Genomic DNA, 57,671 nt, shown 5'->3' with positions numbered 1-57,671 from the left:
TGAAGAACCATGGCAGAAATCTCCTGTGGAGTGTACTTACGACCATCGATGTCAACACGTGGGTAGCCACCCTCGTTAACTACGTTATATGGTACGCGAGAAATCTCCTTCTCAGTCTGCTGCCAGTTCTCACCCATGAAACGCTTGATAGAGTAAACGGTGTTCTTTGGGTTAGTGATAGCCTGACGCTTGGCAGGATCACCAATCTTGCGCTCACCATTCTCAACAAAACCAACTACTGAAGGAGTTGTACGCTTACCCTCGCTGTTGGCAATTACTACTGGCTCGTTACCTTCGAATACGGCAACACAGCTGTTTGTAGTTCCTAAATCGATTCCAATAATCTTTCCCATAATTCTATATTTTTTTTAATTTATACTCAATTTGTCACAAATCGGATTGCAAAGCATGTGCCAAAATGACGATTTAGGTAAAAATTGTATTTTATTACGTCATTTTGGCATAAAATATTTGGATTTTCATTTTAAAAAGTCTATCTTTGCACACAGAATATTAGAATAAAACTATAGGTAGTCATGAAAAGAATGATTTTTACGGCCTGTATGGCGATTGCCTTTTTGACAGCATCGGCTCAGAGTAACCCTTATATCGTGAAGACTAAGGGCGTCAAGAAGAGTGCTCAAACTCATATGCAAGAGGAACTGGCCGAAGCACAACAAGAAGAAGAGGAGGCATCGCAGGATTTTATTAGCCAGAACTTTAAGTTCCATAGTCTTTGCGACTGGGAGAAAGGCATGAAGTTTATGGTGATGCCTGAAAAATACGACCTGGTGGTTAAGACCTTTACTGATGCTAGCACAGAAAAAGAGGTTAGCAGCATGACGCTGAAGTACAAGATAATGGTATATCAAGGCCACGACGAGAGTAAAGATGGTCATGCACGTATAAACTTTATCTGTCAGGATAATGGTAAACCCTATTATTATGAGATAGGTTATGGCACATTTGATGACTACTGTTTCCAAAAGACAGGTGTGCCCACTTTGGCATATCTTGGCGATGTTGACATAGCCAAGGAGAAACTGATGGACAAGACGCTTTACACCAAAACTAAATATTATCGCATAGACACGGAGTTTGATGGCGAAGGCTATCAGGATGTTGAGGTTGATAAGGATATGGAGGTCAAGGTGGTAGCCGTTGGCGTAGGTTCGCGCAAGTATCCTGTCAAGATTATCGTTGAGGATAAGAATGGCAACCAGTTCTTCCAGAATGTTACGATGTCGAAGACCAACTGTGGTATGCGCGACGATGAGTTTGTGGCTGATGAGGCTCGTTATCTGTTCTACAACTCATTTGAGCTTCAGGATGATATCATGTCTATTAGCAGCAAAAATTACAAGCAGTTTATTGGCAAGGTTGTACATACCAAGTTCCCCACCAAGATGCTGAACGAGGTTACAAGCAAACAGCAGGCAATACCACGCTTAGCTGAGTATAGTATTGAGTCAATCACTCCACATAAGAACGACGATATGGCTACTGTTAAGCTTAAGAATACCACATTGGGTAACTACTTCTATGCAGAGTGCTATCTGGATCAGTATAAGTGTGTGAATGAACCAGAGCAGTTCTTTGGTGCCATCTTTGCACCTGGACCTGGTAAGAAGGTTGTTACCAGTGAGGCTTCGCGTGCGATGATTCGTGCTGGACACGTTGGTATTGGCATGTCGGAAGGTGAGGTTGAGATGGCTGCTGGCGAGGCCGATAAGGTGGAACCAGGTCAGGGAGGTCATTACTTCTGGATTTTCAAACGCTCGAACGATAAGCTGCTGTATGTAGAGTTCGACGGCTCTGGAGTGGTAAAGAAAACCAGCGTGAAGGATGCTAACGGGGGTGCTGCAAAGAAAAGTAATGGTAAGGCTAAGGCCAAGAAAGTTACCAAACCCGAGAAGCCATCAAAAGAAAGAGAAGGATGGTTGAATGGAGAAGCAACTCCCATAGATATGTAAAAATAAGAATCCCAGCCAAGTGGCTGGGATTTGTTTTGCTATTTTATTTACCCTTAGCAATTGCTTCCATGATTTTTGCTTCGAGCTCATCGCAGAGTTCAGGATTGTCCTTGAGCAGCTCTTTAACTGCATCGCGACCCTGACCAAGTTTAGAGTCGCCATAGCTGAACCATGAGCCACTCTTCTTGATGATGCCATACTCAACACCAAGGTCTGCAATTTCGCCAATCTTTGATATTCCCTCGCCAAAGGTAATCTCGAATTCTGCCTTGCGGAATGGGGGAGCCACTTTGTTCTTCACAATCTTTACGCGAACCTGGTTGCCAATAGGCTGATCGCCATCCTTCAGGGTGGTTACCTTGCGGATGTCGAGACGTACTGAAGCATAGAACTTCAAGGCGTTACCACCTGTGGTTGTCTCTGGGTTGCCAAACATCACGCCAATCTTCTCGCGAAGCTGGTTGATGAAGATACAGGTGGTGTTGGTCTTCGAGATGGTTGATGTGAGCTTGCGCAGAGCCTGGCTCATCAGTCGAGCCTGGAGTCCTACTGCTGAGTCGCCCATATCGCCCTCGATTTCCTTCTTTGGGGTGAGTGCTGCTACAGAGTCGATAACGATGATGTCGATAGCGCTAGAGCGAATCAACTGATCAGCAATCTCGAGTGCCTGCTCACCATTATCTGGCTGAGAGATATAGAGGTTATCAACGTCGACACCCAGATGGGCTGCATAGAAACGGTCGAATGCATGCTCTGCATCGATGAATGCTGCGATACCGCCAGCTTTCTGTGCCTCAGCAATGGCGTGGATAGCCAATGTGGTCTTACCTGATGACTCAGGACCATAGATTTCGATGATACGTCCCTTGGGGTAACCGCCTACGCCCAGAGCTGCATTCAGGCCTATCGAGCCAGTAGGAATCACTTCTACATTCTCTATGTGTTCGTCGCCCATGCGCATAATCGAGCCCTTGCCATAGTCCTTCTCAATCTTCGACATAGCGGCCATCAGGGCTTTCATCTTCTCCTGCTGAGGCGTCAATACCTCTTCTTCTTTTTCTTTCTTTGCCATTTTCTAGTTTATTTATAAATTGTTATTTTTAAAGTTCCAAGTCACCATCGTGAATCTCATGCCAAGGCAGGCCCTGCTTGTTGAGCTGCTCCATGAATGGATCTGGATCAAACTCCTCTACGTTGTGTACACCAGGCTTCTTCCAGAGTCCCTTGCAGAACATCATGGCGCCAATCATGGCAGGTACACCTGTGGTGTAGCTTACGCCCTGCATGCCAGTCTCCTCGTAGGCAGCACGGTGTGAGCAGTTGTTGTAAACATAGTAGGTATGCTCCTTGCCATCGTTGCCAATACCACGAATACGGCATCCGATAGAGGTCTCGCCCTCGTAGTTCTCACCCAGATCCTGTGGGTTAGGCAATACAGCCTTCAGGAACTGCAGAGGTACAATCTTTACTTTTGCTGTACCTGATCCATCTGCCAAAGGTGCTTCGTACTCCACCTCGTCGATGCGACTCATACCGATGTTCTGAATCACCTCGAGGTGCTTCAGGTACTGCTGACCAAAGGTCATCCAGAAACGTGCACGCTTGATGGTAGGGTAGTTGATGACCAAACTCTCGATTTCCTCGTGGTGCAACAGATAGCTGTCGCGAGGGCCGATGTTTGGGTAGTTCAGATCCTTATGAATCTCAAGTGGCTCTGTCTCAACCCACTTGCCATCTTCCCAATAGAGTCCCTTCTGGGTAATCTCGCGGATGTTAATCTCTGGGTTGAAGTTGGTGGCGAATGCCTTGTGGTGATCACCTGCATTACAGTCAACGATATCCAGATACTGAATCTCCTTGAAGTGGTGCTTGGCAGCATAAGCTGTATAGATGCTGGTTACGCCTGGGTCGAAACCACAACCAAGGATAGCTGTGAGACCAGCCTTCTCGAAGCGGTCGCGATAAGCCCACTGCCAAGAGTACTCAAAGTGAGCCTCATCCTTTGGCTCGTAGTTGGCTGTATCCAGATAGTTGCATCCGCAAGCCAAGCAGGCATCCATAATAGTCAGATCCTGATAGGGCAGAGCCAGATTGATGACCAACTCGGGCTTGAAGTCGTTGAATAAAACCTTAAGCTGCTCCACATCGTCAGCATCAACCTGAGCGGTCTTGATGTCCATATTATATCCAGCCTTGTGGATATCCTCCACAATCTTATCGCATTTTGCCTTACGGCGACTAGCAATCATAAACTCTGTAAACACGTCAGCATTCTGAGCAATCTTAAATGCTGCAACGGTAGCTACGCCACCTGCTCCAATCATTAATACTTTTGCCATATCTTTTAATGTTTAATTTTAATCCTTAATCTCATCTGCCTTGATGCCAAGGGCTGCCATTAGCGAATAGCCCAGTATTTCCTGGCGATAGTTGCCTCCTGCAGTTGGCTGCATGGTGAATACTGTGATACGTTTTTCGTCATCATCAGCACGACGCAAAGCCTCGCGTACCTTATTATATATAGAAGCATCTTCAGCATTAGGTATCACCATCAGTCGCTTGATGTTCTTCTGTGTCAATACCAGTTCGAGTACCTCGTTGAAGAAATCGCCAACCTTGGCAAAGTCTTCTGCCTGATAGGCATTAATGGTAAACTCGCCCAGATGGTCTTTGAATGCCTTCTCGCTCAGGTCGCTGGCATAGTTGCCTGGCACAAAGTTATCCATCTGCTGCTTGTTCTTCTGGTGAATCAGTATCACCTGTATCTCGTTCTCGCCATCTCTGATACCTCCATCAAGGGCGATGCAATCCAGCCATTTGGCAATGTCGGCCTGGGGTATGCGACGTCCTATCATCCTCTCGAAGTTTACGATCAGATTAAACGCCACAGAGTCAACGTAGTCTGCATCTACCAGCACCACGTTTTCACTCCACTTTACTTCTCTATTTAAGTCGTTGTTCATACGGAGTGCAAATATACGAACTTTTTCGCTAAGCAGCAAACTTTTCGACTTTTATTTAGTATAATTATTTGGTTTTCTACTTACTTATTCGTACCTTTGCACCCAAATTTAAAACGTAATATTAAAAAAGTATTCAAAACAAATGTCAACATTAACAATTCTTATTGTCACAGTGTTCTGCATAGGCTATATGTGCATAGCTCTTGAGAGCCTGACAAAAGTTAATAAAGCGGCCATTGCGCTGCTGATGTGTGTGCTGTGTTGGACACTGCTCATGCTCGATCCTGCATCGTATTATTCATCGATTCTTGGTGGTGATGTCATCCACCATATCTCGGAGGTTATCGAACACCATCTGGGCGATGCTGCTGGCACACTTTTCTTCCTGATGGGAGCCATGACCATTGTAGAGATTGTGGACTCGAATGGTGGATTTAACTTTGTTCGTGACACGCTGAAGACGCGTTCTAAGCGTAAGCTGATGTGGCGAATGGCCTTTATGACCTTCTTCCTTTCAGCTATTCTCGACAACCTCACCACCTCTATCGTCATGATTATGGTGCTCCGTAAGTTGGTTCAGAATCGTAACGATCGCCTGATTTATGCAGCACTTGTGGTTATCTCAGCCAACTCTGGAGGTGCATTCTCGCCTATTGGCGACGTTACCACCATTATGCTCTGGATCAAGGGTGTTATCACCACTCAGGGGGTGCTCACAGAAATCTTTGTTCCTTCGCTTGTTTCAATGCTTGTGCCTGCATTTATTCTGCAGTATCAGCTTCAGGGCAAGTTCGACAAGGAGCAGAATCTGCCAAAGGCTGATGTAAGCCAGTTCACCAAGTCGCAGCGCGACATCATCTTCTGGCTTGGTGTAGGTGGTCTCTGCTTTGTGCCCATCTTCAAGACCATTACCCATCTGCCCCCATTCATGGGCATCCTGCTGGTTCTGGGATTGCTGTGGACAGTTACTGAGATTTTCCACTACAACACCTCTGACGATGACACGATGGCCAAGCGTGTAAGCGATTTGTTGTCGAAGATCGACCTCTCTACCATCATGTTCTTCCTAGGCATCCTGATGGCTGTGGCTGTACTTCAGGAGGTTGGTGTACTCACCATGCTTGGTGGCGTGCTCGACAAGACCTTCGAGGGTAATCACTTCCTCGTAACTGGTATTATTGGTGTGCTGTCATCTATCGTAGATAATGTGCCTCTGGTAGCTGGTTGTATGGGTATGTATCCTGTAGCTGCTGCTGGCGATATGGCTATCGATGGTATCTTCTGGCAGTTGCTGGCTTACTGTGCTGGTGTGGGCGGTTCTATGCTTATCATTGGTTCTGCTGCTGGTGTAGTGGTTATGGGCCTTGAGAAGATTACCTTTGGCTGGTACATGAAGAAGATTACCTGGATAGCATTTGCAGGCTACATCGCAGGTATTCTGGTTTACTGGATTGAGCGTGCACTATTCTTCTAATTAATAAGAACTAAATACAAAAAATATTCCCAGCCTGGGAACATGATGTTCCCACGTTGGGAATAATTTGTTCCCAGGCTGGGAACATTTTTTATTCTTGCGCCTTACGATTTCTCGCTAATGTTTCTTGGTGTCCACATCCAGAAGGTTGAACCGTGTCCTTCGCCTTCTGACGTTACGCCTATCTTACCATTACAGCGCTCAGCTATGGCCTTACAGATGCTAAGACCAAGACCTGTGCCTTGTACAAAGTCGTTAAGTTTTACGAATCGCTCGAATACAGCATTCTGCTTGTCCTTAGGGATACCTGCACCTGTGTCTTCGCAATAGAAGTAGATGCCACCATCCTGTTCGCGATAGCCCACCTTGATGTGGCCCTCGTGGGTGTACTTGATGGCGTTGGTGGTGAAGTTGGTCAATACCTGCTGTATGCGTCCCTTGTCGAGTGTAGCAACAAACGAGTCGTATGGATTGTCTTTGATAAACTGTACTCCAGCCTCGTCTACACGCTGGGCCAGCGTCTGACAGATATCATCGAATACCTTGGCAAAGTCTACCTCTTCAGGCTGAATAGCCAGCGCCTGCCCCACATTCGATGCTTCGAGGATATCGTTGATGAGTCGCATCAGCATATCGCAGTTGTTGCGGATAATGCGGATGAACTCCATACGGTCGTCATGGCCCTCTACAACTGGCAGAAGGTCGCTAAAGCCTACGATAGCATTCAGTGGCGTGCGTATCTCGTGAGTCATGTTGGCAAGGAAGGCTGCCTTCATCTTTCCTGACTCTTCAGCACGTTTGGTTTCGTCTTTCAGCTTCTGCTGAGCCTCCATCAGCTTGTCGATGTTACGCGCCACACCAAAGTACTTGGTAAGATTACCCTCTTCATCAAACTTAGGTATACCGCTGATGGCGTACCATACAGGATTTGGCTCAATCATGGTGTACTTGAAGTGGATGGTCTTGTTGTAGGGCTTAGCCTGAGAGATAGCTTCTCTGGCCTCTCTGAAAGCATCTTCGCGATACTCATCTGTGGCACCACCAAAGAACACATCTAGCGTCTTGGTATAGTCGGACTTATGTCCACTATAACTGAAGTGGATGAGGCCTTCTTTCAGGTCGTATGTCCATAGGAACATTTTACAGTTCTCAAGCAGATAGCCAAGTTGCTTTTCGTAGAACTGGATGTCTGCAGTTGCTTTTTGTATCTCCTTGTCGTGTTTTGACTGCTCCAGATACATGTGGCGTTCGGCTGTCATGTCACGAGCTGTAACAATGTAGAACTGCAATTCGTCTTCATCGTCGAATGTGGGATGAACCTTTATCTCAATATACTTATAGATGCCGATTTCAGGATAGAACATACGCTGGCATACATGGAAACTCTCCTTGTCGCCCTTTTGATACTGTCCTTTTACCAAAGGTACTTCAAACAGATTCATCTTGCGGAAGAACTCTTCACCTTCTTTGTCGAATTCGCATAGTTCGCTCATGCGTTTGTTAACATCAATCAGCGTTCCGTCTTTTGCGTAGAACGACATGGCGATAAGTCCGTTGCTGAACATGTTCTGGTACTTACTGGCTATCTCTTCATTGATACGCTCTTCCAGAATCTCATGTGTAAAGTCTCTGAAAGATGTGATGACGTAGCGTGGCTTGCCATCTACGTGCTCCACTACAGCATGACCTTCAATCCAGCGCCAATCAGGGTTCTGTTCTGTTCCCTTATTATATCTGCGTTTCAGGTAGCCCAGGTCTTTCTGGCCCTGACTCATCAGTCGCATGGCTTCGCTAAACTTGCCTTTCTCGTTATCAGGCAGACGCTTCATAAACTCCTCGCGGCTCAGACCCTCCTTGGGTAGCATATCGCCATAATCATTTCTCATGCGCTGCGTTTGTATGTCGTATTCTATCACGTAGTAGTTGCCAGATCTAAGTGCCTCAGTCATCAGCTGGTTCATGTCTAACGATTTCTCAACAGCCTTCTTCACTCTGATACGCATCATGCGGCTAAAAAGCAGGACAACAATAGCTGTAATGATAATGGCTACCAGCAGGAAAAGTGCCATAGGCGAGGCGTCGTTATGAACGTGCTCTGGATGGAACCACTTTTCGTGTATCTTCTGAATGTCGCCTGATTGCTCCAAACGTGCAAAAAGATCGTCGATGGCGTGTATCAGTTCCTTGTCGTAGCCTATAATACGCAACTCACCTGAAGGAATATCTGTCTCATCGAATTCTATGCCTTCAAGACTTAGCTCTTTAACCTTCATCTTTAGTGGCTGTTCGCCCCACATGTAGTACTTGTACTTTCCGTTTCTGATTCCCATCAATGCTTCGCGTGGTGCATGATATTCAACTGTGAAATCCTTTTGGGCGAGTGCATTTACCTTCAGGTCTACATAGTCGTTCCTCTTAAGTGTAAGAGTGTCGTTGTTGGTGAGCTGACTCATTCGTCTAAGCGGACGTGTTGACCTAAGTCTGATGGCTCTTACATTATAATAGGTAATCATGTTGTGGGTGTACTCAAATTCTGGTCCTTCGTATTTGAACTTGAGGGCATGTATCAGGTCGGCCTCATGATTGTCGAAAGCCTCAGTACATTTATACCACTCTAGCATGACGAACTTGTGGGGAATACCAAGCTTGTCTAGAATCAGGTTCAGTACCTCTACATTATATCCATCGGGGGCGCCATGGTCGTTTCTGAACTCATAAGGCGGAAACTCCCAGTCGCTAACGATTACAAGTGGCTTTTCATTAGTATATTCGCGTATGTAGCCAGCCTCAGCACGCTGTGTGGGGCACAAGGCAAGCAAACTGGTAATGGCTAATATTATTATCTTCTTTGTCATCATATCTCTATGTTACGTTTTTAGTTTCTTTCCATTTCTAACATCTTGCATGGCAATGAGAACCAAACTGTGGTACCCTTGCCCTCAGTAGATGTCAGTTCTATCTTACCACCCATGTACTGTATCAGTTCATGACAGATGCTAAGGCCAAGGCCAGCACCATTATTGGCGCCAGTTACGAATCGTCCGAAGATGTTCTCCAGATTTTCCTTCTTGATACCGCTTCCTGTATCTTCTACAGATACCAGCAGTCTGTCAGCAATATACTCATATCGTGCCAATACGCAACCTGATTTGGTGTGTTGTATGGCATTGGTAATAATCTTATTGATGATTAATGATACGTTGGGTTCATCAATCTCGATGACAAGTCGTTTGTATGGACTCTGGATTTTGTATTCCACGCCAGGTAGTTTGTGGTTATCCCATATCGATGTGCAGCGACCTGCAAAGATGCTTGCAAAGTCGACAGGTTGTGGAGATACTGTAATCATGCCCGCATCGAGTCGCGATAGGAACAGAATGTCGTTAATCAGCTTTAGCAGCGATGCAGAGTTGTTCTTGATTTCGCTGATGAACACAGCCTCGTCTTCAGCAGAATGCTCTATTTCAAAGAGCTCTGAGAATCCTACTACAGTATTCAATGGCGTACGGATTTCGTGGCTCATGTTGTGCAGGAATGCGTTTTTAACAGTCTCAACCTCCTGAGCTCGTATTGACTCCATGGCCAGTTTCTCTTCTACTGCCTTTATATCGCTAATATCACGTATCAGTCCGAAGTACTCCTGTATAGCACCGTCTTTATAAGTGGGCACAAAGTTAAGCTGCAGGTAAAGTGGTATGCGGTCTTTGCGTCGTCGGATGTTTGTTTTTACCTCAACACTTAGATTGCCTACCTGATGATTGTCCATCTTGTTGAGTATGCGCAGAGCCTGTTTCTCAGATGAGCTGTCAACAAATGCCAGAGCTCTGGTTTGTGTCAATGAATATTTCTCGTGGCCAATTTCGCTGTAAATGGTAAGTGTATGTGTATCGAGGTGATATTTTACCAGGCTGATACCACCTACAGACAGCACATAGTCGATGTTGTGAACATAGGTGGTTACCTCGTCCTTGATGGCCTGTAACTCGCTGGAATTTTCTTTCAGCTTTCTGTATGAATTAGCCGATTCTGTGACATTACGTCCTGTTCCAAAGAATCCTATGCGATTGCCATACTTATCGCGTATAGGTAGTACTTGCAACTCGTAATAGAGTGTATCTCTGCCCAAAATCTTGTTCAAAACTCTGTTATCGCTAGGCGAATTGAATAACTGTGTGGCATAGAAGTATTCAAACTTGTCGATATCGAGATTGTCAATGCCAATGACATCACGAAGCGAGATTCTACGTCTCTTGATTTCGTCAATATCACAACCAATTACTGATATCGACTTGAGGTTCATGTCGACAATATATCCATCAGCATCATAGTATACCATGTCGACCATAGCTGAGTTGAATATCGACTGATAACGCAGCATCGACTCCTTAATCAGGGCTTGACGCATTCTGTCTTGGCTGGTGTCGGTCTTTGAGATAATGATGATTGATGGCCTTTTACGTTTGTCTCTTCTGAGTACTGATAGCGTAGCCGTATAGTTATTGCTGTTAATCAAGTCGTTGTCGTACTCTTTTAGCTGCAAAGTGATAGTCGATTTTTTTTCATCGATAATGCTACGTAGTCCGTCAGTAAGTACTGTAAAGTCGTTAGGATCGAATCTGTGTGAGTACTCCAGTAGCGAATACGTGCGTTCTGCATGACCAGATGAGTCCATCACCGTGAAATACTGTGAGGTGACATTGTAGGTACTGAACATAACGTTACTGGTCTTCATGAGTAGCAGCAGACGCTCGTTCTCCTTATTAATCTTTTTGGTCATCTTGCGTTCGCGTACCTTGAAGAAGGTGTAGTAAACCAATATGCCCACAGCAAGTATGGCAACAAAATTGATCAAATCCCATATCCACGATGGAATACCTGTTTCGTGGCGTTCAGGATAGAACCACTTGTTTTGTATGGCTGTAAGGCGTTCGTTGGCACGCAGATTTGAATATACGCTGTCTAGTTTTTCCAGCAGACGATGGTCGTTGGCAAAGAACTTATACTCGCCATAGGGAAAATCGATAGGAATTATCTCGAGGTTCTCTGTTTGGTATTTTGTCATCAACCATTTCAGCGACATCGAATTCCACAAAATGATACCTTTGTTTTCAGTACTTACGTTCTGAATAGCCTCTTTCATGTCATCGTAAGGAATGATTTCCTTTGCCCAATCGTTATCTACCAACTTATGATGACTAAAGCTTCCTTCGTGAACTATGATTGGATACTGGGCCAGATCTTTTACGTTGTTTACGTTTAGCGTTTGTCCCTTAGGTTTAACCAGACTATGGGTGAATAACTGTACAATGGTTCTTCCATACGAAGAGTTGTGGCGGGCAAAGTCGGCATCCATTCTCAACATCAGGTCCGACTTGTGTTCCTTCAGGTCTTTCTGGGCCTCAAGTGTAGGCCTTAGGCGTATTTCGTAAGGAATATTCAGTTCCTTGAATATCAATTTCAGCAGGTCTATGTTGTAACCATCTGGCTCTCCGTTCTCATTTAGGAATACGTATGGCCATAGGTCCCACGCGTCTTCATAAATAAGTGGACGCTTATCGTTGTATACGATGACGCTGTCTTCGTTTTGTTGAGCGTAAGTCATGCCTACAGATAAATGGCATGCCACTAGAAATGCTATTATTCTATATCTATTCATAATCATATGGTTGTTTCTTCTTTACATGGAATCCAGAGCCAGAATGTTGAACCACAATCCCTGCCCTCGGATGTTACGCCAATCTCGCCACCACAATTATCTGCGATAGCTTTACAGATGCTTAACCCAAGACCTGTGCCTTGTACGAAATCATTCAGTTTAACGAAACGGTCGAACACTTTCTTCTGATGTTCCTTTGGTATGCCTGCACCAGTATCTTCGCAATATATGTACAGTCCTTCTAAGTCGTGGCGAACCTGTTTCTTGTAACCTATCTTGATGTGTCCTGTTTTGGTGTATTTAACAGCATTGGTAACAAAGTTGGTTATTACCTGCTGTATGCGTCCGCCATCTATCGTGGTGATAAATGTGGGATAGGGACTCTCTGTTTTGAATTCTACATTTGGATTCTGTACTCTCTTGGCCAACGATATCGACAAGTTGTTAAAGCATTGTGCGAAATCAGTCTTGGTAGGTTCAATCTTGATGTCTCCGCTTTCAAACGATGATAGTGCCAGAATATCGTTAACCAGACGTAGCAACATGTCGCAGTTGTTGTTGATTACCTTGATAATCTGTGCTCGTTCAGCATCTGTGGTCAGCATTGGCAGTACCTCTGAGAATCCTACGATGGCATTCAATGGGGTGCGTATCTCATGACTCATATTGGCCAGGAAGGCACTCTTGCGCAATCCTGACTGGTTGGCACGTTCAGTCTCCTCCTTCAGTAGCTCTTGTTTGTTTATCAGATTGGTTACGTTTCTGAATACACCATAGGTACCAGTTAGCTTACCTTCTTCGTCGTGGAATGGTACAAAGTCGATGAAGTGCCATTCCAACTTGTCGTTATTTTGGAAGAATGAACGAGAGTGTGATAGTAATCTCTTTGGCTCTTTGAAAAAGTCGTATGGATTCTTTTTCATTTCCTCTATAAACGGTGTGCCGTTGAAGTATGACAATAGCTTATCGAAATCCATCGTTATTTCAGGTGCACTCATATCTTTGTAGAATGATATCTCGCGCTTGATGAACGATGCACGGAAGAATCGCATTTCGATATTATCCATCAGGTATTTCAGTTCGTTCTCATACTCAGCAATTTTCTTGTTGGTACGCTGTATCTGAGCTTCGTTCTTCTTTTGCTGATGGTATAGCTCTCGCTCCTGACTGATATCTCTGATGTATAGGGTGAACATCTCCAACTCCTTGTCGTTATTGAAGATGGGGTGAATACGTATCTCTACATAGCAGTCAACCTCTCGCTCTGTGATGATGGTTCTGGTGCAGAAGTACAGATCTTCCTTTTCTTTCTTATAAATAATAAAGCGGAAGTTAGGAATTTCGAACAATGGGAAACGGTAGTAGAAGGGATCATTGTCGCCTTTGAATTTCAGGATCTCGCGCAATTTCTTGTTGGCAGTTAGCAGATGGCCGTCTTTGTCATAAAAGGCCTGACCTACGATGCTCTGTTCAAACAATTTGCGATAGCGATCAGTCAACTCTATATCTTCCTTCTCCAGCAACATCTGTTCTGTCTGGTCATAAAGTGTGCAGTAGAAGTTCACTGGTTTCTTCTTGTCTTGCTCGTCATACTCTACTATTCCCACATCACGCAGGTATCGCCAGTCGTGCTTGTGCTCCTTGGTACTTCTGTCCCATCTGAACATACACTCTGATGATTTGGCACCCTTAACCAATCTGTTCATAAATGCCATGTAGATGTGCTTATCGTCAGGATGTATATAGTTCAGACTCTCCTCGTAGCTCATACCCTCGTGAGGCAGGAAGTTACCATACAGGTTATCAGCCAGACGGTTCTGTAGGTTCAGTCGTATCACGTAGTTGTTTTCGTCAAGTGTGTGTTGCATAATGGTAGCCATATCCTTAGCTCTCTCAGTATTCCTTCGTATACTGTAGAGGGTTATGCGGTTCAGTATCACTCCTATGATAATGACCATCAGGGTTAATATAACTATCAATATCTGCATGCTACATCATTTCTTTTCAAAACTATTCATCTCGCATGGGATGCTCATAAAGAATGTGTTCCCCTTGCCTGGTGCTGAGAGTACATCGATGGTTCCTCCCATCTGTTCAACCAGTTCTTTTACTATTGGCAGGTCTAGGCCTGTGCCTATGCGCTTGTTCTTGGCATCGCCCATAAAGCGGTTGAAAGCCTTTGGCACTTCATCAAACTCCATGCCCTGGCCAGTATCTTCTACTATGATAATCAACTCGTCGTGCAGGTATTCGTATCTCGACTTCAGCGATCCTGCTTTAGTGGTGAGGGCAGAATATCCGCATAGTTTCTGGATGGCTGTGCCCAGATTCTGTGGGTCAATCTTAATCAGTAGCGAGTTGTATGAGTTTTCTATGACTTGCTTTACATTCTTGCTTGCATCAGCCCAACCCTTCTGGCACCATTTCTCAAATTGTGCAGCAAAGTCGCACACCTCATAATGATACTCTATCATGTGGGCATCAAGACGTGAAATAAACAAGATGTCATTGATCAACCCCAACAGAACATCAGTATTTTTTTTGATCTCGTTAGCAAATACAGGCTCATCTTCTCGATTATGTTCAGATTTGAACAACTCTGCAAATCCTATTACGGCATGCAGGGGAACGCGTAGCTCGTAGCTCATGTTCAGCAGGAAGGCGTTCTTCAGCTGTTCCTCCTCTTGCGCCTTGGCCGTCTCTTCTTGCAGGTGCTTCTCAATGTGAGCCATCTCTGTCTCATTTCTGCACATACCAAAGTAGTGGGTCACCTTTCCCTCCTTGTCTGTTATGGGCATCATACTGAAGTTCAGATAGATGTCGCGCCCCTTGTGATCTCTAAGTTTGGTGCGTACAGTTTCTGATATGGTGCTCTTGTACAGCCTGTCCATTCTGGTTATCAGTCGCTTGGCGCGCTTCCTGTCGTCAGAATGCACCATAGCTATGGCTTTTAGCTGACTGAGACGTGTGCCTGCTCCGCTCAAGTCGCTCAGTATCTCAAGCGTGTGGCTTTCTGGGTAGTAGCTCGTCAGTCGTGCATCGCTTATCTTCAGTGTGTAGTTCAGGTCGTCAATATATTGTTTCAGTGCCTTGGTTCGCTCCTCCATCAGCCTGGCTGACTCTTGCTGTCTGTGGTGCGACTCTACCATCTCTGTAATGTCGCGCCCTGCAGCTATCACACCTTGCGACTGGTTGTCAATGTCGTGAATAGGCTCTAGCATTACCTCGTAGTATATCTTCCCTGTTCGAGTTACCTCTGGCACACGCTCGTCAGTGGCTTTTACCTGAGTGATGTCTGTGATGGATGATAGTTGGGTATGCTCTAAGGTCTTGATGTCGATATCCCTGTACGATGGAATGTCTGTCATCTTCATTCCTCGTCTCAGAAGTTCCTGCGGATTCTTAACTCCAAATGTTTCGCAAGCCTTTTCGTTGAGTTCTGCCAGATAGCCATCAGCATCGTAGTATATCATGTCTACTAGCGACGAGTTGAACACTGTGTGGTATTTCAGCATCAGGTTCTTGGCCGCTTCGGCCTGATTCTTTTCCTGGGTCACGTCTCTTTGTGTGCCTAGGATTTCTATAGGTAGATCCTGCTTGTTCCTGCGTAATACCGAAAGGCTCATCTCGTATGTCTTTACGTCGCCATCCTGCGATGGAGAACCTTTTACTGTCAGCGTGTCAGTAATCTGTTCTCTGTTCTGTATGCTTTCTATCGCTTTTACTATCTGCTTGAAGTCTTCTCTGTCGTACAGCTGCGAGAACTCGAATGGGGTGTAGAATGTTTTCGTAAGATCCTTTTTTGATATAACTTTGAATACGTTCTTCTTGGTATTATAAGTCCAGGCATCAGTTTTGTTGGCATCCATAATGAGGGTTAGCTGTGCATTCAGTCTTTGTACCTCACGCGTCACTCGTTTTTCTTTGTAGTAAGTCAATCGGTTGTATACTACCATTGCGATAGCGGAAATAATAAATGCCGCTATCAAATAGATGTAGGTGTGGCTAATATCTATAAGCATTAATTGTTGTATTGTCTATAAGTATGGTAGTAAACACCCGCAAAGATAGCTTATTTTGCGCAAATAACAAAATTTTTGAATGAAAAAAACACAATTATTTGGAAGTTTCGCAGAAAAACCTTACTTTTGTCATCAGAAAATGATTAAAAGTATACAAAAATGGTTGACGTAAAAGAAATTTTAAAGAAAAGCGAAGAGCGCATGGAGATGGCAGCTATGTACCTTGAGGACGAGCTGAATCGCATTCGTGCAGGTCGTGCCAATGTGGCCATTCTCGATGGTGTTCGTGTAGAAGTGTATGGTAGCAAGGTGCCTCTGAATCAGGTTGCTAACGTGAGCGTTCCTGATCCTCGTACCATCGCCATCAAGCCTTGGGACCGCAAGGAGATCCGTAACATCGAAAAGGCTATCATGGATAGCGATGTAGGTATCACTCCTGAGAACAATGGCGAGATTATCCGCCTGAATATCCCTGTTCCTACTGAGGAGCGTCGTCGTGACCTTACCAAGCAGTGTAACAAGATTGCTGAGAAGGCAAAGGTTGAGGTTCGTAACGTTCGTGGCGATGTAAAGGATAAGCTGAAGAAGGCAATCAAGGATGGTCTTTCTGAGGACTTGGAGAAGGATGCTGAGGCTGAGCTCCAGAAGTTGCATGATAAGTACATCAAGAAGATCGACGAACTGATTACAGCCAAGAACAAAGAGATCATGACCGTATAATGCGCGGACTCGTTATTAAGAATACAGGCAGCTGGTACACCGTCTTAACAGACGATGGCCAGCTGATTGATTGTAAGATAAAGGGTAACTTCAGGTTGAAGGGCATCCGTAGTACCAATCCTGTGGCTGTGGGCGACAGAGTGCAGATAGTACCCAACAATGAGGGTACGGCTTTTATCACTGAGATTGAGGATCGTCGTAACTACATCATCCGCAAGAGTATCAACCTCTCTAAGCAGAGTCATATCATTGCGGCTAATGTAGACCAGGCTATCTTGGTGGTAACAGTGGTTAATCCTCAGACATCCACCACCTTCATCGATCGTTTCCTGGCATCAGCCGAGGCTTATCGAGTGCCAGTCATTCTGGTGTTCAATAAGACTGATCTGCTCGATGAGGATATGCGTCGCTATCAGGAGGCAATGGTTAATCTGTATCAGACCATTGGCTATGAGTGCCATCAGATTTCGGCCAATACGGGCGATGGGGTAGAGGCGCTGCATCCGTTGTTGAAGGATAAGATTACCTTGCTGAGTGGCAATAGTGGTGTGGGCAAGTCTACACTTATCAATCGCTTGGTGCCAGGTGCCAGTCAGCGTACTGCCGAAATTAGTGATGCGCATAACACAGGTCAGCACACTACCACGTTTAGTGAGATGATACCATTAGTATTCTCCTCCTCCTCTGGAGAGGAGGGGCAAGGGGTGGAGGCGAAATCATGGCTCATCGACACTCCAGGCATCAAGGGCTTTGGTACTTTCGATATGGAGCCTGAGGAGTTGACCAGCTATTTCAAGGAGATATTCCATTTCTCGCAAGAGTGTCGATTCTCTAATTGTACCCATACCCACGAACCTGGTTGTGCAGTACTTAAAGCACTCGAAGACCATTACATAGCCGAAAGCCGCTATCAGTCCTATCTGTCTATGCTCGAAGATAAGGATGAAGGCAAATACAGAGCAGCTTATTAAACTAACATAATGAAGAAACTTATTTCTATTCAATGCTTGTTGGCTGTCAGCATGATGGCCACAGCACAGGTTAAGACTCCAGTCAAGGAGTTTAATCTCTCCGGCCCTTATGCCGTTTCAGCTCCATTTGCTATCGATACCGTCGATGTGAATGGTAAGAAGTTCGATCCTACCTCAATGATGGGATCTATCGCCTTGACCTCTAAGTCTGATGGCAAGTTTGATGGTTGCGTACTTCCTTCTTTGAAGGATAGCAAGAGCGTGGGCCTGCTTACGTTCTATGTGAACAATGCCGATTACATAAAGGGAAAGGTTGAAGTGAAAGGTCCCAAGCATTCAAAGCTGTTTATTGATGGTGTTGAGGCTGGTGGCGACATCAAACTGGCTCCAGAGCATCATACCTTTACTGTCCAGTATCTGGCTGAGCCTAATGATACTGATTCTATCAAGGTTTGCTTCGATGCTCCTAAGGCTATTCCTTATACCCTCGACACACGTCACCCCTATATGGTACACGATCTGACTGATGGAAAGCGTGTACGTGGCATCAGTCTTTCAGCCGATGGCCAGTTGGTGGCTCTGTCTTATCAGACTACTGCCCGTGGTGGTAATAGCACTTGGAGCTATGAGCTGCGTGATGCTAAGACCCAGCGACTGATAACTACTCTGGCCAGCAATCCCCGTTGGATGCCTAAGTCAATCGCTTGCTTGGTTGATGAGAAAGAGGGCGATAAGCGCTCACTCTATAAAGTAGATCCTAAGACGGGTGTCCGCACCTTGTTTGCTTATGATATTCCTGAGGGTTCTTACGTTCTGGCGCCTAATGAGGATTATCTGATTTTTTATATGGAAGAAGAGGGCCCCAAGGAGGATAAGGAGGTGTTCGAAGTTCTCGAGATGGACGATCGTCAGCCTGGTTGGCGCAAGCGTAACTACCTGGCCAAGTACGATATCAAGACAGGTATCACCCAGCGCATCACCTTTGGCACCAAGGGCGAATATCTTGGCGACATCTCGCAGGATGGTAATAAACTGCTTGTTGTAAGCAATCGATCTCGTCTGGTAAAGCGTCCCACAACGGTGAGCGATATCTTTACTATCGATGCTAAGACATTGAAGGTCGACACTTTGCTTTGTGGTGCAGAGTTCCTGGGCAATTGTTGCTTCTCGCCCGATGGTTCGCAGGTTCTGTTCACTGGCAATCCTGAGGCCTTCAATCGCATTGGTTGTCAGTTGCCTGCCAGCGTAACACCAAGTATGACTGAGAACGAGTTGTTCCTCTTCGATATCGCTACCAAGAAGGTTACACCACTCACCAAGGATTTCGATCCTAGCATCGAGAGTGTTGATTGGAATTGGGCCGATGGCCAGATTTATTTCTCTGCTGAGGATCGCGATTATGTAAATATGTTTGTGCTAAATCCAAAGAACGGGAAAATAAGTAAACTTCCTGTCTCTGGCGATTATGCATATCGCTATAACATGGCTGCCCATGCGCCTGTGATTGGTTATCTCTCGTATAAGACGATGGAGCCAGCATCTGCCTATGTCTACGATCTGAAGTCTAAGAAGAACCATACTCTCTTTGATGGTGTTAAGGCTCTGGGCGATGCTGAGATTGGTACTTGTCAGGATTGGAACTTTACCAATTCTAAGGGCGATACCGTTTATGGTCGCCTCTACTTGCCAAAGGATTTCGATGCTACCAAGAAGTATCCTATGATTGTTTACTACTATGGTGGCTGTTCTCCTGTGTCACGATATTTCGAGTCGCCTTATGCTCCTCAGTATTGGAACTCTCTTGGTTATGTGGCTTATATCCTTCAGCCCAGTGGTGCCACAGGTTTTGGTCAGGAATGGGCATCGCGCCATGTAAACACGGCTGGTCGTGGTCCTGCTGAGGATATCATCGAGGGAACCAAGAAGATTTGTGAGGCTCATCCGTTTATCAATGCTAATAAGATAGGTTGTATGGGTGCCAGCTATGGTGGATTCATGACCCAGTATCTGCAGACTCAGACAGACATCTTTGCTGCAGCTGTCAGCCATGCAGGTATCGCCAACCACACCAGCTATTGGGGCGAGGGCTATTGGGGCTACAACTATAGCGAGGTTTCTATGGCCAACAGCTATCCTTGGAGCCATCGCCAACTCTATGTAGATCAGAGTCCGCTTTTCAATGCTGATAAGATTCATACCCCACTGCTTCTGCTTCATGGTAATGCTGATACCAATGTGCCGCTGATTGAGAGCTTGCAGATGTTCACTGCCCTCAAGCTTCTTGGTTGCGAGGTATCGCTGGTAGAGGTTGAAGGTGAGAACCACCACATTCTCGATTACTCGAAAAAGGAGAAGTGGCTTGCCACCCAGATGGCTTGGTTCCAGAAGTGGCTCAAGGACGACCCCTCATGGTGGGACGCCCTCTATCCAAAGAAACATCTCTAAACGATTAAAAGTACACAAAAGGAACCGTCCCTTTTGTGTACTTTTTTAGATGGTGATCTCGCCTGAACCTATGCAGTGGTGATGGTTCTCGTCGTAGACCACGCAGAACTGACCTGGGGCCACACCATGTATCTTATCCTTGGAGTGGACGATGCACTCATTTGGGCTTGTCCATTCTAATGTGGCTGGATGATACTCTGGTGTGTGGCGAATCTTGAATGTGACCTCTGTGGGCTGCATCTCCTTGGTCAGGAAGTGGAAGTCCTTCACAGGGAAGTCGGCCTTATAGGCTGTTTCTGGGTCGTAGCCATGCGATACATATAATATATTATTGGCTACATCTTTCTTAACCACAAACCATGGACCACCACCAAAGCCCATACCTTTACGCTGACCTATGGTGTGGAACCACAATCCCTTGTGTTCGCCAATGCACTTGCCCGTTTCGAGTTCGATCACATCGCCTGGTTGCTCGCCCAGATAACGACGGATATAGTCATTGTAGTTGATTTTACCAAGGAAACAGATGCCCTGCGAATCCTTACGCTTGGCGTTTACCAGATGTTCGCGCTCTGCTATCACACGCACCTCATCCTTTACGTAATGTCCTATTGGGAACAACGCCTTCTTCAATTGCCAATCAGCAATCTGCGCCAAGAAATCCGTCTGATCCTTCACAGGGTCAGGGCTTGTGCACAGCCATTTGTAACCATCAGCATCAACCTCAGTCATGGCATAGTGTCCAGTAGCTATCAGGTCGTAGTCGTGGCCACGCTTCTCGTCGAAGGCGCCAAACTTAATCAGTCTGTTACACATCACATCTGGGTTGGGGGTTAATCCAGCACGAACCTTGTCCATGGTGTACTTCGTAACCTGGTCCCAATACTCCTTGTGGCAATCAATCACCTCCAGCTTGCAACCATACTTATGCGATACGGCTGTAGCCATCTCGAGGTCTTCCTCGCTCGAGCAGTCCCACTCCTCTTGCTCCTCAGGGCCAATCTTGATGTAGAAGCAATCTGGATGCAATCCCATACGAGCAAACTCGTATACGACTACGGAGCTGTCTACACCGCCTGAAAGCAGCACTGCAATGCGCTTATTCTCTATATCCTTGATATTCATGGGTGCAAAGGTACAAAAAGTTAATAGTTAATAGTGAATAGTTTATAGTTAATTATGCTTAATTATTTGTGTATTTCCATTGTCAGTTCAAAAATACTACATATCTTTGCGATATCAAAATGATATCAAATTATTAATCATATAAAACTATAAAGTTATGGAGACAAAAGAGTTTGAGTTCAAAGGATCGGTTATGAATGGATTCCTGATGCTGTTTGTAAACATTGCAGTTATCATTCTGGCAATCGTTGGTATAGTATATAGCATTATCCAGCTCGATGCTAGCAATGGCGCTATGGGTGGCTGGGAGCTTGGAGCAAGCGTACTGCTGATTGTTATTAATATAATTATGTGGTGTGGCATGATGCAGCTTGAGCCAAATGAGGCGCGAGTAACCACATGGTTTGGCAAGTATGCTGGCACATTTGCCCAGACGGGTTTCTACTGGATCAACCCTTTCTATGGCACCAAGAAGGTTTCGCTTCGCGCTCGCAACCTGGATGCTGAGCCCATCAAGGTAAATGATAAGACAGGTAACCCAGTGATGATTGGATTGGTACTGGTTTGGAAACTGAAGGATACCTATAAGGCTCTGTTCGAGGTTGATACACAGACCATGGCTGCTGCTCCCAATACTGTTGGCAGCGACACCAAGGGACTGATGAAGGCCCTGGAGAGTTTTGTTCGCGTTCAGAGCGATGCAGCCTTGCGCCAGGTGGCTGGTCAGTATGCTTATGATGATGAGGATTCTAAGACTGGTGAACCTACTTTGCGCTCAAGTGCCGATGAAATCAACGAGCAGTTGGAGCAGAAACTCGACGAGCGCCTGGCTCTGGCTGGTATCGAGGTGGTTGAGGCTCGTATCAACTATCTGGCCTATGCTCCTGAGATTGCTGCCGTGATGCTGCGTCGCCAACAGGCAAGTGCCATCATTACGGCTCGCGAGAAGATAGTAGAGGGTGCTGTATCGATGGTAAAGATGGCGCTTGATAAACTCTCGAGTGAGGAGGTTGTAGAGCTCGACGACGACAAGAAAGCTGCCATGGTCTCTAATCTGCTGGTAGTGCTCTGTGGCGACGATAATGCTCAGCCAGTAGTAAATACTGGTACTTTAAATCATTGATCATTGAACATTGACCATTGAACATTTATGGCTGAAAAGAAATCCACTAAGAGTTTCATCCTGCGTGTTGACTCTGACACGATGGACGCGATAGAAGCCTGGGCTGCGGACGAGTTCCGCAGCACCAATGGCCAGCTGCAGTGGATCATCACTGAGGCCCTTCGCAAAGCCAAGCGCCTGCCCAAGAAACGAATCCCAAAAACTGAAGAAGAATAATGAGTGATTTTGATTTAAAGTCAGTAAAAGTGCATCGCACACTCGAGGGAACTATCTTCGAGATAGCTGCTGCTGTTATCATGTTATGTGCGTGGGTGGTAGTAATAGTTACCAGACATAATTCAACCCCTGATTGGATAGGATACGGAGGTTTTACCGTAGCTGTTTTGGTAGCTCTATTATGTGCCTATTCGCCAAGTCATATTAATGTATTTAGCATACCATTACATAATATCCGACAAGTAGAACTTTCTATTCGTATGGTTCGTATCATTGCTATAGGATTAGCTTTAATGGCTCTGGTGCTTTCTATTGTCGGTCCAGATTCACCTCTTTCTAAAACGCTTACCCTTGGTATCTTTATTCTTGTCGGTCTCATTGGCTTTGTATTTATTTACCTTATTCAAAGAGCAAGATGATACTTAGAAAGTTTGTTGCATATCTGTATTACGTAGGCTGTGTAATATTAGGCATAGGCATTGTTGGCAAGATGCTAATACACTTTCCATTATATTGTGAGAGGCGTATGAAGAAGTTATTATTCACTATTGCTTTAGCCAGCATAGGTGCATCAGTCTCTGCCCAGAATATTAATGGCACTTGGAGTGGAGAACTGAATGCTGGTTTTCAGAAGATTAAGGTTGTGCTGAATTTGAGCGACGATGGCAAGTGCACGCTCGATAGTCCAGACCAAGGCGCTTATGGCATAGCAGCCACTACCAACTTTGTTTCTGCAGATTCTATCAACGTAAGCATTGCTTCGCTTAATGCATCTTACTCAGCGCGATTGCAGAATGGCGAGTTGAAGGGTACTTTTACTCAGAACGGTTTTAAGTTGCCATTGAGCCTTAAGCCAAGTGAGAAGGCAGAGTTAAGACGCCCACAGAATCCACAACCACCATATCCGTACGAGACTGAGGAGGTGACGTTCCAAAATACTAAGGCAGGAGCCACACTTGCTGGCACACTAACCATACCCGCTGGTGGTTCAAAGTATGTGCTACTGATGGTGACAGGTAGTGGTGCCCAGAATCGCGATGAAGAGGTGTTTGGACACAAGCCTTTTGCTGTAATTGCAGATAGGTTGGCTCGCGCTGGTATCGCCACTTTGCGATACGACGATAGAGCTACTGGTAAATCCGTGGGTGGCATGGATCCTAACGTAACCACACTCGATTTCGCTGCAGATGCAGAAGCTGGCATCCAGTGGCTTCGCTCGCAGAAGCAATTCAAGAAGGTTGGCCTCATTGGTCATAGCGAGGGTGGAACCATCGCCTTTATGTTAGCTGCTCAGAAGAAATTGAATTTCATCGTGTCTCTTGCAGGTACAAGTGTTAAGGGCGATAGTGTGTTGCTGGCTCAGACTAAGGCCATGGCAGGTCCACAAGTCAAAGACTTGACCATAGAGCAGTTGCGCCAGATGCCAGAGATGCAGAATCCTTGGGTTAAGTGGTTTATCGACTACGATCCACAAAACGACATCGCAAAAATCAAGTGCCCTGTAATGGCCCTTAATGGTAGCAAGGACCTTCAGGTTATCGCTAGCCAGAACTTACCTGCCTTGCGTCGCACCCTCCCCAAAAACAAACGCAACATCATCAAGGAGTACGAAGGCCTCAACCATCTATTCCAGCATTGCAAAACAGGCATGCCCACAGAATATGCCACCATCGAAGAAACCTTCTCAGAAGAAGTCATCAACGACATCATAGCTTGGATCAAGCGATTGTAAAAATCATATCCCCATTGGTCCAAAGTACACAAAAACCGTCCTTTTTGTGTGTTGTAAACATTATGTCAAAGATCTCTTGGCCTCTATAGAATAAGCGTTGGCGATGGCATTAAGGGAATTTATTGCTAGAATTAATGCGCGCAATTTCTAGATTTAAATCTCGCAATTTTTTTATTTAGTGCCGCCGCTTGCGCTCTCTCATATTGACGATGCAAAGGTACATAAATTTCAAATGCAAAACAATACTTTTCAAATTCCAATGCGCGGCAGTGCGGCAGTGCGGCAGCGCGGCATTAGGTGTTTGCATAGTATAGTAGTGAGGCATATATATCTATTTTAAATTATTATATATTATAATATATAATAATTATATATAATATAATAGAATAGGTTGCCGCGGATGATGAAAGTGCTGATGCCGCTCTGCCGCAGTGCCGCTCTGCCGCATATTTTACCTAAACGAATCGGTAAGCAGTTTGATTTCGATTTGGGGGGCGATGCGCTCGTAAAGGATGTTGTAGACGGCATCGAGGATAGGCATGTTGACGTGGCAATGACGGTTGATCTCCTTCATGCACTTGGTGCCAAAATAGCCCTCGGCTATCATCTCCATCTCGATCTGGGCGCTCTTAACGCTGTAGCCCTTGCCAATCATGGTGCCAAAGGTGCGGTTGCGTGAGAAGTTGCTATAACCAGTAACTAGCAAGTCGCCCAGGTAAACGCTGTCGTAGGCATTGCGCTCAAGGGGATAGACGGCTGTAAGGAAGCGGTTCATCTCCTGAACGGCATTGGCCATAAGTACGGACTGGAAGTTGTCGCCATACTTCAATCCGCTACAGATACCAGCTGCGATGGCATAGACATTCTTCAAAACGGAAGAATACTCGATGCCCACCACATCGGTAGAAGTCTTGGTCTTGATGTATTCGCTGCTGAGAACATCGCAGAAGGCCTGGGCCTTTTCGCGATCAGCACACCCCACGGTGAGGTAGCTGAGGCGCTCTAGGGCAACCTCCTCGGCATGAGAGGGGCCTCCAATGCAAGCCAGGTTCTCGTAAGGCACATCGTACACCTGATGAAAATACTCGCTACAAACGAGATTTTCATCAGGTACGATACCCTTAATAGCAGTTAGTATAAACTTGTCGCGTATACGCGTCTTCAGTTTCTTGAGGTGACTCTTGAGGTAAGGCGATGGGGTGACAAATACCAGTGTGTCGTACTGCTGGGCAATACGGTTCAGGTCGCTATCGAAGTAAATTTCGTCGATATTGAAGTGGACACTGGTGAGGTAGGCAGGGTTGTGACCCATGCGACGGAAATCTTCGATACGGTCGTCACGACGCATGTACCAACCTATGTGGTGGGTGTGACTCACCACAATCTTGGCTATGGCTGTGGCCCAGCTACCGCCTCCAATAATTGCGATTTTTCCTACGTCAAACATCTAGAGCCTACGGATTTTACAGATTATACAGATTATTTATTGGCGGCCTCGATCCATGCAGCAACCTCATCTACTGATGGCTTCTGCATCTCGAGCTTGTACTTCTTAACGATGTCGCCAATCTTCTGCTGCAGGCCCTGAGGCTTCTCGTCCTTGATGTTTGTAATCAAGTTGAAACCAGCCTTGCGCAGAACGGGAACCCACTCCTCGCTGACGCCAATCTCGGCCCACTCTGCAGGTGTGCTCTGAGGAATCTTCTTCTCAGGCTTCATCTGTGGAAACAGCATCACCTCGCCAATAGTGAACTTACCTGTGAGCAGCATCACCAAGCGGTCGATACCGATACCGATACCAAACGTTGGAGGCATACCATACTGCAGAGCGCGCAGGAAATCCTGGTCGATGATCATAGCCTCGTCGTCGCCCTTGTCAGCAAGCTTCATCTGCTCGATGAAACGCTCTTCCTGGTCTATTGGGTCGTTAAGCTCAGAGTAGGCGTTAGCCAGCTCCTTACCATTAACCATCAGCTCGAAACGCTCAGTGAGTCCTGGCTTAGAGCGATGCATCTTGGTGAGAGGTGACATCTCTACAGGATAGTCGGTAATGAAAGTAGGCTGGATGAATGAGCCCTCGCAGAACTCACCAAACAGCTCGTCGATGAGCTTACCCTTACCCATGGTCTCGTCTACATCCATGCCCTTTGAGAGGCAGAATGCTCGAATCTCATCCTCAGTCTTGCCATCGCAGTCGAAACCTGTTTTCTCCTTGATGGCGTCGAGGATAGGCAGACGGCGGAATGGGGCCTTGAACGAGATGATGTTGCCATCGATCTCAACCTCGGGCTTGCCGTTGACAGCTGTGCAAATCTGCTCCAGCATATTCTCGGTGAAGGTCATACCCCACAGCAGGTCCTTGTAGCTCACGTAGAGCTCCATGCAGGTAAACTCTGGGTTGTGGGTCTTGTCCATGCCCTCGTTGCGGAAGTTCTTACCCATCTCGTAAACACCCTCGAAACCACCTACGATGAGGCGCTTCAGGTAGAGCTCAGTGGCGATACGCATGTACATATCCTGGTTGAGCGCATTGAAGTGGGTGATGAATGGGCGTGCTGAAGCACCACCTGCAATGTTCTGCAGGATAGGTGTGTCAACTTCAGTATATCCAGCATTATCAAGAATGCTACGAAGTGTGCGGATGATGGTGGCACGCTTCAGGAAAGTATCTTTTACACCCTCGTTAACTACCAGGTCGACATAGCGCTGGCGATAACGGAGCTCTGGATCGTCGAACTTATCGTAGGCCACACCGTCCTTATACTTCACGATAGGCAGTGGCTTAAGGCTCTTAGAGAGCAGAGTGAGCTCAGAAGCGTGAACTGAGATCTCGCCCGTCTGGGTGCGGAACACCTTACCCTTTACGCCAATAAAGTCGCCGATATCCAGCAGGCGCTTAAATACATTATTATATAAGTCCTTATTCTCGCCTGGACAAATGTCGTCGCGAGTGATATAAACCTGAATTCGACCTTTTGAGTCCTGGAGCTCAGCAAACGATGCTTTACCCATGACGCGACGACTCATCATACGTCCGGCAATCACTACCAGGCGCTCTTCATCGTCCTTGAAGTTTTCCTTAATCTCTGTGCTGAAAGCATTAGTTGGGAACTCTGCTGCAGGATAGGGGTCGATGCCCATCGAGCGCAGTTCCTGAAGGCTCTGACGCCTTCCGATTTCCTGTTCGCTTAATTCTAAAATGTTCATCTTAAATATTCGAATATTTCAATTTTATGGCTGCAAAGTTACAAAAATCTCGCGAAAAACGCAAGATTAGAGTAAATATTTGCAAAAAAAGTGCGAAAGATTTGTTTAGTACATAAAAAAAGTATATATTTGCTGCACGATAACTTAGAACAACTAATGGGACAAGAGACAATAAAGAAAAGAGTTGTAGGAATTGACATCAGTCTGGATGCCATCACTTACGCCATTGTCGACGTGAAGGGTGAGGTGATAGCGATTGATAGTTTCCCAACACTCGACTATCCGGATATTAACCAATTCATTTCGGCCTTGAGCGACCATATGATGAATATGATCGAGCAAAACGGTGGCTATGAAAGCATCAGGTCTGTGGGTATCAGTGCTCCAAGTGCTAACTTTATGAGTGGCAGCATAGTCAATTCGCCCAACTTTCCTTGGAAAGGCGTGATACCCCTGGGATTACTGCTTAGAGACCGTACTGGTTATGCTGTGGCCGTGGCTAACAATGCTGATGTAAGAGCACTTGGCGAACATGCATATGGCATGGCCAGGGGCATGCGCGACTTTGTGGTGATAACCATGGGTAGCGGAATAGGCAGCTGCCTGTTTTCTAATGGCATGATACATAAAGGTACTGATGGATTCGCAGGTGAGATAGGCCATACGTGCGTAGTGAACAACGGACGCCAATGCGGCTGTGGTAATAAGGGATGCCTTGAGGCGTATGTTGCTGCTAAAGGCATTGTAACTACAGCTAAAGAGCTGATGGAACAAACAGACAAGCCATCGCTGATGCGAGGAGTGGAAAAACTTACCCCCAAGATGATAACGGAATTCTGTGAACAGGGCGACGAGCTGTCGATCGAGGTATATCGCAAAACTGGTGAGCTGTTTGGCTTAGGACTGGCCAACTATGCATCGATGGTAGACCCTGAGGCGTTTATCTTTACAGGAGGCATATCGAGAGCTGGAAAATGGCTGTTCGACCCAGCTAAGGAGATGTTCGACAGATACGTGTTCCACAATACATGTGGTAAAACCAAGTTCCTGGTGTCGGAAGACGATCGTGCTGTAAACGATGTGCTTGGAGCAAGCGTACTGGCATGGGAGGTAAGAGAGTATTCATTATTCAAATAAGAATAGATTATGGCAACTAACGATAATTCAATAGAGAGCGTAGATAAAATTAAAACCAGAGTTATAGGTATCGACATACGTGTTGATCGCACCACTTATGCAGTGGTGGACATCAGAGGCGAAATCGTGGCTCAAGATTATTTCCTGACCACCGACTATAGCGAGGTAAACGAATATATTGGTGCTCTGAGCGAGAAGGTGATTGCTCTGGCTGAGGAAAATGGTGGATATGAGACCATTCGATCGGTGGGTGTTAGTGCCCCATCTGCCAGTTCAGTTACTGGTTGCATCGAGAATGCTGCTAACCTGCCTTGGAAGGGCGTCATCCCCTTGAGTGCCCTACTGAGAGACCGATTGGGGCTTGCTGTGGCTGTGGCCAACGATGCACATATCTCTGCCCTTAGCGAGAAATCGTATGGTAGCGCCCATGGTATGAAGGACTTTGTGGTGATATCGATAAGCCATGGCGGACTGGGTAGCTGCTTCTTCTCGAACGGCCAGCCACACTTGGGATACAATGGCTTTGCTGGCGAGGTGGGCCACACCTGTGTGGAAGTAAACGGACGTCAATGCGGATGCGGAAACATGGGATGCCTTGAGGCTTACTGCTCGGAGAAGGGATTGGTGAGAACGGCTCGTGAGCTGATAGATGCCAGCAAGGAACCCACGCTGTTGAGCGATTTGAAGGAACTGACCATCAAGTCGATTGCAGATTGCTGTTATAGAGGCGACAAGGTGGCCATTGAGGTATTCCGTTGTACGGGTGAACTGCTCGGACTTGGATTGGCCAATTATGCATCGGTGCTTAATCCTGAAGCCATCATCCTGACTGGCGATATGACTCAGGCTGGAAAATGGCTGCTAAAGCCTATGAGGGCATCGTTCGAGGAACATGTGTTCCATAACATCAAGAACAAGACCCGTATCCTGGTATCCATCCTGAAGGAAGGAGAGAGAGATGTGCTGGGAGCTGGTGCTCTGGCATGGGACGTGAAAGAATATTCGCTATTTAAATAATATAACTAGACATGGAGGAATATCAGATTAAAACAAAAGTGGTAGGCGTCGACATCAGTAATGAACGTACGACCTACGCCATTGTGGACATTCGTGGAAACATTATTGCCGAGGAGCATTTTGCAACCAGCGACTATCCCGATGTGAACAATTTTGTGAAAGAGCTGAGCGACAAGATTGTTACGTTGGTTGAGGCCAATGGTGGTTATGAAACCATACGGTCTATTGGTGTTAGTTCGCCAAGTGCAAGTTCGGTTTCTGGATGTATCGAGAATGCCGCCAACTTGCCATGGAAGGGTATTGTGCCACTGGCCGCCATGCTGAGAGATAGAATCGGATTGGCAGTAGGCCTATCGAACGATGCGCATATATCGGCATTGGGCGAGTATACCTTCGGATGTGCACATGGTATGAAGAACTTTATCATACTGAGCATGGGCGTAGGATTGGGCAGTTGCTTCTTCTCGTCTGGTGGCGACCACCAAGGTCACAATGGCTATGCAGGTGAGTTTGGACATACCTGTGTGGTGGACCATGGACGTAAGTGCGGATGTGGTCATGAGGGTTGTCTGGAGGCTTATGCTGGTGCAGCTGGTATCATACATACTGCTGAGGAGCTGATGGCTGAGAGCGACAAACCTACACTGTTGAGAGATCTCGACAAGATTACGCCACGTACCATCAAGATGTGTTGCGATAAGGGCGACGAGTTGGCCATCGAGACATTTAAGAGAACAGGAGAAATCTTAGGATTGGCCATGGCTAACTATGCATCGATTGTAGACCCTGAGGCTATCATCCTCACGGGTGGTATATCGCATGCTGGCAAGTGGCTGCTCGAGCCAACCTATGAGTCGTTCGAGAAGCATGTGTTTGGTAACTTGCGTGGCAAGGTGAAGATTCTGGTGTCGAAACTTAACGACCGCGAACGTGATGTGCTTGGTGCCAGCGCCTTGGCTTGGAGTGTGCCAGAGTACTCATTATTCAAGTAAGATGAACATAGAGAAGATTAATAAGATTATATACGAAAAACCCAATTTAAGTACAGCCCTCGGGATGGAATTTATTTCTACTCCCGAGGACGATACTTGTATGGCGAAAATGAAAGTTGACGAGCGAAATCGCCAGCCTTTCGGATTTCTGAGTGGAGGGGCATCGCTTGCTCTGGCTGAGAATCTGGCGGGTGTGGCATCGTCAGCATTATGCCCTGGATGTGCTTGTGTAGGCATTGAGGTAAGCGGAAGTCATGTAAAGGCGGTGGCTGAAGGAGATACAGTTACAGCCTACGCCCGAATGTTGCACAAAGGTTCTACCCTGCATGTGTGGAACGTAGATATCAAGGACACGGCAGATGAACTGATATCGAATGTGCGAGTTACTAACTACATTATCAAACAGAAGAAATAATGAGTGCATACGCAATATACCGACTACCCCATGAAGACCACGCCACACTGATTCGTCAGACAGAAGGTGAACCCATGGAACTCCATTCGCTTACAGAGCTGAATGGTAAGCAGGGATTTGTAGTAGCACCATTCGAACTAAAGGCTAATCAGCCCGTGCTGCTGATACAAGGAGAGGCAGAGATTGTTTTACTCGAGGAAGGAGGAATGAGGAATGAGGATCGAGATATGATTGGTGTGAACCATCAATATAAGGAGAGCCTCCAGCAGAAGTATTCTCGTTCCTCTTTTCTCGTTCCTCCTTCCTCGTATTATAAAGTTGATTTTGCCAACTATCACTCGCAATTAGAGAACGATACCTTCCGAAAAATCGTGCTAGCCCGTTGTGCTGATGAGAAACTTAATGGAGGTGTCGAACCTATGGAGTTGTTCTATCGTGCTTGCGCCATGTATCCACGACTGTTTATCGCTCTGGTTGAGACAGAAAAAAGTGGTTGCTGGCTAACAGCCACACCTGAGATCCTGCTTGATGGCAAAGGTAATGATTGGCGTACCATCGCCCTGGCAGGAACCATGAAACTGGAGGGCGACCAACTGAATGGCGAGGGTGAGACCTTGACGTGGAGCACCAAGAATATCCAGGAACAACGCATAGTGGCTACATACATCACAGAGTGCCTGGAGCAGTTTACTGGCGACTTCCGTGAGGAAGGGCCTAAGACAGTAAGAGCTGCAAATCTGGTGCACCTGAGGAGCGATTTTACATTTAAACTCAATGATAACAATCATATTGGCGACATACTGAACACCCTACACCCCACACCTGCTGTGTGCGGACTACCTAAGCGTGAGGCGTTTCAGTTTATCGTAAAGAACGAACATACCCCACGCCGTTATTATAGCGGCTTTATGGGTACTCTGAGTGCCACTGAGACTCATCTGTATGTATCGCTGCGATGCATGAACATAGATGGCGACACTTGCCATCTGTATGCAGGTGGTGGATTGCTGAAAGACAGCACAGAAGAGCAGGAGTGGCTTGAAACTGAAGCAAAAATGGAAACAATGAGGAGATTATTATATGTATAGCAGTAAAGAGAACGTAAACATACTGACAGCTTTGTTGGTAAAGCATGGTGTAAGGCACGCAGTTATTTGTCCAGGTAGCCGTAATTCACCCATATCGCACAACCTTTGCGAGTGTCCTGATATCGAGTGCTTCCCTGTTACAGATGAACGTAGTGCTGGATTCTATGCTCTTGGCATGGCATTGACACTATGTAAGCCAGTGGTTATCTGTGTTACCAGCGGAACAGCATTGCTTAACGTTGCCCCAGCCGTGGCAGAGGCTTACTATCAGCATGTGCCCCTTATCGTGGTGTCAGCAGATAGACCACAGCAATGGATTGACCAGCTTGATGGACAAACCATGCCACAACCTGATGCCTTGGGACGCTTTGTGAAGAAAGCAGTATCGCTGCCAGAACCACACGATGACGAGACAAGATGGTATTGCAATCGCTTAGTAAATGAAGCGCTTAACGAGACCAATCATCATGGTTACGGACCTGTACATATCAATGTACCCATCAGTGAGCCATTGTTCGAATTCAATGTAGCAGAGTTGCCAGATGAACGCCGTATACATCTGATAAATAGTCGTTGCGACAGATATATGCTTTCGATAGCATGCTCCGATCAGTTTGTGGCCGCCCAGAAGCCTATGCTGGTTATCGGACAGATGTCGATGGAACAGCTGTTGCCATCTGAGATCTATATGATTTCGCAGTGTGCTGTGGTGCTTAATGAGGCATTAAGTCTGGGTAAGGGTGGAAGCCACTTCAATGAGGTGCTCTATGCCGTTTCGGGCGATCCTGATTTCGAACCTGACTTCCTGCTATACGTAGGCGACACCATGGTTAGTAAACGCTTGAAGTGCTGGATGCGTACGCTGAAGAATACCAAGATATGGGCCGTTACTGAGGATGGTAGGATACAAGACACCACCATGAATCTGTATGGCGTGATAGAAGGTCGTCCAGCTGATGTGATCGAAGATCTGGTGGAGTCGATCAAGACTAAATCTATCAGCTCTACATCGCGCTATAAGGCCCGTTGGGATATGGCTCTCCGCAAGACGGCTTATATGGCTATGACCTACAAGCCAGAATATTCGCAGATGGCTGCTGTAAAGATGTTCGAAGAAAAAATAGGCACAGCTGTTAACTACTTCGTGCACTATGGCAATAGTAGTTCTATACGCTTGGCAAGCTTCTATGCCCGCCATTTTGTGTATTGCAATCGTGGTGTAAATGGTATTGAAGGTACCTTGTCTACAGCTGCTGGAGCATCGGTGGTAGCAGATCAGAAGGTGTTCTGCGCTTTGGGCGACCTTAGCTTCTTCTACGATCAGAATGCACTATGGAATCAGAATCTGAAGGGTAATCTGCGTATTTTGTTGTTGAACAATCATCGTGGCACCATCTTCAGTATGCTGAAGGGCTTGGAGCAGAGTGACTCTCGCGAAAGATTTGTATCAGGTTCGCATACTGCCTCTGCTGAGGGTATCTGCATGCAGAATAATGTTCAGTACCTGAAGGCCACAAATATGGAGGAACTGGCACAAAGTCTCGACACACTGATTAACATAGAGAGTGACCGCCCTGTATTGTTGGAGGTACTTACCGATGCTGATGAGGATGTGCGAATCATTAATGATTATTATCAGAAATTGAAAGTATGAGAAATTGGAAACAGATAAAAGAATTTAAGGAGATACTTTTTGAAGAATATAATGGTATAGCTAAGATTACTATCAATCGTCCGCAATATCGTAATGCTTTTACACCCAAGACTACTTGGGAGTTGAGTCAGGCTTTCTCCATGTGTCGTGAGATGCAGGAAATCAGTGTGGTACTGCTTACTGGTGCTATGAGTGAGGTGCCTGAGGGTAAGACGCTGGCTGATGTGAAGCATGCCTTCTGCTCAGGTGGCGATATGCATGTAAAGGGCCGTGGTGGATATGTGGATGAAGAGGGTGTACCCCGTCTGAGTGTGCTTGATGTGCAGATGCAGATTCGTCGTCTGCCCAAGCCCGTTATCGCTATGGTGAATGGTTACGCTATTGGTGGCGGTCATGTGCTCCACTTGGTATGCGACCTTACCATTGCATCAGAGAATGCCATCTTTGGTCAGACTGGTCCTAAGGTTGGAAGTTTCGATGCTGGATTTGGATCATCGTATCTGGCCAGAATCGTTGGTCAGAAAAAGGCACGTGAGATTTGGTTCCTCTGTCGTCAGTATTCTGCCAAAGAGGCCGAGGAGATGGGGATGGTAAATAAAGTTGTGCCTATCGATCGACTTGAGGACGAATGTGTGGAGTGGGCTGAGATTATGATGGAACGTTCGCCATTGGCACTCCGTATGATCAAGGCTGGATTGAATGCAGAATTGGATGGTCAGGCAGGTATCCAGGAGCTGGCTGGCGATTGCACTATGCTGTATTACTTCCTCGATGAGGCTCAAGAGGGTGGCAAGGCTTTCCTTGAGAAACGTAAACCCGATTTCAAAAAGTATCCCAAGTTGCCATGAGGTTTGAAATAGAAGAACGGCTTCTGCATTTCAAGCAACCTGCAGGTACTTCGCGTGGGGTGTATACTACCAGAAAGATCTGGTTGATAAAACTCGTTGATGGCGAACATCAGGGAGTAGGAGAGTGTGCGCCATTACCCGATTTGAGTTGCGATGCTATGGGCGATGAGGCGTATGCTTCTATATTAAATAAGGTGTGTGAGGATTATTGCAAGACGGGCGAGATAGATTACAACTTCCTTCGCGATTATCCCTCTATGCTCTTCGGTCTGGAAACAGCGGTACTTTCGCTGCATCACCCATCACCCATCACCCATCACCATCTCTTCGACACCGCCTTTAGCAGGGGCGAAGTAGGTATTCCTATCAACGGACTTGTGTGGATGGGTAATTATGAGGAGATGCTTGCGCGATTGGAGGAGAAACTTGATAAAGGTTTCCGATGTGTAAAACTCAAGATTGGCGCCATCGACTTTGATAAAGAGCTGGATTTGGTAAAGAAGATCAGAGAGCGTTTCTCATTTCATGAGGTTGAGCTGAGAGTTGATGCTAATGGTGGATTTAAGTATGATGAGGCACTCTATAAACTAGAGTTACTCTCGCAATACGCCATTCATTCTATCGAGCAACCTATCAAGCAAGGTCAGTGGGCCTATATGGCGGAACTCTGTAGAGAGTCGCCATTGCCTATTGCGCTGGATGAAGAATTGATAGGTGTTAACGATCCTGATACCAAATGCCATATGCTGAACATTATCAAACCACGATACATCATCCTCAAGCCATCGCTTCATGGTGGCATGATGGGGTGTAAAGAGTGGATCAGTATCGCTCGTGAAATGGGTATTGGCTCATGGATAACGTCTGCTCTCGAAAGTAATATTGGTTTGAATGCCATCGCTCAGTTCGCTTCGAGCGTTTATGGCGATGATATTACCATGCCTCAAGGCTTAGGTACTGGTCAGTTGTTTACTGATAATATCCCCATGCCGCTTGAAATTCGTGGCGATAAACTTTGGAGAACTGAAAAGTGAGTGTCGAGGAATTTCTTGCTGAGTGGAATAACGATAGTCCGTATGTCGAGGTAAAGACCAGTGGAAGCACTGGTGAACCTAAACGTATGATGGTTGAGAAACGCAGAATGCTGAATTCTGCGCGTATCACTTGTGATTTTCTCGATCTGAAATCTGGCGATACGGCCTTACTCTGTATGTCTACCGATTACATCGCTGGTAAGATGATGGTAGTAAGGTCTATAGAGCGTGGACTCAAGCTGTTTAGTTTTGAGCCGAGTGGTCATCCGTTGAAAAGTACACAAAATGGAGGATTCTTTGCTTTGCAAAGCGGCAGAGCCGAGCGCTTTCTGTGTACTTTTGCTGCGATGGTGCCTATGCAGGTGTATAACTCGTTGCAGGTTCCTGAAGAAAGGGAAAGACTGATGCAGATAAAGCACTTGATTATTGGTGGTGGGGCAATTGATGAGGCGATGGAACGCGAACTAAGATGTTTTCCAAATGCCGTGTGGAGCACATACGGCATGACTGAGACACTCTCGCATATAGCACTTCGTCGTATCAGTGGTCCTGATGCATCTGATTGGTACACTCCGTTTTCTTCTGTCAGTATCTCCCAAAACGATGATGGTTGCTTGGTAATCAATGCTCCTGAGGTTTGTGCCCAAACACTCGTCACCAACGATATAGTAGAGATCGCGAACAATTGCTTCCGCATACTTGGTCGCAAGGATAACGTCATCTGTTCAGGTGGCATCAAACTGCAGATTGAGGAAATAGAACGTGAATTGAAACCTTACGTGCGCGTACCTTATATAATAACTAAACGTAAGGACGAGAAGTTTGGTGAGGTGGCGGTGCTACTGACTGAAGGTTCTGCTGATGAGGCAAAAGCTATCTGCGAAAAGTATCTGCCCAAATATCATATCCCCAAAGCCTACATACATGTAGACAAAATCCCTCTGACTGAAACAGGAAAACCTGCTAGGAAGAAAGCAGAAACCATAGCTTGCTCAATAAAGTGAAATAGGACTACTCTCGCGAGCAGTCCTACCTCGATTAGTTAGTAATATGATTAGGTCTACTAAGTTGATTGGTTAATCGTATTTCGTTGGCAAACTAGCTTTCTCTGTAGAAATCCAGTGCCTCGTAAATTTCTTCTTTTGTTGCAGTCTGGTTAATCAGTATATCGCCTACACCTCCCAGAAGCGTAAAGTTAATGATGCCAGCTACATTCTTTTTGTCGTGAGTCATCAGCTCAAGTAGCGTTGGGTAATCATCACATGTGATATTCATCTTGCCATAGTGGTCGAGTATGAATCTTGCTGTCTGATGCATCTTCTCGCTTGGGAATCCTGTCTTGATGGCACTCAGATACAACTCAACTATCAGTCCCCATGCCACTGCATAGCCATGCAGCACGGGTTTGCGCTTCAGAGCCAGCGATTCGAAGGCGTGTCCTGCTGTATGTCCTAAGTTCAGTGCCTTGCGAATGCTTTTTTCAGTAGGATCTTCAGTCACAATACGCTGCTTTACAGCTACCGATTCAGCCACCATACGCTTTAACTCCTCCAGATTTGGCTTCTCTATGTCGAACGATAGCAGCTCACCAAGCATCTTCTCGTTGTTAATCAAACCATGCTTCAGCATTTCTGCATAACCTGATAGCATGTTCTCTACATCGAGAGTCTTCAGGAATTCTGTATCCAGAATTACGCTCTTGGCATTGTTAAACACGCCAATCTCGTTTTTCAATCCAAGGAAGTTGATTCCTGTTTTTCCACCTACCGATGCATCTACCATCGAAAGCAGGGTGGTGGGTATGTTGATGTAGTTGATGCCGCGTTTGAAAGTTGATGCTGCAAATCCGCCAAGGTCTGTAACCATTCCACCACCTATATTTATTAATAAGGTGTGGCGTGTGGCTCCTCCTTCGCTCAGATGCTTCCAAACAGTCATCAGCGAAGCAAAGTCCTTATGAGCATCTGTGGCCTCAATAACAATGCGCTTAGCATCCTTCAAGCAACCAAAATCCTCTACTACTGGCAGACAACAATCTGCAGTAGTTTCATCGGCCAGCACGAATATCATGTCGTGCTCGCACTCAGAGATTGCCTCTTCGAGTGTTCTATCCAGCTTGTCGGATATGATAACTTTTTGTGGGCTCATTATCTTTTGGTTGCCTAATTTGATTTTTCTTTCTGCGTGCAAAGATAATATAATTTTTTTAAAACGTAACAATTTCGACTAAAAAATAGTGTTTACATTAAACTTTTTTTTTCTGGAAGCGTCAAAAATTCAAAATATAGTAGAAAAAAGTATCAAATGAGAAGATTATTAGTTTTGATGATGACCGTATCGTTAGCGGTTCTTTCAGTGCATGCGCAACGCATGGTTTCAGGTAAAGTGATTGAGCAGGATACACAGGATGCTGTTATACAAGCTACCGCCTCAATTCTTTCTGGTGACAAGGTGGTGTCTAATGGTGTAACAAATACCGACGGTGCATTCCGTGTTAAAGCCCCAAGCGATGGCCAATACACGCTTAAGATTACTTATGTGGGCTTTAAGACCTATACCAAGAAGATAACCATCAAGGATGGTAAGGATTTTAATGCCGGTACCATATCTATGTCGCCCGATGCCATCATGCTGAAAGGTGCTACTGTTACTGCTCGTGCATCTAAGGTAACACTGAAGGCCGACACCTTTGTATATAATGCTGCAGCATTCCGTACACCTGAAGGCTCGGTAGTCGAAGAGTTGGTAAAACGCCTGCCTGGAGCTGAGGTTAGCGACGATGGTACCATCAAGATTAATGGTAAGGAGGTGAAGAAGATACTTGTAGACGGTAAGGAGTTCATGACTGGCGATACAAAGACTGCCATCAAGAACCTGCCTACTAACATCATCGACCGCATTAAGGCCTACGACAAACAGAGCGATCTGGCTCGTGTTTCTGGTATTGAAGATGGTGAGGAAGAGACAGTACTCGACTTTGGTATCAAGCAGGGTATGAATAAAGGTATTATGGCTAATGCTGATATCGCTATGGGTACTCAGGACCGTTACTCTGGTCGTATCTTTGGCGGTATTATGCAGAGCTCTACCAAGATTTTCCTGATGACCAATGCAAATAATACCAATGATATGGGATTCCCAGGTGGCGGTGGAGGAGGCCGATGGGGAGGTGGTCGCCAAGGCCTCACCGCCAACAAAATGACAGGTTTGAACCTGAACTATGAGGGTGCCAAGCTCAAACTTGATGGTAGCATCCGTTGGAATCACAGCAATGGCGATGCTTTATCTAAGGTTTCAAAGGAAACATTCTATAGTCAGAACATGTCACAGTTTGGTAATAGCATCACTCAGAACTATACTCGTTCTAATGCATGGAATTTCCAGATGCGTTTGGAGTGGACTCCCGATTCGATGACCAACATCATGTTCCGTCCCTCATTCAGACTTAATTCTAACGATGGCGATCAGGTGAGCAACGAGGCATCATTCAGCGATGATCCATATAAGTATGTCAAGTCTCCACTTGCTGAGCTTGCAAAACTTAATGAATTGGGCCTTGTTGACAATACTCGTACCCAGACAAGCGTAACTTATGGCGATAACAAGAATGTTAATGGCATGTTGCAGTTTAACCGTCGTCTTAGCAACAATGGACGTAATATCACCTTGCAGTTGAATGCAGGATGGAGCGACACCAACAATCAGTCAATATCTAACAGCCTTATTAATTATTATGAAACTGGTGTTATTAATGGTGGTGATACAATCAACCGCTATACTATCACACCTAGTAAGAACTGGAACTATAGTGCCCGCCTCACTTACAGCGAGCCAATTCTCCCACGCACCTATTTGCAGTTCAGCTACCAGTATCAGTATCGTTATCAGAAGAGTGATCGTGGTACCTACGATTTCAGCGATTTGTCTGTTATCGCACCTTGGTCTGGAGGCTTCCGTTCATGGGATAGCTACCTCAATCAGTTTGGCGTGAAGAATATTGAGCCTTATCGCGACGAAAGCCAGAGTCGATTCTCTGAGTATCAGAACTATATCCATACCGCCGAAGTTATGCTGCGCATAGTTCGTAGCGCTTATACCTTCAATGTTGGTGTACAGATGGTTCCTCAGAAGTCGCACTTCATTCAGGATTATAAGGGCGTTCATGCAGACACCGTTCGCACTGTTACCAACTTTGCTCCTACCATGGACTTCCGCTGGAAGCGTAATCAGCAGAGTCAGCTGCGATTCATGTATCGTGCTAACACCAATCAGCCCTCTATGAGCGATCTGCTTGACATCACCGACGATAGCGACCCCCTGAACATCCAAAAGGGTAACCCAGGTTTGAAACCTTCGTTCACACAGAATTTCCGTCTTAACTATAACGACTATATCCAGAAGTATCAGCGTGCTATCATGACGTTTGTAAGCTTCTCGACCACGGCCAACTCAATTGCCAACAAGACAACCTATAATCCAGAAACCAAGGGACGTATCACTCGTCCTGAGAATATCAATGGTAACTGGAATGGCAATGTTGGTTTCATGTTCAATACCGCTATCGACTCAGCTGGATTCTTCAATGTTAATACATTCACCAACCTCAGCTATACCCACAATGTAGGTTATGTTAGCCCAGACCAGGTTTCTGATGCTGTTAAGTCGGTTACCAAGACCACAGGTATCATGGAGCGTTTGGCCACCAGCTATCGTAATGACTGGTTGGAGATTGAACTTAATGGAATGGTTAACTACAACCACAGCCGTAGCGAGTTGCAGGAAAGCAACAACCTCGATACATGGATGTTTACCTATGGAGGTATGATTGGCGTCACGGCTCCTTGGGGAACTGCACTCACCACTAATATGAATATGCAGAGCCGTCGTGGATATAACGATGCCTCGATGAATACCAACGAGCTCATTTGGAATGCTCAACTCTCACAGAGTTTCCTCAAGGGTAATGCGCTTACTGTTTCGCTCCAGTTGTACGATATTCTTCATCAGCAGTCAAATCTGTCGCGTGTAATCAATGCTTCTATGCGTAGCGATACCGAGTATAACTCTATCACCAGCTATGGTATGGTTCACGTCATCTATCGTCTGAACCTCTTTGGAGGCAAGGCTGGTCGTCAGGGCTTTGGTGGTCCTGGAGGCCCTGGTGGACGTGGTGGACGTGGAGGCCGTGGCGGCTTTGGTGGCCCAATGGGCGGAGGTCCCCGTGGCGGAGGCTTCGGTGGCCCACGTAGATTCTGATTTTTCAGACCACCCCTATCCCCTCCTACTCAGGAGGGGAATTTTTTTTCTGGCATAATTTCTTTTATCTCAGAAATTTTGTGTAACTTTGCAGCCCAAATAGGTCATGTGCGCATAAATGAAGCAAGCGATGATATTTGCAGCAGGGCTTGGCACTCGTCTCAAGCCACTAACCGACACCATGCCGAAGGCTCTGGTGAGGGTAGGGGGGCAACCGCTGCTTTGGCACGTGATACAGAAACTTAAACTTGCTGGATATGAGCGCATTGTGGTTAATGTTCACCACTTTGCCGAGCAGATTGTTGACTATCTAAAAGTCAATGATAACTTCGGCCTGGATATACGCATCAGCGACGAGAGCTGCCTTCTGCTCGAAACGGGTGGAGGCATCAAGAAGGCACTCCCGCTATTCGACCCCTCTGAGCCTATCCTGATTCATAATGTTGATATTCTGAGTAATCTCGACCTCAATGCGCTACCTACTGATGCGCCACTCCTTGTGGTAAGCCAACGCCAAACCAAGCGTTATTTGCTTTTCGATGATGACCTACGCCTGCAAGGTTGGACCAACATCGAAACGGGCGAGTTGAAAGGCCCCGTGGCCAGTGGCCAATGGGCAATGGTCAATGTTCAATTGAGAAAGCTCGCTTTCTCAGGCATCCACATGTTTCATCCATCGTTAGCACCATTATTGGATGATTGGCCAGAGCGATTCCCTATCATGGACTTCTATCTCAAGGCCTGTGGCGATCATCTCATCCGAGGTTACGAAGCCCACAATCTCCGTCTTCTCGACGTAGGCAAGCTCGACACCCTTGATAAGGCCAACGCCTTCGTCGACGCCCTCTAATGGTCAATGGTCAATGTTAAATATTCAATAATTAAAATATAGTATGACACAGAAGATTATTATTTTGGATTTCGGTTCGCAAACCACGCAGCTTATCGGCCGTCGTGTACGTGAGCTGGACACCTTCTGCGAGATTCTGCCCTACAACAAGTTCCCAAAGGACGATCCTTCGGTTATCGGCGTCATCCTGAGTGGTTCACCCTACTCAGTTCACGATCCTGAGGCGTTCAAGGTCGATCTGAGCCAGTTTGTTGGTCGTCTACCAGTATTGGGCATTTGCTATGGTGCGCAGTTTATTTCCAACACATTGGGTGGTAAGGTAGAAAAAGCCGACTCTCGCGAGTATGGACGTGCCAACCTCGAGACAATTAATCTCGACAACCCACTCTTCAAAGGTTTCGAAAAGGGCTCTCAGGTATGGATGAGTCATGGTGATACCATCACCGCCATCCCAAGCGACTTTGAGGTGATTGGTTCTACCAAGGATGTTAAGAATGCTGCTTTTGCATCAACTAAGCAGCCTGTTTGGGCCGTTCAGTTCCACCCCGAGGTGTTCCACACCCTTCAGGGTACGCAGCTCCTCAAGAACTTCGTAGTTGATATCTGTGGCTCTCGTCAGGAGTGGAGTGCTGCATCATTTGTCGATTCTACTGTAGCCGAACTCAAGGCTCAGCTGGGTAACGACCGCGTTATCCTCGGCCTCTCTGGTGGTGTCGATTCTTCTGTTGCTGCAGTATTGCTTAACAAGGCCATTGGCAAGAATCTTACCTGTATCTTCGTCGATCATGGTATGCTCCGTAAAAACGAGTTTACTCAGGTGATGGAGGATTATAAGGTGTTGGGGCTCAATGTGATAGGTGTTGATGCTAGTGAGAAATTCTTTGGTGATTTGGCTGGTGTTACAGATCCTGAGCAGAAGCGTAAAATCATCGGTCGCGACTTTGTTGAGGTGTTCAATGCCGAGGCTAAGAAGATTACCGATGCCAAGTGGTTGGCTCAGGGCACAATCTATCCCGATCGTATTGAGAGTCTCAATATCACAGGTAAGGTCATCAAGAGCCATCATAATGTGGGTGGTCTGCCTAAAGAGATGCATCTGCAGCTCTGTGAGCCTCTCAAGTGGTTGTTCAAAGATGAGGTTCGTCGCGTAGGCCGTCAGATGGGCATGCCCGAACACTTGATCACTCGTCACCCCTTCCCTGGCCCTGGTCTCGCTGTACGTATTCTTGGTGATATCACCCGTGAGAAGGTTGAGATTCTGCAGAATGCCGACGACATCTATATCCGCGGATTGCGCGATTATAAGGTTAAGCTCTCTGGCGAGGAAGCTCGTAAAGTTCTGGCCGCAGGTGTTCCTGCTCAGATGCAGGATGGCGAGATCGAGGTTTCGCTTTACGACCAGATCTGGCAAGCTGGAGCTATCCTGCTCTCTACTGTTCGTTCAGTAGGTGTGATGGGCGACGAGCGTACCTACGAGCATCCTGTAGCACTTCGTGCTGTTACCAGTACCGATGCTATGACTGCCGACTGGGCTCATCTGCCTTATGAGTTCATGGCTAAGGTTAGTAATGAGATTATTAATAAGGTACGCGGTGTTAATCGTGTATGCTATGATATTTCCTCAAAACCACCCGCAACCATCGAGTGGGAGTAATTTTATAATAATTAAAGACCTACGGATTTTACGGATTATACGGATTTATTATTATCCATTCCCGTAAAACTCGTAGGTCTTTTTTGGTGCCTTAAGAATTAATCCGTAAAATCCGTATAATCCGTAGGTTTAAAACTTTATTTATTCTTCAGCAAGTCACGGATCTCAGCTAGCAACTCCTCCTGTGTGGGGGCCTTTGGAGCCTCTGGTTCGGGTGCAGGCTCTTCCTTCTTGCGGTTCAGCTTGTTGATACCTTTCAGCATCATGAAAATACAGAATGCGATGATTACAAAATCAAGTATGTTCTGCAAAAACTGTCCGTAGGCAAATACCGAAGCACCAGCTTCCTGAGCCTCGGCCAGAGTCTTATACTTTACGTCGTCGCTCAGGTTTATAAACAGGTTTGTAAAGTCAATACCGCCCGTAGCCAGACTGATTACAGGCATCAGCACATCGCCAACCAGCGATGTAACAATCTTACCAAAAGCACCGCCGATGATAACACCGACTGCCATGTCCATCACGTTGCCCTTCATGGCAAACTCCTTGAATTCTTTAATAAATCCCATAATCCTTAAAGTTTAATGTTAAATATTTAATTTTTAATATTTCGCTCGGCTTTGCCGCTTGGCTTGTCCAAGAAAGTAAATGTTTGAATTGTAATGTGTATTTTGCAATCATTGGTTTTTGACCGCTGATTTTTACACTTTTCACTTTTCACTTTTCACTTTTCACTTCTTTTTTCAGTGATTTATGGTGCAAATATAGGAATAATTTTGTAACTTTGCATCCGAAATCAGAAAAATTTTGGTTTTCGATAGAAAAAAGTTAGTAATTATAGGTATAACCCATTTAAATAATTAAGTAAAATGACAAAAGTAGCAATTAACGGTTTTGGCCGTATTGGTCGTCTCGCATTCCGTCAGATGTTCGAGGCTGAAGGTTATGAAGTAGTAGCTATCAACGACTTGACAAGCCCAAAGATGCTTGCTCACCTGTTGAAGTATGACACCGCTCAGGGTGGTTTCTGTGGCAAGTTCGGTGAGAACAAGCACACTGTAGAGGCTGGTGAGGACTTCATCGTAGTTGATGGCAAGAAGATCACTATCTACGCTATTCCTAACGCTGCTGAGCTGCCTTGGGGTAAGCTCGACGTTGACGTAGTACTCGAGTGCACAGGTTTCTACACATCTAAGGAGAAGGCTTCTGCTCACCTCACTGCTGGTGCTAAGAAGGTTGTTATCTCTGCTCCTGCTGGTAACGATCTGCCTACTATCGTTTACAATGTAAACCACAAGACTCTGACTCCTGCTGACACTGTTATCTCAGCTGCTTCTTGCACAACAAACTGCCTTGCTCCAATGACAAAGGCTCTGAACGACCTCGCTCCAATCCAGAGCGGTATCATGACAACTGTTCACGCTTACACAGGTGACCAGATGATCCTCGATGGTCCTCAGCGCAAGGGTGATGTTCAGCGCGCTCGTGCTGGTGCTCAGAACATCGTTCCTAACTCAACTGGTGCTGCTAAGGCTATCGGTCTCGTAATTCCTGAGCTGAACGGTAAGCTCATCGGTGCTGCTCAGCGCGTTCCAACTCCAACTGGTTCTACAACTATCCTGCACGCTGTTGTTAAGGGTGATGTAACTGTTGAGAGCATCAACGCTGCTATGAAGGCTGCTCAGAACGAGTCATTCGGTTACACTGAGGAGAAGCTCGTTTCTAGCGACATCATCGGTATGAAGTTCGGTTCACTCTTCGACGCTAACCAGACAATGGTAAGCAAGATGGAGGACGGTAACTCACTCGTACAGGTTGTTTCTTGGTACGACAATGAGAACTCTTACACTTCTCAGATGGTTCGTACTATCAAGTACCTCGCTGAGCTGAAGTAATACCACTCAGATATATAAAATGAGCCACTCGATTTTCATCGGGTGGCTTTTTTGTATGGTGTTAGCTGTTATATACAATAATCCCCGCTAGGTGAGTAGCGGGGATTGCTGTTGTTTATATTACATCGTAACCTCTACGGTGTGTTTGCCGGCAGAGTAGGGAATTACGGTGCCATCAACCTTGGCGCCATCGAGGGTGATGCTCTTAATACCCTTCTGGGCTCCATTTGGATGGATGGTGATCTCGTACTCGGCATCGCGGAACTTACGGGTGACGGTGTAATCGGTTGCCGTCTCGGGCAGACATGGGTCGATGCGGATGCCATCGTAGTCGGGCTTGATACCCAGGATAAACTCGCTGACGGTGTACCACATCCATGCAGCGGTACCAGTAAGCCATGAGTTCTTACCCTCGCCAGGCTTGTAGGCATCTTTACCGGCTACCATCTGGCAGTTTACGTAAGGCTCTACCTTGTGCAGGGTCTGATACTTCTCTTCTACATACGAAGGCAGAATCTTAGCGTAGTGGCTCCAGGCATCGTTACCGCGACCTGCGATGCACTCACCGATGATGACCCAGGGATTGTTGTGGCAGAAGATACCTGCATTCTCCTTGTAGCCTTCGGGATATGAAGAAATCTCGCCATACTCGTAGATATACTTGGTGAAGGCAGGGTTGTTGAGCACCATTCCATGCTCGCACTCCAGGTACTTCTTACATGAGTCGAGACTCTTGGCCACCATGCCATCCTCGGCACCAATCTCGGCCATGGTACACCAGCCCTGGCTCTCGATGAAGATCTTAGCCTCGTCGCACTCGTTACTACCAATCTTGCGACCATAGAAGTCGTAGGCGCGCAGATACCACTCGCCATCCCAACCGTGCTTCTTAACAGCCTCAATCATCGCGTCTACAGCCTTCTGCATACGATCGGCTTCGTCGTTCTTGCCAATCTTCTTGCAGAGAGCTACATAATCCTTACCTGTTACTACGAACAATCCTGCAATCATCAAGCTCTCGGCCTTGGTGCCTTCGCTGACGTTCTCGGTAGTCTGGAAACTCTCGTTAGGATCCCACGAGAAGCAGTTCAGGTTCAGGCAGTCGTTCCAGTCGGCACGGCCGATAAGTGGCAACATGTGAGGGCCAAGGTTCTTGATGACGTGGTCCATAGAAATCTTGAGATGCTCGAAGAGTGTTACCTCAGAGCCTGGCTGGTTGTCGAATGGCACCATCTCGTCGAGAATAGAGAAATCGCCTGTCTCTTTGATATAAGCCACGGTACCGAAGATGAGCCAGCATGGGTCATCGTTGAATCCGCCACCAATGTCGTTGTTTCCGCGCTTGGTGAGTGGCTGATACTGATGATAGCATCCACCATCGGGGAACTGGGTTGATGCGATATCGATGATGCGCTGACGAGCGCGAGGTGGAATCTGGTGAACAAAGCCCACAAGGTCCTGGTTGCTATCGCGGAAGCCCATACCACGGCCTACACCACTCTCGAAGAAGCTTGCGCTACGCGAGAAGTTGAAGGTAACCATACACTGGTATTGGTTCCAGATGTTAACCATACGGTCGAGCTTGTCGTTGCCCGTGTGTACATTATATATATTAAGCAGGGCATCCCAGTAGGCGTTAAGCTCGGCAAATGCCTTGTCAACCTTCTCAGTGGTGTCGAGCTCGGCAATCAGGGCGTGAGCCTTCTTCTTGTTGATGACCTGAGGAGCCTCAAACTTCTCGTCCTGCTCGTTCTCGATGTAACCCAGCAGGAATACAAAGTCTTTGCTCTCGCCTGGCTTCAGTGTTACCTCTATATAATGCGAAGCGATAGGGCTCCAACCATGAGCATGACTGTTGCGAGGCTTCCCCTCCATAACTGCCTGAGGGTCAGCGAACTCGTTGTACAATCCAACGAAGGTCTCGCGATCGGTATCAAAGCCCTGAATATCGGCGTTTACATGATAGAAAGCATAGTGGTTACGACGCTCGCGATATTCTGTCTTGTGATAAATGGTACTACCCTCTATCTCTACCTCACCTGTTGAGAAGTTTCGCTGGAAATTTTCCATATCGGTAGCAGCATTCCAAAGACACCACTCCTCGAAGCTGAACAACTTCAGAGTCTTGGTTTCACTTGTTTCGTTCTTGAGTGTAAGCTTCTGAACTTCAGCCCACTTTTTGAGTGGTACAAAGAATAGAACGCTGGCTTCAATGCCATTCTTCTTTCCCGTGATGCGGGTGTAGCTCATGCCGTGACGGCACTCGTAGAAGTCGAGTGGAGTCTTGCAAGGTTTCCATCCTGGGTTCCATACAGTGTCACCATCTTTGATATAAAAGTATCGGCCGCCATTGTCCATTGGTACATTATTGTAACGATAGCGGGTAATACGGCGGAATTTTGCATCCTTGTAGAACGAGTATCCACCTGCGGTATTAGAAATAAGAGAGAAGAAATCCTCGTTGCCCAGATAGTTAATCCAAGGCCACGGCGTCTGTGGGTCTGTAATGACATACTCACGGTGCTGGTCGTCGAAATGACCGTAACGTTTCTGCTTTTCCATGTTAATTATATTTTTATAAAAATGTGATATCAGTAACGAATAGAGGTTGCAAAGTTACAAAAATTACTGATATGTACAAGACTTAGGTCAATAAAGCGTAATAAATGAGCATTATAATACCATTTTTTAATTAAATTGTTTGTTTTAAACAAAATTATTTATTATTTTTGCCACCGCTTAGGGGGAAAAGTTGATATGATATAATTAAACGTTGTTATTTTTATAATTTTATTAAATTTGTTATTACATGAAAAGAATCAGTTTGACCTTAGCCAGCCTATTCCTTTTTATTGGATTGGCACTGGCACAAACAAAGGTGACTGGTACCGTTGTAACCTATGAGGACGGTGAGCCCGTAATTGGCGCAAGTGTTCAGGTTGTAGGTGCAACAAGCATTGGTACCATCACAGACATTGACGGAAAATTTGCCCTTACTGTACCAGAGGGTAAGAAAACGTTGCGTATTTCTTATGTAGGTATGGAGCCATTAGAGGTGGCAGTAAGTAATAGGCCTCTGCGTATCCAGCTTCGCAACGACGACAAAGTATTGGATGAGGTAATCGTGGTAGCATATGGTACCGCTAAGAAATCATCGTTCACCGGATCGGCTTCTACGGTTGGTAGCCAGAGTATTGAAAATCGACCAATTACTAACGTAGCTTCTGCACTCGAAGGTAATGCTTCGGGTATTCAGGTAACAGCTTCTACTGGTCAGCCTGGTGAGGCTCCAAGCATCCGTGTTCGTGGATTCGGTTCGGTTAATGCTTCGAATGCACCTCTCTATGTTGTAGATGGTGCTATCTACAATGGAAGCATTTCTGACCTTAACCCACAGGATATTGAGTCGATGACTGTTCTGAAGGACGCTGCTTCTACATCTCTTTATGGATCGAGCGCAGGTAACGGTGTTATCCTGATTACTACCAAGAAGGGTAAAGGTAACGATGGTACCGGTGTAACACTCGACATCCGTCAGGGATGGTCAAACCGTGCATATAAGGACTATGCAAAGGTTGGCGTTCGCGATTATTATCCACTTCAGTGGCAGATGTTGAAGAACTCTTATGTTTCTACAGGTAAGTCAGAGGCCGATGCTTGTCAGCTGGCTACTAGCAATTTGGGATCAACACTGCGTGGTTACAACATCTTCAAGGGTGTAGCCGATGATGCTATTGTTGGTACTGATGGTTTGCTGAATCCTGCTGCAAATGAGTTGAAGTGGGGTGATGATCTGGATTGGGAAGATGCTGCTTTCAAGACTGGTTATCGTCAGGAGTACAACCTGAGCTACAGCACTAAGACCGAGAAGAGCGATACATACGCTTCAATCGGATATGTTAAGGATAATGGTTATATGATTAAGACCGACTTTGAGCGTTATAGCGGTCGTCTTAACTATAATGTTAATCCTGTTAAGTGGTTTAAGACAGGTTTGAATCTGGGTATTAACCGTACTATTTCAAACTATTCAACCTCTACATCAAGCAACTCTAGTTCATACTCAAACCTTACCCGCTACATTCGCGGTATGGCGCCTATCTACTCAATCCACAAGCACGACCTTGCTACTGGCGCTTATCTGGATTCTGAGGGTAACGTAACAACTAACCCTGCTGAGTATGTTTACGACTACGATGGAGACCGTCTCTCAGCTCCTGGTCGTGATGCTATTGCCGAGACCGAGCTTAACACTCGTGAGTATGTGAGAAATGCATACACAGGTCGTACCTATGCTACTGTATCTCCTATTGCGGGTCTTGATATCACCGTTAACTACTCTATTAATAGTTCTGACTATCGTCGTAAGGTATACGAGAACCCATACGTAGGTGATGGTACAGCAGGACCTGGACGTCTGAACATTACTTCAACCCGTTCTACTACTCAGACTCTGAACGAGCTGATTAACTACACCAAGGCTTTCAACGATCATCATATTGAGGCTATGGTTGGTCATGAGAACTATTCTTATAAATATGAATATGTGTACGGCATGAAGACCGAGGAGACTCTGAAGAATCTTTTCGAGTTTGGTAACTTTGTAAACATCAGTAGCCTGAGCTCATATACTGACAACTATAAGAAGGAGGGTTACTTTGGTCGTATCAACTACGATTATGCTAACAAGTACTATCTCACCATGTCTTATCGTCACGATGGTTCTTCTCGTTTCTCTAAGGATTGCCGTTGGGGTGATTTCTGGTCGTTTGGTGCCAGCTGGCGTTTGAGCGAAGAGGACTTTATGAAGGAGTTTAAGTGGATTGATAATCTGAAGATTCGTGCATCATACGGTGAAACCGGTAACGACGCTATTCTTGATAGCGATGGCGATTCTGATTACTATCCATATCAGACTCTTTACGGAATGGGTTATAAGAACTATAACGAGGCTGGTGCTTACTTTACCACTATTGCTAATTCAGGTTTGAAGTGGGAGACTCAGGTTTCTACTGACTTTGCTGTTGAGTTTGGTTTGTTCGATCGCCTCACTGGATCTATCGAGTACTTCCGTAAGGCTTCTAAGGACTTGCTCTTCGACGTATCTCAGCCTCTTTCAACTGGTGTGGGTTCTGTTATCCAGAATGTAGGTAAGGTTACTAACTCTGGTCTTGAAATCAACCTTGATTATAAGGTGATTAAGGAAAAGGACTATGGATTCAGCGTTGGTGCTAATGCTACATTCGTAAAGAACGAGCTAACTAAATTGCCTGATACCATGAAGGATGGTTATGTATCAGGTTCTAAGAAGTGGGTTGAAGGAAAGAGCATGTATGAGTTCTGGCTCCGTCAGTGGTATGGTGTTGATCCTGCAACTGGTGATGGTCTTTGGATTGCTGATCCCGACAAGTATCAGGAGGGTGGCGATACATATCTCACCATCGATGGCGTACAGCTTACAAACAGCTATAGCAATGCTAAATTTGAGTTCAGTGGACATTCTAACCCCAATCTGTTTGGTGGTTTCAACCTGAATGCTTACTATAAGGGCTTTGACTTTGCTGCAGTATTCTCATATCAGTTGGGTGGTAAGCTGCTCGATTATGGTTATCAGGATATGATGAGCACAGGTAGCTATGGACAGGCTATGAGTCCCGATCTACTGAATGCTTGGCAGAAGGCTGGTGATGTAACAGATGTACCTCGTATTGATGCTACTGCTGCTCATAACACAAACATCTCTACAGGCTACTCTACACGCTGGCTTACAAGCTCAGATTATCTGAACCTGCGTTCTGTAACTATTGGTTATCAGGTTCCAAAGCAACTCCTGAAGTATGCTAGTCTGAAGTCAGCTCGTCTTTCGTTTGCTGTCGAGAATCTGTTCATGCTGAAGGCTCGTCAGGGCTTGAACCCAATGGCTAACTACAGCGGTCTTGTTTATAACGAGTACATGCCTTCTCGCAACTTTACATTCGCACTTAATGTATCATTCTAATAATAAATGCAGATTATGAAATACAATAAAATACTGAATTTCGGAATGGCTGCTTTGTTGGCTGTTGGCCTAAGCAGTTGCGGAAAGGATTATCTGGATACAGTTCCTTCGAACGCTGTTTCTGAAACTTCAATCAATAGTTCGCTCGACAACCTATATATAGCACTGAACGGTATACATAAGGAGATGGTATCTCAGGAAACGGGTTATCAGTGTCTGGGTGGTGAGCCTGGTTTTATGTTCTGTCGCGATATTGAGGCAGATGATATTACCTGGATTACAAACACATGGTGTAAGGCCGCCTACTTGGGATGGTCATGCAATACTAATGAGACTTCTGGTTACAACTCAAGCTATTGGCGTATCTATTATCAATGGATTCTGAATGCTAATAAGATTATCGCAGGTGTTGAGGAAGCTCCTAAGACTGATGAGTCTCTTTATAATCAGGTAAAGGGTGAGGCTCTGTGTATTCGTGCATGGGCTCACTTCAATCTTGTACAGCTTTACGCTAAGCGTTATGAGGCTGGTGGTAACAACACTCAGGACGGCATCCCTTATCGCCTGACAGCTGCTACTGAGGAACAGGCTCGTAACTCTGTTGAAGAGGTTTATAAGCTGATAAATGACGACCTCGACGAGGCATGCAAGGCTCTGGTTGGAATTAATCCTGGCTATCACCACTATAGCGAGATGGTGGCTTGGGGCTTGAAGGCTCGTGTGGCTCTTGCTATGCAGAACTATAATAATGCTGCAACTTATGCTGCTAAGGCTATCTCACTGGCTGAGGCTAACGGTGGCGCTCTGATGGAAGGTGGCCAGCTGATGTCAGGCTTTGCTGATATCTGTACTGATACCAAGGAGGCTATGTATGCTGCACGTACTCCTGACGATAAGACCGTTTACTTCTATTCATTCTATGCCTACATGTCGTGGAACTTCAACGCCACTGCTATTCGTCAGGGTGTGAAGTGTATCAATGCTGATACCTACGATACCATGTCGGAAACCGACTTGCGCCGTGCATGGTGGGATCCAACAGGTAATATGAGTGTTCCCAAGAGTACCTTCGTTAAGCAGCCTTATCAGAACCGTAAGTTCACTGCTCGTTCTGATGCTAATGCAGTTGGCGATGTAGCCTTCATGCGTCTGGCCGAGATGTATCTGACTGAGGCCGAGGCTTTGGCTCGTGCAGGTAAGAATGCTGAGGCTCAGGAGGTATTCACCAAGTTCCAGGTAACCCGCGATCCGTCTTACGTATCAAAGGGTAATACAGGCGATGCTCTGGCTGAAGAGATTATGAATAGCCGTCGTATAGAACTTTGGGGCGAGGGATTCCGTTTCTACGACCTGAAGCGTCTGCACCAGCCTATCAAGCGTGGTCGTAACTTCGTCCAGACATTCTGTACATTCCTTGAGAAGGATGCCGATGCTGATGGTTGGGTATGGGAAATTCCTAAGAACGAGACCGACTTTAATAAGCTCTGCACCAAGAACTATTAATCAGTCGTTCTAAAAATACTTATGGAGCTGGAGAATAACTCTCTGGCTCCATTTTTTTGTTAACCGCAAGTTGGAAAACGCAAATTTGCGGAATATTTTTGCAAGTTTTTTGCTTTTTTACTTGTTTTATATTAAAAAACTTTGTACCTTTGCAGCCCATTTCGTGAGAAATGCCAATATTTAGTTTGGGAAAGACTAATTTAGTTCGTTTAAGTATTTAAGTAATTACTAGTATATTATAAAATTTTTATTATTAAATGAAAAGACTCAGTATGATGTTGGCCGGCTTGTTCCTGCTTGCTGGAATGGCTATGGCTCAAACAAAGGTTACTGGTACGGTGGTTAGTTTTGAGGATAACGAGCCGATTATTGGAGCAACAATCCAGGCTGTTGGCAATGCTAGCATTGGTACCATTACCGATTACGATGGTAATTTTACTCTCGAAGTGCCCGAGGGAGTGAAGACACTTAAGATTACCTATGTGGGCATGGAGCCACTCGAGGTGGCTGTCAGCACAAAAACTCTGAAAATTCAACTTAAGAACGATTCACAGATTCTCGACGAAGTAGTGGTTGTGGCCTATGGTACACAGAAGAAGACTTCGCTTACAGGTTCTATCCAGGAGGTGAAGAGTGAGGCTATCGAGTTGCGCCCCACTTCATCTGTGGCTTCGGCACTCGAAGGAACCGTTACTGGTATCCAGGTTAACAGCACCTATGGTGTTCCTGGTCAGGATCCCTCTATCCGTATTCGTGGTGTGGGAACCGTTAACGGCGATACTAATCCGCTATATATCCTCGATGGTGTGCCTTTCGAGGGCAACATCAGCGACTTGAATCCTGCTGATATCGAGTCGATGTCGGTACTGAAGGATGCTGCTTCTGCTGCTCTTTATGGTAACCGCGCTTCTAACGGTGTTATCCTGATTACCACCAAGAAGGGTAAGCAGGGCAAGTTGAATGTGTCTGTCGACATCAAGCAGGGTACCTATAGTCGTGGTATTCCCGAGTACGACCTCCTGCCCACTCGCGATTGGATGGAGGCTCAGTGGCTCAATATGAAGAACCAGCGCATGTCGGCAGGCGACGATGCCGCTACTGCAGGTGCTTTTGCTTCGCAGAATCTGATTTCAGAGCGCTTGTTCCTTAACATCTTTAATAAGGCCGACGATGCTCTGTTTACTGCTGATGGTAAGCTTGTGAGCGATGCACAGATAAAGGGTACCTATGGCGAAGACCTCGATTGGTACAAGCAGACCATCAAGAGTGGTTATCGCCAGGAGTACAACTTCAATGCCAATGGTGCTAACGAGAAGGCCGACTACTTGATGTCTGTAGGCTATCTCAACGAGCAGGGCTATCTTAAGAACTCTGGTTTCGATCGTATCTCAGCCCGTCTGGCTACCAACATCCAGCCAACCAAGTGGTTGAAGACCGGATTGAACGTTAACGTTACCCATCAGAATTTCGATGCCTCTTATGGCACTGGAACCAGTGGCTACACCAATCCGTTCAACTATTGTCGTAACATATCGCCCATCTATCCTGTTCATTTGCACGATGTGAACACTGGCGAGTATATTCTCGATGGTTTCGGACAGAAGCAGTATGATGGTGGTTCGTATGTCGATGCTAATGGTCAGACCATTGTTACACGCAATCAGTACCCTGATCGTCATGTCATCTGGGAGAACGAGTTGAATCAGGATAAGACCACTCGTAACACCATCAATGGTATTCTTTATGCTGATATCATCTTGCCTTACAACTTCACCTTCACCGTGAAGGGTAACCTGAACCTGCGCACCAATTCAGAGAATAGCTATGGTTCGGCTGTTATTGGCGATAGCAAGAGTGTTAGTGGTGCTGGTACTCGTAAGGATTATCGCTATAAGAACTACGCCTTCCAGCAGCAGCTGCATTGGCGTCAGGAGTATGGAGTTCATTCTATCGATGCTCTGCTGGGTCATGAGAACTACGATTATACTTATAACTACCTGAGTGGTAGCAAGCATCAGGAGGTGGTTCCTGGTTTGAACAACCTGAAGAACTTTACCAACCCTGTTGATGTGAACGACTATAATGAAACTTATCACACCGAGTCGTATCTGGGCCGTGTACGCTATGGTTACGACAATCGCTATAACATCGAGGCCTCGTTCCGTCGCGACGGTTCGTCTAAGTTTGCCAAGCATTCACGTTGGGGTAACTTCTGGAGCTGTGGTGCCAACTGGGTTATCTCTAACGAGAAGTTCATGCGTAAGTACGACTGGGTGAACTACCTGAAGCTGCGTGCCGACTATGGTGAGGTGGGTAACGATGCCGGAACAGGATATTATGGTTATATGGCGCTTTACAACCCCTCAAAGAACGATCGTGAGGGTGCCTTCTGGATTGCCCAGTTGCCTAACGAGGATCTGAAGTGGGAAACAGGTCAGTCGTGGGGTATCGCTGTCGATGGTCGCTTGTTTAACAAGCTGAACTTCAGCATCGAGTACTTCGACAAGCGCAACAAGGATCTGATCTTTAATGTTTACAATCCACTTTCAGCTGGTGCTACCAGCACCACAAGTGCCGAGTCTACCATTACCCGCAACCTGGGTACCATTTCTAACCGTGGTTTCGAGTTCTCGGCCGATATGGATGTATTCAAGACCAAGGAGTGGAAGATTAATGTAGGTGCCAATGTTACCTTTGTTAAGAACAAGATTGTGAAGCTGCCCGAGCAGAACAAGAATGGTATCATCGATGGTACCAAGAAGATTGTCGAGGGCAAGGATCGCTATTCGTTCTATACCTACACATGGGAGGGTATCAACACCAAGAACGGCCTCTCGCTCTATAAGTTCAACGATGATGACTACTTCTTCAGCGATGGCACTACCACCTATGGTAACAAGGATGGTAAGCAGATTACGGGCAACGACCTGAATGCTGTTGTGGTTATCAATGGTGTACCTTACAGCTATCTTACCACTTATGGCAAGCGTGAGTTCCACGGATCGGCCATGCCTACTGCCTACGGAAGCTTCAACTTCACCGTCAGCTATAAGGATCTCTCGCTCTACGCCATGTTTACCTATCAGCTTGGTGGTAAGGTGATGGATAGCAACTATCGCTCGCTGATGATGTCTAGCGGTACCCCGTCTTCGCTCCACAAGGATGTGCTGAAGGGATGGACCGTTGAGCAGGCTACTGCTACTGATGCTATCGATCCTAACGGCATTCCACAGCTTAACAACTCGGCAATGGTTGTAAGTGGTATGGAAGCCGATTTGAATGCTACTTCTTCTCGTTGGCTCACCAGTGCCAGCTATCTCATCCTTAAGAATGTAAACCTGTCTTATCGCCTGCCTAAGGAGTGGGTACGTAAACTCGAGCTCGAGGGCGTAACGCTTACCTTGGCTTGCGAAAACCTCTTTACTAAGACTGCCCGCAAGGGTATGAACCCACAGCAGAACTATGCTGGTACTCAGTCTAATACATTCGTTACACCACGTGTATTCTCAGCTGGCGTAAACATCAAGTTTTAATTGATAGTTGATAATTGATAATTGATAATTATGAAAAAGTATTTATATATATGCATCGCTACGCTGGGTCTTACTGCTTGCAGTAGCGATTATCTGGATACCGCTCCTGAGGTTCAGATGGGTACATCTACCATTCTGAGCACTACCGATAATGCTGAGCTCTCGCTCAATGGCATCTGTCGCGCTATGTCTCAGAAGTATCTCGACACTCAGGGCATGAATGGCGAGGGTACTATCCTCAACTGGTATGGCACCTTTACTGGCAACGATGCCCAGAAGAGCAACCATACAAGTTGGGCCACCGTGTGGAACAACACCTATCATCTGCGTTCTACCAGTCCTTACGATTACTATCCCTGGTTCTATTACTATAAGCTGGTGAGCAATGCCAATGGTATTATCTGCAATATCGACAATGCCGAGGGTACTGAGGCCGATAAGGCTTTCCTCAAGGCTCAGGCTCTCACCTTCCGTGCTTACTCGTTCTTCCGTTTGGCTCAGCTCTATACCAAGCGCTGGAGCGACACCAAGGGCAGCACCGAGGGTATCGTATTGCGCATTGACGAGAGTACTGGCGACGCTCCTGTAGCCACTCAGGCCGAGACCTACGCTCAGATCTACAAGGATCTCGACGATGCCATTGCCCTCTACAAGCAGAGTGGCAAGTCGCGCACCAAGTTCTATAAGCCTGGTCTCGATGTGGCCTATGCCATCTATGCTAAGGCTGCCCTAACCCGCGAGGATTGGGAGAATGCTGCCAAGTATGCTGCTATGGCTCGCGAGGGTCATCCGCTGATGAGCAACAATGAGTATAGCGATGGGTTCCACACACCTAACGACGAGTGGATATGGGGTGTGTTCGAGGAAGAGAACCAGACTCTTGGCTACTATGGCTTCTATGCTTATATCGGTTCTAACTCCAGCTCTAGCAACTGCAAGAGCTATCCTGTAGCCATCAGCAAGGAACTCATCGACCAGATTCCTGCTAGCGATGTTCGTCGTAATCTGTTCCTTGTTCCTACTGATGCCGAGTATGCCGAGTGTGTGGCCTCAGGTCGTAGCACCAAGACTCTTTATAAGCGTGCATATGCCGATTATGCCGATCGTTTAGCTTCTGGCTCACTCATATTTGCTTACATGCAGTTTAAACTCATGGCCGAGTTTATGCCT

40 protein-coding genes (2 of these 40 cut by a window edge) are annotated in these 57,671 nt (G+C 46.1%); 26 read left to right on the top strand and 14 right to left on the bottom strand.

Features of this window, described 5'->3' with window-relative positions:
• Nucleotides 1-353: the 5' portion of a molecular chaperone DnaK gene (gene dnaK / locus BUB86_RS09690; RefSeq protein ID WP_073208878.1), read on the bottom strand. It extends 1,564 nt beyond the left edge of the window; only the first 353 of its 1,917 coding nucleotides appear in the window; its start codon is at nucleotides 351-353; its stop codon lies beyond the left edge, outside the window.
• Nucleotides 354-536: 183 nt separating this feature from the next.
• Here dnaK and BUB86_RS09685 point away from each other — a divergent pair, with 183 nt between their 5' ends.
• A complete protein-coding gene (locus BUB86_RS09685) occupies nucleotides 537-1,973 on the top strand; it encodes a hypothetical protein (RefSeq protein WP_073208876.1) in 1,437 nt (478 codons plus the stop codon).
• Between the two features lie 43 nt (nucleotides 1,974-2,016).
• Here the strand turns inward: BUB86_RS09685 and recA are convergent, their stop codons facing one another.
• Genes recA through BUB86_RS09670 form a run of 3 tightly spaced genes read right to left on the bottom strand, consistent with a single transcriptional unit; the run spans nucleotide 2,017 to nucleotide 4,936 of the window.
• The gene (gene recA, locus BUB86_RS09680) at nucleotides 2,017-3,045 is read right to left on the bottom strand and encodes a recombinase RecA (RefSeq protein ID WP_073208874.1); all 1,029 of its coding nucleotides are present in this window, start codon (nucleotides 3,043-3,045) and stop codon (nucleotides 2,017-2,019) included.
• Between the two features lie 28 nt (nucleotides 3,046-3,073).
• Complete coding sequence (locus BUB86_RS09675; protein WP_073208872.1) at nucleotides 3,074-4,312, bottom strand: saccharopine dehydrogenase family protein; 1,239 nt, start codon at nucleotides 4,310-4,312, stop codon at nucleotides 3,074-3,076.
• An 18-nt stretch (nucleotides 4,313-4,330) separates the two neighbouring features.
• The gene (locus BUB86_RS09670) at nucleotides 4,331-4,936 is read right to left on the bottom strand and encodes a DUF6621 family protein (RefSeq protein WP_073208870.1); all 606 of its coding nucleotides are present in this window, start codon (nucleotides 4,934-4,936) and stop codon (nucleotides 4,331-4,333) included.
• 142 nt (nucleotides 4,937-5,078) lie between these two features.
• On the opposite strand from BUB86_RS09670, the gene nhaD reads away from it, so the two are divergent.
• Nucleotides 5,079-6,410, top strand: coding sequence for a sodium:proton antiporter NhaD (gene nhaD / locus BUB86_RS09665; protein WP_073208868.1), 1,332 nt, complete (start codon nucleotides 5,079-5,081; stop codon nucleotides 6,408-6,410).
• 104 nt (nucleotides 6,411-6,514) lie between these two features.
• Here nhaD and BUB86_RS09660 read toward each other — a convergent pair whose 3' ends face one another.
• Genes BUB86_RS09660 through BUB86_RS09645 form a run of 4 tightly spaced genes read right to left on the bottom strand, consistent with a single transcriptional unit; the run spans nucleotide 6,515 to nucleotide 16,088 of the window.
• Entirely contained in the window at nucleotides 6,515-9,268 is a 2,754-nt protein-coding gene (locus tag BUB86_RS09660; RefSeq protein WP_073208866.1) for an ATP-binding protein, read from the bottom strand.
• 17 nt (nucleotides 9,269-9,285) lie between these two features.
• Nucleotides 9,286-12,066 carry an ATP-binding protein gene (locus tag BUB86_RS09655; RefSeq protein ID WP_175549470.1) on the bottom strand — a complete coding sequence of 927 codons (2,781 nt, stop codon included), beginning with the start codon at nucleotides 12,064-12,066 and terminating at the stop codon, nucleotides 9,286-9,288.
• Between the two features lie 2 nt (nucleotides 12,067-12,068).
• Nucleotides 12,069-14,054, bottom strand: a complete 1,986-nt coding sequence (locus BUB86_RS09650; protein ID WP_073208862.1) for a PAS domain-containing sensor histidine kinase — start codon at nucleotides 14,052-14,054, stop codon at nucleotides 12,069-12,071.
• 6 nt (nucleotides 14,055-14,060) lie between these two features.
• Nucleotides 14,061-16,088 carry a PAS domain-containing sensor histidine kinase gene (locus BUB86_RS09645; RefSeq protein ID WP_081373191.1) on the bottom strand — a complete coding sequence of 676 codons (2,028 nt, stop codon included), beginning with the start codon at nucleotides 16,086-16,088 and terminating at the stop codon, nucleotides 14,061-14,063.
• A gap of 159 nt (nucleotides 16,089-16,247) precedes the next feature.
• Here BUB86_RS09645 and frr point away from each other — a divergent pair, with 159 nt between their 5' ends.
• From frr to BUB86_RS09630, 3 genes are read left to right on the top strand one after another with little or no spacing between them, the layout of a single operon-like run.
• Nucleotides 16,248-16,808: a ribosome recycling factor gene (gene frr, locus BUB86_RS09640; protein ID WP_073208858.1), complete on the top strand. Its 561-nt coding sequence runs from the start codon at nucleotides 16,248-16,250 to the stop codon at nucleotides 16,806-16,808.
• On the top strand, nucleotides 16,808-17,779 hold the full coding sequence (gene rsgA / locus BUB86_RS09635; RefSeq protein WP_073208856.1) for a ribosome small subunit-dependent GTPase A: 972 nt from the start codon (nucleotides 16,808-16,810) through the stop codon (nucleotides 17,777-17,779). The genes frr and rsgA overlap by 1 nt, the downstream gene beginning before the upstream one ends.
• A 9-nt stretch (nucleotides 17,780-17,788) precedes the next feature.
• A complete protein-coding gene (locus BUB86_RS09630) occupies nucleotides 17,789-20,224 on the top strand; it encodes an alpha/beta hydrolase family protein (RefSeq protein WP_073208854.1) in 2,436 nt (811 codons plus the stop codon).
• Between the two features lie 45 nt (nucleotides 20,225-20,269).
• Here the strand turns inward: BUB86_RS09630 and mnmA are convergent, their stop codons facing one another.
• Nucleotides 20,270-21,349: a tRNA 2-thiouridine(34) synthase MnmA gene (gene mnmA, locus BUB86_RS09625; RefSeq protein WP_073208852.1), complete on the bottom strand. Its 1,080-nt coding sequence runs from the start codon at nucleotides 21,347-21,349 to the stop codon at nucleotides 20,270-20,272.
• Nucleotides 21,350-21,506: 157 nt separating this feature from the next.
• Between mnmA and BUB86_RS09620 the strand changes: the two genes are divergently transcribed.
• The 4 genes from BUB86_RS09620 (at nucleotide 21,507) to BUB86_RS09605 (ending at nucleotide 24,420) form a co-directional block, all read left to right on the top strand.
• Nucleotides 21,507-22,472 (top strand): SPFH domain-containing protein, encoded by a 966-nt coding sequence (locus BUB86_RS09620; protein WP_073208850.1) that lies wholly within the window; start codon nucleotides 21,507-21,509, stop codon nucleotides 22,470-22,472.
• 27 nt (nucleotides 22,473-22,499) lie between these two features.
• A complete protein-coding gene (locus BUB86_RS09615; protein WP_073208848.1) occupies nucleotides 22,500-22,688 on the top strand; it encodes a hypothetical protein in 189 nt (62 codons plus the stop codon).
• On the top strand, nucleotides 22,688-23,107 hold the full coding sequence (locus BUB86_RS09610; protein ID WP_073208846.1) for a hypothetical protein: 420 nt from the start codon (nucleotides 22,688-22,690) through the stop codon (nucleotides 23,105-23,107). The genes BUB86_RS09615 and BUB86_RS09610 overlap by 1 nt, the downstream gene beginning before the upstream one ends.
• 107 nt (nucleotides 23,108-23,214) lie before the next feature.
• Nucleotides 23,215-24,420 (top strand): alpha/beta hydrolase, encoded by a 1,206-nt coding sequence (locus BUB86_RS09605; protein WP_073208917.1) that lies wholly within the window; start codon nucleotides 23,215-23,217, stop codon nucleotides 24,418-24,420.
• A 451-nt stretch (nucleotides 24,421-24,871) separates the two neighbouring features.
• Here BUB86_RS09605 and BUB86_RS09600 read toward each other — a convergent pair whose 3' ends face one another.
• Nucleotides 24,872-25,867 (bottom strand): NAD(P)H-dependent glycerol-3-phosphate dehydrogenase, encoded by a 996-nt coding sequence (locus tag BUB86_RS09600; protein ID WP_073208844.1) that lies wholly within the window; start codon nucleotides 25,865-25,867, stop codon nucleotides 24,872-24,874.
• Between the two features lie 32 nt (nucleotides 25,868-25,899).
• Nucleotides 25,900-27,627 carry a lysine--tRNA ligase gene (gene lysS, locus BUB86_RS09595; protein ID WP_073208842.1) on the bottom strand — a complete coding sequence of 576 codons (1,728 nt, stop codon included), beginning with the start codon at nucleotides 27,625-27,627 and terminating at the stop codon, nucleotides 25,900-25,902.
• Between the two features lie 156 nt (nucleotides 27,628-27,783).
• On the opposite strand from lysS, the gene BUB86_RS09590 reads away from it, so the two are divergent.
• From BUB86_RS09590 to BUB86_RS09550, 9 genes are read left to right on the top strand one after another with little or no spacing between them, the layout of a single operon-like run.
• Nucleotides 27,784-28,764, top strand: a complete 981-nt coding sequence (locus BUB86_RS09590; RefSeq protein WP_073208840.1) for an ROK family protein — start codon at nucleotides 27,784-27,786, stop codon at nucleotides 28,762-28,764.
• Between the two features lie 9 nt (nucleotides 28,765-28,773).
• Nucleotides 28,774-29,781 carry an ROK family protein gene (locus BUB86_RS09585; RefSeq protein ID WP_073208837.1) on the top strand — a complete coding sequence of 336 codons (1,008 nt, stop codon included), beginning with the start codon at nucleotides 28,774-28,776 and terminating at the stop codon, nucleotides 29,779-29,781.
• An 11-nt stretch (nucleotides 29,782-29,792) separates the two neighbouring features.
• Nucleotides 29,793-30,773, top strand: coding sequence for an ROK family protein (locus tag BUB86_RS09580; protein ID WP_073208835.1), 981 nt, complete (start codon nucleotides 29,793-29,795; stop codon nucleotides 30,771-30,773).
• Between the two features lies 1 nt (nucleotide 30,774).
• Nucleotides 30,775-31,188, top strand: a complete 414-nt coding sequence (locus BUB86_RS09575; RefSeq protein ID WP_073208833.1) for a PaaI family thioesterase — start codon at nucleotides 30,775-30,777, stop codon at nucleotides 31,186-31,188.
• Nucleotides 31,188-32,276, top strand: coding sequence for an isochorismate synthase (locus BUB86_RS09570; protein ID WP_073208831.1), 1,089 nt, complete (start codon nucleotides 31,188-31,190; stop codon nucleotides 32,274-32,276). Before BUB86_RS09575 ends, BUB86_RS09570 begins: the two co-directional genes overlap by 1 nt.
• Nucleotides 32,269-33,930: a 2-succinyl-5-enolpyruvyl-6-hydroxy-3-cyclohexene-1-carboxylic-acid synthase gene (menD, locus tag BUB86_RS09565; RefSeq protein WP_073208829.1), complete on the top strand. Its 1,662-nt coding sequence runs from the start codon at nucleotides 32,269-32,271 to the stop codon at nucleotides 33,928-33,930. Before BUB86_RS09570 ends, menD begins: the two co-directional genes overlap by 8 nt.
• Nucleotides 33,927-34,778, top strand: coding sequence for a 1,4-dihydroxy-2-naphthoyl-CoA synthase (gene menB / locus BUB86_RS09560; protein WP_073208828.1), 852 nt, complete (start codon nucleotides 33,927-33,929; stop codon nucleotides 34,776-34,778). The genes menD and menB overlap by 4 nt, the downstream gene beginning before the upstream one ends.
• Nucleotides 34,775-35,812, top strand: coding sequence for an o-succinylbenzoate synthase (gene menC / locus BUB86_RS09555; protein WP_073208826.1), 1,038 nt, complete (start codon nucleotides 34,775-34,777; stop codon nucleotides 35,810-35,812). Before menB ends, menC begins: the two co-directional genes overlap by 4 nt.
• Nucleotides 35,809-36,816, top strand: coding sequence for an AMP-binding protein (locus BUB86_RS09550; protein ID WP_073208824.1), 1,008 nt, complete (start codon nucleotides 35,809-35,811; stop codon nucleotides 36,814-36,816). Before menC ends, BUB86_RS09550 begins: the two co-directional genes overlap by 4 nt.
• 94 nt (nucleotides 36,817-36,910) lie before the next feature.
• Here the strand turns inward: BUB86_RS09550 and aroB are convergent, their stop codons facing one another.
• Nucleotides 36,911-37,960 carry a 3-dehydroquinate synthase gene (gene aroB, locus BUB86_RS09545; RefSeq protein ID WP_073208821.1) on the bottom strand — a complete coding sequence of 350 codons (1,050 nt, stop codon included), beginning with the start codon at nucleotides 37,958-37,960 and terminating at the stop codon, nucleotides 36,911-36,913.
• Nucleotides 37,961-38,116: 156 nt separating this feature from the next.
• Between aroB and BUB86_RS09540 the strand changes: the two genes are divergently transcribed.
• The 3 genes from BUB86_RS09540 (at nucleotide 38,117) to guaA (ending at nucleotide 43,572) form a co-directional block, all read left to right on the top strand.
• Entirely contained in the window at nucleotides 38,117-41,068 is a 2,952-nt protein-coding gene (locus BUB86_RS09540) for a TonB-dependent receptor (protein WP_073208819.1), read from the top strand.
• A 118-nt stretch (nucleotides 41,069-41,186) separates the two neighbouring features.
• Nucleotides 41,187-41,918 (top strand): sugar phosphate nucleotidyltransferase, encoded by a 732-nt coding sequence (locus tag BUB86_RS09535; protein WP_073208817.1) that lies wholly within the window; start codon nucleotides 41,187-41,189, stop codon nucleotides 41,916-41,918.
• A 43-nt stretch (nucleotides 41,919-41,961) separates the two neighbouring features.
• Nucleotides 41,962-43,572 (top strand): glutamine-hydrolyzing GMP synthase, encoded by a 1,611-nt coding sequence (guaA, locus tag BUB86_RS09530; RefSeq protein ID WP_073208814.1) that lies wholly within the window; start codon nucleotides 41,962-41,964, stop codon nucleotides 43,570-43,572.
• Nucleotides 43,573-43,709: 137 nt separating this feature from the next.
• Here the strand turns inward: guaA and mscL are convergent, their stop codons facing one another.
• Nucleotides 43,710-44,141 carry a large conductance mechanosensitive channel protein MscL gene (gene mscL / locus BUB86_RS09525; RefSeq protein ID WP_073208812.1) on the bottom strand — a complete coding sequence of 144 codons (432 nt, stop codon included), beginning with the start codon at nucleotides 44,139-44,141 and terminating at the stop codon, nucleotides 43,710-43,712.
• Between the two features lie 300 nt (nucleotides 44,142-44,441).
• On the opposite strand from mscL, the gene gap reads away from it, so the two are divergent.
• The gene (gap, locus tag BUB86_RS09520; protein WP_027451058.1) at nucleotides 44,442-45,467 is read left to right on the top strand and encodes a type I glyceraldehyde-3-phosphate dehydrogenase; all 1,026 of its coding nucleotides are present in this window, start codon (nucleotides 44,442-44,444) and stop codon (nucleotides 45,465-45,467) included.
• A gap of 120 nt (nucleotides 45,468-45,587) precedes the next feature.
• On the opposite strand, the gene BUB86_RS09515 is transcribed toward gap, so the two are convergent.
• Nucleotides 45,588-48,029 carry a GH36-type glycosyl hydrolase domain-containing protein gene (locus tag BUB86_RS09515; protein ID WP_073208810.1) on the bottom strand — a complete coding sequence of 814 codons (2,442 nt, stop codon included), beginning with the start codon at nucleotides 48,027-48,029 and terminating at the stop codon, nucleotides 45,588-45,590.
• A gap of 247 nt (nucleotides 48,030-48,276) precedes the next feature.
• Here BUB86_RS09515 and BUB86_RS09510 point away from each other — a divergent pair, with 247 nt between their 5' ends.
• The 4 genes from BUB86_RS09510 to BUB86_RS09495 all read left to right on the top strand — a co-directional run.
• Nucleotides 48,277-51,465: a SusC/RagA family TonB-linked outer membrane protein gene (locus BUB86_RS09510; RefSeq protein WP_073208808.1), complete on the top strand. Its 3,189-nt coding sequence runs from the start codon at nucleotides 48,277-48,279 to the stop codon at nucleotides 51,463-51,465.
• Between the two features lie 15 nt (nucleotides 51,466-51,480).
• Nucleotides 51,481-52,968: a RagB/SusD family nutrient uptake outer membrane protein gene (locus tag BUB86_RS09505; RefSeq protein WP_073208916.1), complete on the top strand. Its 1,488-nt coding sequence runs from the start codon at nucleotides 51,481-51,483 to the stop codon at nucleotides 52,966-52,968.
• A gap of 257 nt (nucleotides 52,969-53,225) precedes the next feature.
• Complete coding sequence (locus BUB86_RS09500; protein WP_073208806.1) at nucleotides 53,226-56,501, top strand: SusC/RagA family TonB-linked outer membrane protein; 3,276 nt, start codon at nucleotides 53,226-53,228, stop codon at nucleotides 56,499-56,501.
• 30 nt (nucleotides 56,502-56,531) lie between these two features.
• On the top strand, nucleotides 56,532-57,671 hold the 5' portion of the coding sequence (locus tag BUB86_RS09495; RefSeq protein WP_073208804.1) for a RagB/SusD family nutrient uptake outer membrane protein. 384 nt of this gene lie beyond the right edge of the window; the window shows 1,140 of its 1,524 coding nt (coding positions 1-1,140); the start codon lies at nucleotides 56,532-56,534; its stop codon lies beyond the right edge, outside the window.

The sequence above is a fragment of the Xylanibacter ruminicola genome, from assembly GCF_900142525.1.
GTDB classification, from domain to species: domain Bacteria; phylum Bacteroidota; class Bacteroidia; order Bacteroidales; family Bacteroidaceae; genus Prevotella; species Prevotella ruminicola_A.
Note: the sequence above shows the minus strand (reverse complement) of the source record. Positions and strands in the feature narration are given on the sequence as shown.

Excerpts from the sequence above, each read along its gene's own strand:
- BUB86_RS09685 (WP_073208876.1), top strand. The coding sequence starts at position 537 with ATGAAAAGAATGATTTTTACGGCCTGTATGGCGATTGCCTTTTTGACA.
- recA (WP_073208874.1), bottom strand. The coding sequence starts at position 3,045 with ATGGCAAAGAAAGAAAAAGAAGAAGAGGTATTGACGCCTCAGCAGGAG.
- BUB86_RS09645 (WP_081373191.1), bottom strand. The coding sequence starts at position 16,088 with ATGCTTATAGATATTAGCCACACCTACATCTATTTGATAGCGGCATTT.
- BUB86_RS09535 (WP_073208817.1), top strand. The coding sequence starts at position 41,187 with ATGAAGCAAGCGATGATATTTGCAGCAGGGCTTGGCACTCGTCTCAAG.
- BUB86_RS09630 (WP_073208854.1), top strand. The coding sequence starts at position 17,789 with ATGAAGAAACTTATTTCTATTCAATGCTTGTTGGCTGTCAGCATGATG.
- mnmA (WP_073208852.1), bottom strand. The coding sequence starts at position 21,349 with ATGAATATCAAGGATATAGAGAATAAGCGCATTGCAGTGCTGCTTTCA.
- frr (WP_073208858.1), top strand. The coding sequence starts at position 16,248 with ATGGTTGACGTAAAAGAAATTTTAAAGAAAAGCGAAGAGCGCATGGAG.
- BUB86_RS09675 (WP_073208872.1), bottom strand. The coding sequence starts at position 4,312 with ATGGCAAAAGTATTAATGATTGGAGCAGGTGGCGTAGCTACCGTTGCA.
- BUB86_RS09600 (WP_073208844.1), bottom strand. The coding sequence starts at position 25,867 with ATGTTTGACGTAGGAAAAATCGCAATTATTGGAGGCGGTAGCTGGGCC.
- BUB86_RS09515 (WP_073208810.1), bottom strand. The coding sequence starts at position 48,029 with ATGGAAAAGCAGAAACGTTACGGTCATTTCGACGACCAGCACCGTGAG.
- aroB (WP_073208821.1), bottom strand. The coding sequence starts at position 37,960 with ATGAGCCCACAAAAAGTTATCATATCCGACAAGCTGGATAGAACACTC.
- menD (WP_073208829.1), top strand. The coding sequence starts at position 32,269 with ATGTATAGCAGTAAAGAGAACGTAAACATACTGACAGCTTTGTTGGTA.
- BUB86_RS09575 (WP_073208833.1), top strand. The coding sequence starts at position 30,775 with ATGAACATAGAGAAGATTAATAAGATTATATACGAAAAACCCAATTTA.
- gap (WP_027451058.1), top strand. The coding sequence starts at position 44,442 with ATGACAAAAGTAGCAATTAACGGTTTTGGCCGTATTGGTCGTCTCGCA.
- BUB86_RS09505 (WP_073208916.1), top strand. The coding sequence starts at position 51,481 with ATGAAATACAATAAAATACTGAATTTCGGAATGGCTGCTTTGTTGGCT.
- BUB86_RS09500 (WP_073208806.1), top strand. The coding sequence starts at position 53,226 with ATGAAAAGACTCAGTATGATGTTGGCCGGCTTGTTCCTGCTTGCTGGA.
- BUB86_RS09590 (WP_073208840.1), top strand. The coding sequence starts at position 27,784 with ATGGGACAAGAGACAATAAAGAAAAGAGTTGTAGGAATTGACATCAGT.
- lysS (WP_073208842.1), bottom strand. The coding sequence starts at position 27,627 with ATGAACATTTTAGAATTAAGCGAACAGGAAATCGGAAGGCGTCAGAGC.
- BUB86_RS09615 (WP_073208848.1), top strand. The coding sequence starts at position 22,500 with ATGGCTGAAAAGAAATCCACTAAGAGTTTCATCCTGCGTGTTGACTCT.
- BUB86_RS09540 (WP_073208819.1), top strand. The coding sequence starts at position 38,117 with ATGAGAAGATTATTAGTTTTGATGATGACCGTATCGTTAGCGGTTCTT.
- BUB86_RS09655 (WP_175549470.1), bottom strand. The coding sequence starts at position 12,066 with ATGAATAGATATAGAATAATAGCATTTCTAGTGGCATGCCATTTATCT.
- BUB86_RS09585 (WP_073208837.1), top strand. The coding sequence starts at position 28,774 with ATGGCAACTAACGATAATTCAATAGAGAGCGTAGATAAAATTAAAACC.
- BUB86_RS09620 (WP_073208850.1), top strand. The coding sequence starts at position 21,507 with ATGGAGACAAAAGAGTTTGAGTTCAAAGGATCGGTTATGAATGGATTC.
- BUB86_RS09605 (WP_073208917.1), top strand. The coding sequence starts at position 23,215 with ATGAAGAAGTTATTATTCACTATTGCTTTAGCCAGCATAGGTGCATCA.
- rsgA (WP_073208856.1), top strand. The coding sequence starts at position 16,808 with ATGCGCGGACTCGTTATTAAGAATACAGGCAGCTGGTACACCGTCTTA.
- BUB86_RS09510 (WP_073208808.1), top strand. The coding sequence starts at position 48,277 with ATGAAAAGAATCAGTTTGACCTTAGCCAGCCTATTCCTTTTTATTGGA.
- menC (WP_073208826.1), top strand. The coding sequence starts at position 34,775 with ATGAGGTTTGAAATAGAAGAACGGCTTCTGCATTTCAAGCAACCTGCA.
- BUB86_RS09610 (WP_073208846.1), top strand. The coding sequence starts at position 22,688 with ATGAGTGATTTTGATTTAAAGTCAGTAAAAGTGCATCGCACACTCGAG.
- mscL (WP_073208812.1), bottom strand. The coding sequence starts at position 44,141 with ATGGGATTTATTAAAGAATTCAAGGAGTTTGCCATGAAGGGCAACGTG.
- BUB86_RS09670 (WP_073208870.1), bottom strand. The coding sequence starts at position 4,936 with ATGAACAACGACTTAAATAGAGAAGTAAAGTGGAGTGAAAACGTGGTG.
- BUB86_RS09570 (WP_073208831.1), top strand. The coding sequence starts at position 31,188 with ATGAGTGCATACGCAATATACCGACTACCCCATGAAGACCACGCCACA.
- BUB86_RS09660 (WP_073208866.1), bottom strand. The coding sequence starts at position 9,268 with ATGATGACAAAGAAGATAATAATATTAGCCATTACCAGTTTGCTTGCC.
- BUB86_RS09580 (WP_073208835.1), top strand. The coding sequence starts at position 29,793 with ATGGAGGAATATCAGATTAAAACAAAAGTGGTAGGCGTCGACATCAGT.
- BUB86_RS09650 (WP_073208862.1), bottom strand. The coding sequence starts at position 14,054 with ATGCAGATATTGATAGTTATATTAACCCTGATGGTCATTATCATAGGA.
- nhaD (WP_073208868.1), top strand. The coding sequence starts at position 5,079 with ATGTCAACATTAACAATTCTTATTGTCACAGTGTTCTGCATAGGCTAT.
- guaA (WP_073208814.1), top strand. The coding sequence starts at position 41,962 with ATGACACAGAAGATTATTATTTTGGATTTCGGTTCGCAAACCACGCAG.
- menB (WP_073208828.1), top strand. The coding sequence starts at position 33,927 with ATGAGAAATTGGAAACAGATAAAAGAATTTAAGGAGATACTTTTTGAA.